The organism is Sulfuricaulis sp. (assembly GCF_040901545.1).
Lineage (GTDB): Bacteria > Pseudomonadota > Gammaproteobacteria > Acidiferrobacterales > Sulfurifustaceae > Sulfuricaulis.
The window spans coordinates 1-57671 of record NZ_JBBDYL010000052.1 but is presented as its reverse complement, the minus strand read 5'-3'; the positions used below and the strand labels follow the sequence as shown (position 1 = coordinate 57671).

Sequence of the window (57671 nt, the reverse complement as noted above, 5' to 3'; positions counted from 1 at the left end):
GCTGAGCGACGCTCGCTACATCTGGAACGGCACGCGCAATTATGTCGAGCTCGATCCACAGTTGTCGCCAGCGCATATTTTCCGTCTCAGACGGCGTGTTCGGTCTGAGCAGGATTTTGATTACTACATGTAACCACTCCGAATGAGCAGCGATCCGCGCACAACCCCCCTCGACGTTGATCCGCTCTGGTACAAGGACGCCGTCATTTATGAATTGCACGTCAAAGCCTTTTTTGACAGCAATAACGATGGTATCGGCGATTTTCCCGGATTGACCGCTAAACTCGATTACTTGCAGGCACTCGGGGTAAACACTCTTTGGATACTGCCTTTTTACCCGTCACCCATGCACGACGACGGTTACGATATTTCGGATTACCGGAATATCTTTCCGGAGTACGGTTCACGCAAGGACTTCACGACGTTTGTACGTGCCGCCCATGAGCGCGGATTACGAGTCATAACCGAGCTGGTCATCAATCACACATCCGACCAGCATGCATGGTTCCAGGCAGCCCGGCGCGCTCCGCCAGGTTCTCCAAAGCGTGATTTCTATGTCTGGAGCGAAACCGCCAAGAAGTTTGAACAGACCAGAATTATCTTTACCGATACCGAGAAATCGAACTGGGCCTGGGACGATGAAGCCAAGGCGTATTACTGGCATCGGTTTTTTTCACACCAGCCGGATCTTAATCACAACAATCCGCAGGTCGTAAAAGCGATAACGCGCGTCATGCAATTCTGGCTCGATCAGGGCGTGGACGGTCTGCGGCTCGATGCGATTCCCTATTTATGCGTGCGCGAAGGCACCAATAACGAGAATCTGCCCGAGACACATGCCGTGATAAAACAGATGCGCGCGGTCATCGATGCGCATTACCGCAATCGCATGTTTCTGGCGGAAGCCAATCTGTGGCCCGAAGACGTGCGCGATTATTTCGGCGTCGGTGATGAGTGCCACATGGCTTATCATTTTCCGCTCATGCCGCGCATGTACATGGCCATTGGACAGGAGGACCGGCATCCGATTGTGGAAATCATGCAACAGACCCCCGAAATACCGGAGATTTGTCAATGGGCGATTTTCCTGCGAAACCACGACGAACTGACGCTGGAAATGGTCACGAACAAGGAGCGCGACTACATGTATCAGATGTATGCCGCCGACCCGCGAGCGCGACTTAATCTGGGCATTCGCCGGCGGCTCGCGCCACTCATGGATAACGACATGGACAAGATCCGGCTGATGAACAGTCTGCTGCTGTCGATGCCGGGATCGCCGATCATCTATTACGGCGACGAGATCGGCATGGGAGACAATATTTACTTGGGTGACCGTAATGGCGTGCGTACGCCGATGCAGTGGTCACCGGATCGCAATGCCGGATTTTCCCGCGCCGATCCCCAGCGGTTGTTTATGCCGCCAATCATGGACCCGGTATACGGCTTCGAGGCCGTGAACGTGGAAGCGCAATCGCGCGATCCGTCATCGTTGCTGAACTGGATGAAACGGCTGCTCGCCGTACGAAAAAGCAGCAAGGCCTTCGGACGCGGGACATTGCATTTTCTCAAACCCGGAAACCGCAAAATGCTGGCGTATATCCGTGAATATGCCGACGAGATCATCCTGTGCGTGGCCAATTTGTCGCGCTCGGCACAGCCGGTGGAACTGGATCTTTCCCGGTACAAGGGTTGTGTCCCCGTGGAGCTCATGGGTCGGACCGCCTTTCCGCCCATCGGAGATCTCCCCTACCTGCTCACGCTGCACGGACATGGTTTTTACTGGTTCCGTCTGGCGAAGGGGGAGGAAGTGCCGTCATGGCACGAAGAACGTCTCCCGCGCGAAGAACCACCCTTATTGGTGCTATTCGATGGCTGGCACAGTTTCTTCCGCGACCGGGTCGTGCCGTGGCGCATCGCCATGGCGGAGAAAGTCCGGAAGCAGTTTGAAGAAGAGGCACTGCCCCGGTTTATATCTTCCCAGCGCTGGTTCGGATCGAAGGGGGAAGCGGTGTCGCGCGTGGTGCTCCATGATCACGCCGAGTGGATTGACGATCACGCGAACTGGTACCCGGCGTTGTTTCAGGTAGCCAGCGTGAAGAGCGGATCTACTACATACTTCATTCCACTCTCACTGGTTTGGGAAAGTGACTCCGAGGAACGCCAACGCGGCTTGTTGCCGGCATGCGTAACTCGAGTCCGCCAACAGGCGCGCATGGGGATGCTCGGGGATGCGTTTGCCGACGAAGCTTTTTGCCGCGCCCTGGTTCTGGCAATCGCATCGTCGCGTGAATTTGATTGCACATCCGGAAAGATTCATTGTGTGCCGACCAGTGCTTTTGACGCTCTGGCGGGAATGCCCGTCTCGGCGCTTCCCGTGCATCAACCGAACGCACAGGCAAGCAACACGACCGTGACCATCGGAGATCGGTTGTTTCTGAAAGGTTATCGGCGTCTCCAGGAAGGCGAGAGCCCGGAAGTCGAAATCGGCCGTTTTCTGACGGAGGTGGCGCATTTTCCGAATATTGTGCCGCTAGCGGGCACGGTTGAATACAAACGGAATGACGGAATTGTAATGACATTGGCTATATTGCAGGCTTATGTCGAAAACCAGGGGGACGGTTGGAGTTACACGCAGAATTACCTTGAACGTTATCTGGAACAAAATCATGCCGCCGCGGGCACCCGCGCTGATCCAACCGAGACCCATGGGGCTTTTCTTGCCTTGATCAAGATTCTCGGTCAGCGTACGGCGGAATTGCACCAGGCCTTGGCGACGACCACGGGGAATGCGGCTTTCGACCCCGAGCCCATCCAATCTCACGACACTGATGCCTGGTTACGTCAGGTTCAGAAAGAAGCGGATTCCACCTTTGAACAATTGCGGAATCGGCTTGGCGAATTGCCCGATTCGATACGAACTGACGCGGAAACTTTGCTCTCACAGAGCGAGGAAGTGCGCCAGCATCTGGAAGAATGTATACCGGCGCGGATAGAGGCCATGAAAATCCGCTTTCACGGAGATTATCACCTGGGCCAGGTTCTCCTCAGTCAGAATGATTTTGTTATCATTGATTTCGAAGGCGAACCGGCCCGTCCGTTGACGGAGCGTCGCAACAAACACTCGCCACTCAAGGACGTGGCAGGCATGCTGCGATCGTTCAATTACGCAGCGTATACGGCTTTATTTCACTTAGCCCCAGAACGCCCTGAAGGGTCTGAAGCTATCGAGCGATTGGTGTTAGATTGGGAGTCGGAAACAGCGCGTGTTTTTCTCGAATCATATGAACAAAACGCTCGTAGTTCAGGGCTATACTCCGACTGGCAGGAGGCGCGTCGTCTGCTCAACCTTTTTGTTCTGGATAAGGCGTTTTATGAGCTCCGCTACGAGCTGGGCAATCGCCCGCAATGGATTCACATTCCCTTGCGCGGCATCATGGAGCTTATAATGAAAAGCCCAGCAGTATGACAAGAAGTCTTCAACAGTGATGGTTACACGCGACCCGGTTGTCCTCGTGTAACCTAAATCTTTTTCAAGAGTTGATAGGAAAAAGGAGGGTGTTATGGAGCAGGTAAGTCTAGCATTGGAACCGGTCCGGGCATTTCTTACGCAATTGGGGTATTTTTTGCCGAAGCTGATTTTGGCAATCATTGTTCTGGTTGCAGGCTGGCTGTTTGCAAAATTTCTCAAGTTGATCGTAGTAAAAGGGTTGCAGGCCATTAACTTCCATGTGCTCACCGAAAAGGCCGGGATAGACGGCTTTTTGCAGCAAGGCGGTGTCAAAACCGGAATGGCGGGAATACTGGGTGCGCTCATCTACTGGCTTGTCATTTTGATTACTCTGGTTATCGCCTTCAACAGCCTGGGGCTTACTTACGTCACTGATTTGGTGAGCCGCGTTATTCTGTTTATTCCCAAGGTCATCGTGGCGGTGGTGGTACTGGCGATCGGTATGTATTTCGCGCGATTCATTGCACAGACGGTATCGGCCTATTGCAAGAACGTCGGCCTCGAGGATGCGGATCTGCTTGGGAAAATCGCCCAGTATGCCATCATGGTGTTTGTCGTGCTGATCGCGCTCGATCAGGTAAACGTGGTCACCGATATCATTCGTCAGGCGTTCCTGTTGCTGATTGCCGGCACTGTTTTGGCATTGGCCTTGGCATTCGGCATCGGCGGTCAAAAGATGGCAGCGGATTTGCTGGAACGTTGGTGGCCCAAGAAGGACACTTCGGATACGAAGCACAACGAGTAATCACAACAGGTCAAAACCGGTTCGGCATTATCGGCACGCATTTGTTGCTTGCCTGTTCTCGAGGTTGGCTGTCGTGCTGAGGATATAATGAGTCATGAATAATAACATGCTCGTCTGGCCGGGCCGTCCTTATCCTCTGGGTGCCACCTGGAACGGCGAGGGTGTCAACTTTGCGCTTTTCTCCGAACATGCCGAGAAGGTGGAACTGTGCCTGTTTGAACCCAAGGGCGGGCGGGAAATAGCGCGTCTGCCGATAACCTGGCAGACCGATCAGGTGTGGCATTGTTTCCTGCCCGATGCGCGTCCCGGCCAGCTATACGGGTACCGCGTTTACGGACCGTATGATCCCAAGCGAGGCAAACGATTCAATCACAACAAGTTGTTACTCGATCCTTATGCCAAGGCCGTCGTAGGACAGGTCAAATGGAGCAATGCGGATTATGGTTATCGCGTCGGCCACCGGCTGGAAGATTTATCGTTCGATCGCAGCAACAATGCCCCGGGAGTCCCCAAATGCAAGGTCATCGATCCAGCCTTTACGTGGGGCGGCGACGAGCTGCCGCGCACACCTTGGCACGAGACCATCATTTACGAGTTGCATGTCAAGGGATTCACGCAAAATCACCCCGAGGTGCCGCCGACTCTGCGCGGCACTTACGCCGGGCTTGCCACCGAGCCGGTGATCCGGCATCTCAAGCACCTGGGCGTGACCGCCGTCGAACTCATGCCGGTGCACACCTGTGTGGATGAACGCCACTTGGTGGAAAAAGGCCTGCGCAACTATTGGGGTTACAATTCGATCGGTTTCTTCTCCCCTGACATGCGCTACTCGGCGACCGGGGCGGTAGGCGAATTCAAAACCATGGTCAAGACGCTGCACTCGAATGGTATCGAGGTGGTACTCGATGTGGTCTATAACCATACCGCCGAGGGCAACCATCTCGGTCCCACATTATCCTTCCGTGGCATCGACAACGAGGCCTATTACCGGCTGAACGCCAGCGATCCGCGCTTGTACGTCGACTTCACCGGCTGCGGCAACACGCTCAACATGCAGCACCCACGGGTGCTGCAGCTCATCATGGACAGCCTGCGCTATTGGGTGCTGGAGATGCACGTGGACGGTTTCCGCTTCGATCTTGCTTCGGCCCTGGCGCGCGAACTGCATGACGTCAACCGTCTGTCCGCCTTCTTCGACATCATTCATCAGGACCCGGTGCTGTCGCAAGTGAAGCTCATCGCCGAACCCTGGGACCTGGGCGAGGGGGGTTACCAGGTTGGCAATTTCCCGGTGGGCTGGACTGAATGGAACGGCAAGTACCGCGACGTGGTGCGCGCCTACTGGAAAGGAGAAGGCGGCGTCATTGGCGAACTGGCCTACCGCTTGACCGGTTCCAGCGACCTGTACGGCCACAGTGGGCGCAGACCGTATGCTTCGATCAATTTTGTAACGGCGCATGACGGTTTCACATTGCATGATCTCGTGAGCTACAACGATAAACACAACGATGCCAATGGCGAGGACAATCGTGACGGCAGCGACCATAATCTTTCATGGAACTGCGGAGTGGAAGGCTCGACCGACGATCCGGCGATAAAAACCTTGCGCTCGCGCCAGAAACGCAATTTTCTCGCGACATTATTGTTATCCCAAGGCGTGCCCATGCTGCTCGCGGGAGACGAGATGGGCCGTACTCAGCAAGGCAATAATAATGCCTACTGCCATGACAGCAAGCTTACCTGGATAAACTGGAATCTTGTCCCGGAAGACCAAGAGTTGATCGCGCTCGTCAGACGGCTCATTCAAATACAACAGCGACACCCTGTGTTCCGGCGGCGTTCGTTTTTCCAGGGGCGCCGCATCCATGGCAGCGATATCAAGGATATCGCCTGGCTCAAACCCGACGGTACTGAAATGACTGACGAAGAGTGGCAACAATCGTTCGCTCGCTGTCTCGGACTATTCCTCGCCGGTGCCGGACTCGACGAGTTCGATGACCGCGGCCGCCCAATCAAGGACGTTAATTTTCTGTTGCTGCTCAATGCCCACCATGACGAGATCGGGTTTGTCTTGCCGGCCTACCGTCCGGGCATGTTGTGGAAGGCGGAGCTGGATACCAGTCGTGACGCCGGTCTCGGACGCGACGGGACTTACGAAGGCACGCACGTCTATCCGCTGCAGGGACGATCGCTCGTGCTGCTGCGCGAGGTCGTCAACACACCGGCAGGACCCTGAACGGGAATCACCGGGTGTCCTTCAGAATGTTGGTGTTTGTGGTATTGACCGCGCTCCGGTGCACCGCGGAACTTGCTTAGCGGAAAAAAGATTCACTGAAAGGTAACGTGTCTTGGCCGCAGCATGACACCAGCGCGTGCCGATTTTGATGCACATCAAATATCCATGCGTTTGCAGCAGTATACTGGTTTTTTCCGGCGGTGATCACCGCGATGCATCTTTATATAAGCGACAGGGAATGTGCATGGCGAAATCCGTTCCGATACTCACAGTCAATACAGGGAGTTCCTCCATCCGTCTCGCGGCCTACGCCGCCACGACGGGAGCAGGAGTGGAGCTTCTGGCCGCGCAGCACGGGGAGCCGAACCACCGGAATCCGGCGGAACACGTGCGGCGATTTCTCCGGGATCACGGTCTCGCTGACATTGCACTCGTGGCCCACCGCGTGGTGCACGGCGGTGAAAAATTTCTCCAGTCGTGTCTGCTCGATGACGGCGCGGAACGCGAAATCGAGCGCCTGACACCGCTCGCGCCGCTGCACAACCCGCTGGCCCTGCGCTGGATGCGTGCTTGCCGCGCCGTGCTGGGGCCGCCGGTACCGCAGGTAGCGGTATTCGATACCGCCTTTTATGCCACCCTCCCTGAGGTGGCGCGCACCTACGCGTTGCCGCGTGACCTGGCCGCGAGGCATCGTATCCGCCGTTACGGATTTCATGGTCTTGCGCACGCCGCCATGGGACAGCGCTGGCGGTCGTTGCGGACGATGAGCGGCGGAACCGACCGTGTTATTTCACTGCAACTCGGCGCGGGATGCTCGATCACCGCCACGGAGCACGGTGCCGTCAGGGACACCTCGATGGGGTTCTCGCCGCTCGAAGGCCTGGTCATGGCGACACGCTGCGGCGATGTCGACGCGGGACTGGTCATCCACCTGCAGCGTCAGGCGGGATTATCGCCTGCGGCGACTGACCGGTTGCTGAATGAATCCTCCGGCCTGCTGGGCCTGTCCGGCATCAGCGGCGACATGCGCGTGTTGCTGGCGTCGGAAAACCCGCATGCCCGTTTGGCGGTCGACCTTTACTGTTATCGGGCGCGCAAATACATCGGCGCCTATCTCGCGGTGCTCGGAGGTGCCGATGCCATTCTATTCGGCGGCGGTGTCGGTGAGAATGCCCCGGAGATCCGAGCGCGTATCCTCGATGGCCTGGAATGGGCGGGGATCCGGCTCGATGCGGTGGAAAATGCCGCGACGCAGGGAACCGAAAATCGCATCAGCGACTCGAACAGTCATGCGGCGATTTGGGTAATCCCCGTCGATGAGGCCCCAGTGATGGTTCAGGAGGCCATGGCGGTCATGGCCAGAACAGGAGGTGTTCCATGATTCAGACTGATGCCCCCGCCAGAAAACAGACGCAAGCAGGAGAAGCCAGGCCAACAGATCCGCTTTCCTCCGAGGAATTGCGCCGAATCGACGCTTATTGGCGCGCGGCCAACTATCTGTCCGTCGGGCAGATTTACCTCCTCGACAATCCTCTGCTCAAGGGGCCGTTAACCCTCGAGCACATCAAGCCAAGATTGCTCGGCCACTGGGGCACGACGCCGGGGCTCAATTTCGTCTACGCGCACCTGAATCGCGTGATCAAGCGCGCTGATCTCGATGTCATTTACATCTGCGGCCCCGGTCACGGCGGACCCGGCCTGGTGGCCAACACCTGGCTCGAGGGAAGTTACAGCGAAGTGTATCCGAACGTTCCGCAAAATGCCGCTGGCATGAAAAAACTCTTTCAGCAGTTTTCCTTTCCCGGAGGCATCCCGAGCCACGTGGCGCCCGAGACGCCGGGGTCGATTCACGAGGGCGGGGAGCTCGGCTATGCCTTGTCACATGCCTACGGAGCGGCGCTGGACAACCCGAATCTGATCGTTGCCTGCGTGATCGGCGACGGCGAGGCCGAGACCGGTCCGCTGGCCACGGCGTGGCATTCCAACAAGTTCCTCAACCCCGTTTACGACGGGGCGGTGCTGCCGATCCTGCACCTCAATGGTTACAAGATCGCCAATCCGACGGTGTTGGCGCGCATTGGTCGCGATGAACTCGAAAGCCTGCTGCGCGGTTACGGCTACAACCCGTATTTCGTCGAGGGCGCGGACCCGCAAAACATGCACCAGCGGATGGCGCTTGTCATCGATACGATCATCGGCGAGATCAGGACGATCCAGGCCCAGGCCCGTGCGAGCGGTTCGATGATTCCGGCCCAAGGCGCTAACGAACCCGTTGTACCCCCTCAGCGGTGCGGATCCACGCTAAACGAATCCCCGACCAGTCCGATTCGCCCGCGTTGGCCGATGATCGTCCTGCGGACACCCAAGGGCTGGACCGGTCCAAAAGAGGTCGACGGCAAAAAAACGGAAGGTTCCTGGCGTTCGCATCAGGTGCCGCTCTCCGAGTTGAAAGAAAAACCCGGGCACCTGAAGCTGCTGGAACAATGGATGAAAAGCTACCGGCCGGAGGAACTCTTCGATGAACGCGGGACTCTGATCCCTGAATTGGCGAATCTGGCGCCGACCGGAGCGCGTCGCATGGGCGCCAACCCGCACGCGAACGGCGGGATCCTGCTCAAGGATCTGCGCATGCCGGATTTTCGCGAGTACGCCGTAGCGGTTCCGAAACCGGGACAGACGCGGGCGGAAGCGACACGAGTGATGGGGACCTTCCTGCGCGACGTGATGAAACACAACCTGGAACGACGCAATTTCCGCGTCATGGGTCCGGATGAAACGGCCTCGAACCGGCTCGGCGCGCTGTTCGAGGTCACCGACAGGACCTGGCTGGCCGAAACCCTGCCGGAGGACGACCACCTTTCGCCGCAGGGAAGGGTGATGGAAATCCTCTCCGAGCATACCTGTCAGGGCTGGCTCGAGGGCTACTTGCTCACCGGGCGCCATGGCCTGTTCTCCTGCTACGAGGCGTTCATTCACATCGTCGATTCGATGTTCAATCAGCACGCCAAGTGGCTGAAAGTCACGCGTGAAATTCCCTGGCGCCGACCGATCGCCTCGCTCAATTACCTGCTGACCTCGCACGTGTGGCGCCAGGATCACAACGGTTTTTCGCATCAGGACCCGGGGTTCATCGATCACGTGGTGAACAAGAAGGCGGACGTCATCCGGATATATCTCCCGCCGGACGCCAACAGTCTGCTGTACGTGACCGACAAGTGCCTGCGTTCGCGCGACTTCATCAACGTTATCGTCGCCGGCAAGCAGCCCGAGGCGCAATGGCTCGCCATGGACGCGGCCGTCGCGCATTGCACCAAGGGCATCGGCATCTGGGAGTGGGCCAGCAACGACGAGGACAGCGAACCCGACGTGGTGATGGCTTGTGCCGGTGACGTACCGACGTTGGAAACGTTGGCCGCGGTAGACCTGATGCGCATCCATCTCCCGGATCTGAAGGTGCGCGTGATCAATGTCGTGGACCTGATGACGTTGCAGCCGAAGGAAGAACATCCACACGGTCTATCGGACAAGGATTTCGATTCATTGTTCACGACCGACAAGCCGATCATCTTTGCGTATCACGGTTATCCCTGGCTGATCCACCGCCTGACGTACCGACGCACCAACCACAAAAACCTGCATGTGCGCGGATACAAGGAGGAGGGCAGCACGACGACGCCGTTCGATATGGTGGTGCGCAACGACCTGGACCGTTTTCACCTTGTGGCCGACGTCATCGACCGCGTGCCGACACTGGGATCGAATGCGGCATACGTGAAACAGCGCATGCGTGACAAGCGCATCCAGCATCGGGAATACATCACGAAGCACGGGCAGGACATGCCTGAAGTCCGGGATTGGAAATGGACCCATTGAGCGACAGCAAATGAAGCGATATTCCTGGCACGTCAAAATCGAAGACTACGCTCCGCTGATCGGCGACGAGGCGCTCGAGCGGATTCTGCACAAGGCGCACCGACTGCGCGATCTGCGCGTGTTGCATCTGAGCTCGACCTTCTATGGCGGCGGGGTGGCGGAGATGTTGTCTTCATCCACGCTGTTGGCGCGCAGCCTCGGCATCAAGGCCGACTGGCGGCTTATCCAGGGCAGCCCCGATTTTTTCAACGTGACCAAGAAAATCCACAACGCCCTGCAGGGCGCGGAGATCAATCTCACCGATCTGAAGAAAGAGGTTTATGAGGAAATCGTGGTGCAAAACGCCCTGCGGATGGACATGACGGAATACGATGTGGTGATCGTCCACGATCCACAGCCATTACCGCTCATCCATCACTACCGCCGCACCTGCCCATGGATCTGGCGCTGCCATGTCGACCTCTCGCAGCCCAACCCCGAAGTCATGGATTATCTCCGCGGTTTCATCGACGAATACAATGCCGTGATCCTGTCGCTGCCCGAGTATTCCCAACGGATCGCGCCGCCGCAGGTGTTTATCATGCCAGCCATCAATCCGTTCTCGCTCAAGAACGGAGAGCTCGACGACGCCGTGATCCGGGACCGGCTCGAGCATTACGGAATTCCCGACGACGAGCCGATCGTGGCCCAGGTCTCACGTTTCGACCGGTGGAAGGATCCGGAGGGTGTGATCCGCGCATTTCTCCTCGCGCATGAGGAGGTCGACGCCACGTTGGTGCTGCTTGGTAATGTGGCGTCCGATGACCCCGAAGGCCAGGAGGTTTTCGAATCCTTGCTGTCACACAAGGAGGAACGAATCATTATTCTTACCGCCGAGGACAGCGCGCTGGTAAACGCCTTGCAACGTCGTGCCGCCGTGGTGCTGCAGAAATCGCTGCGCGAAGGATTCGGTTTGACGGTCACGGAGGCGATGTGGAAAGGGGCCGCTGTGGTCGGCGGTAACTGCGGAGGCATCCGCCACCAGATCGAGGATGGCGTCAACGGGTATCTGGTTTCTACAGAAGAAGAAACGGTGCAACGCATCGTGCAGCTTATCCGGGATCCGGCGCAGCGGAAACAAATCGGACTTCGCGCGCGAGACACGGTTCGCCAGAGGTTTCTCATGAGCCGGTTGCTCGAGCAATATCTGGATCTTTTCAGCGCGTTCGAGGCGACGTTCTCATTGAATCATCAGCGTGTGTCCGCCTTGGGCCTACCGGTGGCCAACAAAATGTCATCTGACAACAAATCCGGCACATGAATACCAATCCATTAATGCAGATCCGGGCGCTGGGCCAGAGCATCTGGCTCGATTATATCGAACGCGCGCTACTGGTGAGCGGGAAACTCACGCACCTGATTAAGCAGGACGGGCTTGCGGGCTTGACATCGAACCCGACGATATTCGAGAAGGCCATTTCTGGCCATGAAGACTACGACGCGGACATCGCCGCACTGGCGCGCCATAGCCGGAACGTGACGGAAATATACGAGGCCATCGTCCTGGACGATATCGGTCTCGCTGCCGATCTGCTGTTGCCGGTTTACGAGCGCACGAACAAACGCGATGGTTTCGTCAGCATCGAGGTATCGCCGCACCTGGCCTACGATGCGGACCAGACGGTGCGCGAGGCGGTGCGCCTGTGGGAGCGGTTGCACCGCGCCAACATCATGATCAAGGTGCCCGCGACCGCCCAGGGCCTGCCCGCCGTGCAACGGCTCATCGCCGAGGGCATCAACGTCAATATAACCCTGCTTTTCGGCCTGAAACGCTACCGCGAGGTAATCGCCGCCTACCAATCCGGATTGGAGCAACGCTGTACCGACGGAAAACCGCTGGACACGATCGCCTCGGTCGCCAGTTTTTTTCTGAGTCGCATCGACGTGCTGGTCGACAAGCGGCTGGATGCGCTGTCCGATTCCGGCAATGACGATACCGCGGCCTCACTGCGCGGTCAGGCGGCGGTCGCGTACGCGCGCCTGGCCTATCAGATATACAAAGAATGGCTGACAACCGATCGCTGGCGCCGATTGGCTGACCACGGCGCGCGATCGCAGCGTCTGCTGTGGGCGAGCACGGGCACCAAGGATCCGGCCTACAGCGACGTAAAGTATGTCGAGGCGCTGATCGGACCGGATACGGTGAATACATTGCCGCCCGAAACGCTCGACGCCTTTCGCGACCACGGTGACCCGGCCCTGCGGCTGGAACAGGACTTGGTGCAAGCCGCCGATATTCCTATCAGACTGGCGCAGAAGAAGATCGAGCTGGAAGCCGTGGCGCAACAACTGGAAACCGAAGGAGTAAGGAAATTCGTTGAGCCGTACGACAAGCTGCTTGCCTCATTGGCACAGCGCCGCCGGCAGGTGGTGACGGAAAATTCATGAGGCGCCGCCATTCCATGCCGTTCGGCGCCGAACTCCAACCGGATGGCGCCCTGCGATTCCGTTTATGGGCCCCCGGAGCCCGGCACGTCGACCTGTGTCTGGAATTTGCGTCGAAGGAGAACATGCTTCCCATGAAACGGGATGACAATGGCTGGTACATCCTGGTAACGGATCGCGCGAAGCCAGGAACGTTTTACCGGTTTCGAATCGACAGCGATCAGCGTGTACCAGATCCCGCGTCACGTTATCAACCGAACGACATTCACGGCCCAAGCCAGGTTATCGATCCCACTGTCTGGGAGTGGACCGATAGTGATTGGCGTGGCCGCCCCTGGGAAGAGGCCGTAATTTATGAGTTGCACGTGGGAACATTTACTGAATCCGGCCGCTATGCTGGAGTGATACAGCGCCTCGATGAACTGGTCGACTTGGGCATTACGGCCATCGAACTGATGCCGTTGGCCGACTTTCCGGGCCGCCGGAACTGGGGTTACGACGGCGTATTGCCTTTTGCCCCGGACAGCTGTTACGGCCGGCCTGAAGAACTGAAAGAACTGGTGCAGGGCGCGCATCAGCGCGGCCTGATGATGTTTCTCGACGTGGTTTACAACCATTTCGGTCCTGAAGGCAATTACCTGCCTCTCTACGCTCCGTCGTTTTTCACCGACCGACACCGCACGCCCTGGGGCGCGGCGATCAACTTCGATGGCACCGACAGTCGGACGGTTCGTGATTTTTTCATTCACAATGCTTTGTATTGGTTGGAGGAATATCACTTTGACGGTTTGCGGCTGGACGCCGTTCATGCGATTGCCGATGACAGTCAACCCGACATTCTCCAGGAGATCGCCCATGCCGTGGCGACCGGCCCGGGGGCGTCGCGTCAGATTCATCTGGTGCTGGAAAATGATAACAATGCGGCAAAATATCTCGAGCGCAATTCTGCCATGCGTCCTTGCGCCTACATCGCGCAATGGAATGACGATATTCACCATGCATTGCATGTTATGACCACGGGCGAGAAGAGCGGCTATTACGAGGATTACGCCGATTCACCGGCGCACTACCTGGGACGCAGCCTGGCGGAAGGTTTTGCCTACCAGGGCGAACCATCGCGCTTTCGCCATGGTTCACCGCGCGGCGAATCATGCCGTGAATTGCCTCCGACGGCGTTTGTGTCATTCCTGCAAAACCACGACCAGATTGGAAATCGGGCCATGGGCGAACGCATCACGGATTTGGCGTCTGAGGAAGCCTTGCGGACGGCGACCGCCATTCTCCTGCTGGCTCCGTCTCCGCCCATGCTTTTCATGGGACAGGAATGGGGTGAGCGACAGCCGTTTCTGTTTTTCTGCGATTTCGGACCGGAGCTGGCCGACGCGGTGACGGAAGGGCGGCGCAAGGAGTTTGCCCGATTTCCTGAATTCACCGATGCAAAAGCGCGGACACGAATTCCTGATCCCAACGATGAGCAGACATTTACCCGATCATGTCTTGATTGGGTCGCCGCAAGAGCCGGAAAATCCCGGGTTTGGCGGCAATTTCATAAAGATTTACTCACCTTGCGAGCGCGCGATATCGTCCCACGATTGCAGGGACTCCGTGCCGGTGGCTCCAACTTTGATGTGTTCGACGCCATGGCTTTGCGCGTTCACTGGCGACTCGGAGATGACTCGCATCTGACGCTACTCGCGAATCTGGCCGAAGAGCCAGTCATCGCCCTGTCCAAACCGACAGGCCGGTTGCTGTATGCTGTGCCTGGCGAGCCTGTCTCGGTCAACGATCGTGTCCAACTGCCGCCATGGTCGGTGTCGTGGTATTGGGAGATGTCACAGGAGGACGGTAGTGACTGATGTAACCGACCTCGACGCCTTGGGGCAGCTCTGCCGGCTTTGTGGAATTGATACGGGCTATACGGACATCTGGGGGAATCAACACGCCGCCTCGGTTAAATCCCTGCAGGCATTGTTGGCGTCAATAGGAATTAATGTTGACGACGATGCCAACCTCAATACGGAACTAAAGAAACATCAACAACGGTCATGGCAGCGGATGCTGGCGCCGGTGCAGGTCGAGCGTGTTTCGACGTCTCCCATCGGCATACCCATCGTGCTTCCCTTCACCAAATCAAAAGTGGCTTTGGAATGGTCGCTTCGAACCGAGGAAGGCGGAGCATGGCGTGGCAAGACACTATCGACCGCTTTGAAATTGCTCGAACAGGCCGTTGTAGATGGAATGGGCATGGCGAGATACGTTCTCACTTTGCCGAAAAACCCGCCTGCCGGTTATCACCGGTTTGAACTTAAAAGCATTCCCGGCAAGACAGCCAGTCTTAGCCTGATTGTCGTGCCGGATAAGTGTTTTCAACCACCGGCGCTGGCTGGAGCAGGGAAGGTGTGGGGACCGGCGGTGCAGTTGTATGCCTTGCGATCCCGGCGAAATTGGGGGATAGGCGACTTTACAGACCTTCGCCGCTTGGTGGAGGATTGCCGCCAATTCGGGGCCAACATCATCGGACTTAACCCGTTGCACGCGCTTTTCCCGCATAACCCGCCGCATGCCAGCCCCTACAGCCCTTCAAGCCGTCGATTCTTGAACATACTTTATATTGATGTCGAGGCAATTCCGGAATTCGCCGAGTGCGAAGCGGCGCAGACAACCGTCGCGCATCCCGATTTTCAGGCACGGCTCCAGCCGCTGCGGAAGTCGGAATCCGTGGATTACACCGCGGTCGCGGCTGTGAAACGGCCGGTTTTGGAGCAGCTGTATCAGTATTTTCGCAAGCATGATATTGCTTCAAATACCGACCGGTCGCAGGCATTCAAGAATTTTACACAACAGCATGGCGACGCGCTTTACCGGCACGCTTTATACGAAGCCCTGCAAGAACACCTTCATGAGCAGGACTCCACAATCTGGGGTTGGCCGGTGTGGCCGGAAGTGTTTCAAAATCCACGTTCCAACGAAGTACAGCAATTTGCCACGGCACGGCGTGATCGTGTGGAATTTTTCCAGTACTTGCAGTGGCAGGCCGATATGCAGCTGGCCGCCGCGGGACGCCGCTCGCTTGAATTGGGTCTGGGCATAGGCCTGTATCAGGACTTGGCCATCAGCGTTGATCGGGCCGGTGCCGAAGTCTGGGCCAACCGGGATCTTTACGTGTCCAACGCCGTGATCGGCGCTCCTCCGGATGACTTCAATCTGCACGGCCAGAACTGGGGTCTGCCACCCTGGAATCCGGAATCGCTTATCGAATCAGCCTATGCCCCGTTCATTGAAACTTTGCGCGCCAACATGCAGCACAGCGGCGCGTTGCGCATCGACCACGTCATGGGTCTCATGCGGCTGTTCTGGGTTCCGGAAGCAGGCGCCCCGGACCATGGCACTTATGTGGGCTATCCATTTGACGACTTGATTGGAATCCTCGCACTGGAGAGTCAGCGTAACCGATGCCTTGTGATCGGCGAGGATCTTGGAACGGTGCCCGATTCAGTACGCAAATCGCTCGCGTCCCTGGGCGTTTTATCTTACCGTTTGCTGTATTTTGAAAGAGACGCGCAGGGAGATTTCAAGCCTCCTGCTTCATATCCGGATCAGGCCCTGGTGGCAATCGGCACGCACGACTTGCCGACGCTGTCCGGCTTCTGGCACGGGGACGATCTCGCCGAAAGAACCGCGCTCGGACATTTTCCATCGGAAACGGCACGCGACAGGCAGGTAATCGGCCGGGCCGAAGATCGCGCCCGCTTGCTGATCGCGCTTGAAAGGGAAAAGTTGCTGCCGGCTACCCTCACGATACATCCGGTATCGAGCCCGGACATGACGCCTGAGCTTGCCTGCGCGGTTCACGCCTATCTCGCCAATGCGTCGTCAAAAATCATGCTGGTTCAGCTCGAAGACATTTTCGGGCAGCGTAAACAGGTGAATCTTCCGGGAACCTCCAGTGAGCGTCCGAATTGGCGATATAGATTATCCGTTGATATTGAAGATTTGGCCGCAGATTCCCGCTGGCACAAACTGGCGACAATGATGCAAACGCGACGCACAACGACGCCTGCTTCAGCCAGACGCGAGCGAGCAGCGGTGATTCCGACGGCTACTTACCGACTTCAGTTTCATCGTCATTTTACTTTTTCCGATGCCACTGAGCTGGTTCCGTATCTGAAGCGGCTCGGGATCAGTCACTGTTTCGCTTCGCCACATCTCAAGGCGCGCGCAGGAAGTCTCCATGGATATGACATCGTTGACCACAATGCCCTCAATCCGGAAATCGGGAGTCGAGACGATTTCGAACGATTTGTTTCGGCCCTGCAAGAGAACGGCCTGCGACTCATACTCGATGTTGTTCCCAACCACATGGGCGTGGGAGGAGACGATAATCAGTGGTGGCAGGATGTGCTTGAGAACGGCCAGTCATCTGCCTTTGCCAATTATTTTGACATTGACTGGAATCCGCCAAAAGACGATTTGCGCGGTAAAGTATTATGTCCCGTGCTCGGCGACCATTATGGAAAATCGCTGGAGAACGCGGAAATCAAGCTGACTTTCGAAAGTGAAGCGGGGGCTTACGCGATTCGTTATTACACACATCGATTTCCCGTTGATACCCAGACGTATCCGATGATACTAACCCGCGAACTCAACCGTTTGGAGCCGGAACAGCTAGAAAAACACGCGGGCTTGCTCGATTTACAAAGTCTTATTACTGCGCTGCAGAACTTACCGGCGCGCTGGGAGACAGGCGAAGCGCGCATCAAGGAACGACGTCGTGACAAGGAAATTCACAAGCGCCGTCTTGCGCAATTGTTTCGTGACCATGCCGACATACGGAATATCATTGAAAAAAATACTATTACATTCAACGGAACCGCCGGCAATCCCGATAGTTTTGATTTGCTGCACGAATTGCTCGAAGCCCAGGCCTATCGTCTGGCGTACTGGCGGGTTGCCAGCGATGAAATCAATTACCGCCGGTTTTTTGACGTTAATGACCTGGCCGGGATACGGACTGAAGAACCCGCCGTTTTTGAGGCCACACACCGCTTAATATTTGACTTTATCGAGCAGCAAAAAGTCGATGGATTACGTATTGACCATCCAGACGGACTGTATAACCCGGCACAATATTTTGAATGGCTAAACCAGCGGTTCTCGCACTCAACCACCAGCGATGCGACGTCACCGATAACTAAATCTGTTAATACTCCAATCGCATTATCACTTTACATCGTGGCGGAAAAGATCCTTGCGAGCCACGAACGTTTGCCGGAAAACTGGAGTGTGCACGGTACCACCGGATATGATTTCACGAATCTGGTCAATGGATTATTCGTATACGGACCGGCCGAGCGTGAATTGGACAGGCTGTACCGCCGTTTCGCCGGCCCCCAACCTGATTTTGACGATCTCTTGTATGAATGCAAGAAAACCGTAATGCGTGCCTCGCTTTCGAGCGAGTTGCATGTACTGACGAATTATCTGGATCGGATTTCAGAGTCAGATCGCGATACACGCGATTTTACCGGCACTGCCCAGCGGACCGCTCTTTTCGAGGTCGTTGCCTGTTTTCCTGTCTACCGTACATATGTCACGAAGGAGCGAGTAACAGATGAAGACCGGCGCTATGTGGATTGGGCCATATCTGCAGCCAAGCGCCGTAGTCTGGCCGCCGATGTCAGTATATTCGATTTTATACGTCGTATTTTATTGCTCGAGGATCTGGAAGGCTCCGATGAGCGATACAAAAACACCGTTGCAGAATTTGCCATGCGTTTTCAGCAATACACGGCGCCGGTCATGGCGAAGGGCCTCGAAGACACGATGTTCTATAGATACAACCGCCTGGTTTCACTCAATGAGGTCGGCGGCGATCTGAAACGGTTTGCTGTATCCATGGCTGCATTTCACCATGCGAATCAGGAACGTCTGCGGCGCTGGCCGCATGCCATGCTGTGCACTTCTTCACACGACACCAAACGCAGCGAAGATGTCCGATCACGAATCAATGTCCTGTCCGAGGTCGCATCCGGGTGGCGTACACATTTAACCCGCTGGAGTCGTATTAATCGCAGCAAGAAACGGCGTCTCGATGCCGGCTGGGCGCCCGATCCCAATGATGAATATTTGATTTATCAAACATTATTAGGCATATGGCCCACAGCACCGCTCGACGATAAACACCTGGCCGAAATGCGCGAACGTATTGAAGCCTACATGCTAAAAGCGATTCGTGAGGCTAAGGCGCATACGAGTTGGATCAATCCCAACCGTGAGTACGAGGAAGGCACTGTCGCCTTTGTTCGTGCGGTACTGAACTCGCCGGAACGCAACCTGTTTCTGGATGATTTTCTGCCGTTCCAACGCCAGGTGGCCCGACTTGGACAGTTCAACAGCTTAAGTCAGACCGCCATCAAGCTTACTTGTCCTGGAGTGCCGGATATTTACCAGGGTACCGAGCTCTGGGATCTGAGTCTGGTCGACCCCGATAATCGCCGAGCCGTGAATTATTCCTTGCGGTGGGAAATGCTGAACGAGATGGAATCCTGGCATTCGCTTGATGCAAAGGCTCGTGCGAAACAGCTGGACGAACTTATGAATAATCTGGATGACGGCAGGGCAAAGTTATATCTGATTTCGGAGTTGCTGACGCTGCGCAATGCCAATCCTGAGTTATTTGCCAAAGGTAACTATCTGCCTCTTACGGTCGAAGGGCCGCGTATGGACCACGTGTGCGCCTTCGCCAGAGTAACCTCGCGGCAAACACTCATAATTGCCGCTCCTCGATGGTTTTCTCAATTAATAGGCAACGCGCATGAAGCCACATTCGATGCGTCAGTCTGGCGAGACACCTGGCTGGAGTCGCCCACACCGGAGAGAGAAACCTACTATAACGTCCTTACCGGGGAGAGGGTGCAAACTATCGTCAGAAATGGAAAACCACAGATCCCGCTTACTAAGCTTTGTGGTTTGTTCCCTACGGCAATATTGATTAATATATAATTCTAAAAACATTACCGCTGATCGATCGGACGGACGCGAGCGTCCCCGATGTAGACCTGGGAGACTCGCTGCATAGTATTCAATCCAGCATAAAGAAGATTCTTGACCTGGTAGAAAACGACGAAGTGGCGCGATCTACTTTTGAAATTGTTGCACTAAAATGCGAATGAAAACACGCGGGCTTGCCCGATTTACAAAATCTTATAACCGCTAACGGTCTCGCACTTTATTTATATTTATTAAGATCACCAGGCGTGGGCGCTGGAAACAAGTGGGTTCTCCCGTTCGTATCTGCGCCAAGAATCCCATTGCAGCGGTTCTAATCGACCACTCGTGGAAATCTCGAAAGTCTGGCTTTATCAAAATGACTCACGATTCTAGCCAACCGGCGCTTGCACGATGGCGCCAGGTAAGCGCTCGCCGAATCAGACGACGGGCAGAGAATCAATGACGGTGACACTCCATCCAGCTTTCCGGCTGATACGCCGCCGCCGAGGCGCCGGCACCGCTGCCGATAACTACCAGAGCGGGCGCAAAGCCAATGCGCGATTCTCCTGTAAAGAGCGGCTGCTCGAGTATTAGATTTCGGTAAAACGAACGCTGCGCCGGATTTTCAGATGCGGCCAGCCGTCGGTTTCGGCGTAAGGCCCGGCGAAGAACAGCAGTGGCTCGCCTTGTTGTGCCGGCTGCAATCGGATGTCGCGACTGATCGACCAGGCAATGTGATTCATCTCGAGGTTGCCGAACAGGCCGCGGGTACCGTATTTGCACGCGCAGGATGCATCCACCGGTACCCAACCGAGACCGGAGGCGAAGAACTCGGCCCAGCAGTGGTAACCGCAGAGCTCGCAGGTCTCTTGGCCCGGGGCGGGCGGTTCCAGCGCCTGGCCGAGCACGAGCCGCGCGGGAATCCCGAGCGAGCGGCATAGCGAAATGAAAAGCGCGTGGATGTCGTTGCAGTTGCCGGTTGAGCAGATGAGCGCGTGCTCGGTGCTGCCTTTCCACGACTGTTGCGCGGCATCGTAGGTCATTGTGCCCACGACGTAGTCGTAGATCCGCTGCGCTTGGTCGAGCGCATTGGTTTCCGCGCCCACGATCTCGAGCGCGAGATCGCGCGTCTTATCGTCGACCACGACGAATCGCTCGGGGCGCAGATAACGGTTGAACAATGCCGGTGTTTCGAGCGGGTGCACGCAGGCGGCATGTAGACTGTGTGCGACCGGTAAGCGCTCGATCAGAATGCGGATATGGAAGGCGGCTTCCTGCGGCAGCTCGGCCGAGAGTCGCGCATGGATCATGGCGTTGCCGTATTCGGTTTCACAACCAACAGACCAAATGCCGGGCGCCTGGGCGACAGCCATATCGAGTACGCGTTGGTAGGGCGACGTGGGGATGAGGGGACACCAGACGTCGAGCGCACGGCACGTGTTAGGGATCGCGGTCACAGTGAAGGTGTCGTTGATCTCGTACCGTTTCGCGGTACCGGCGGTGTTCACGACAGGGGCTGGACATTCGGCGATTCGAGGCATGGCGGTCTCCTTGTGGGCAGAACGTCGTATCAGATGCTGGCGTTCTGTTCGTTACTTCGGAGTTGGACGTTTAAACACGGAAAATCTTACATGCTTCGTTGAGCGTCACCGGTATTCCATCGCAATGCGCTCTTGATAGCTATACCTGAGTGAAAGGGCTTATGCACTTCTGAGCCGCATTGAGACGCGGAACAGCAAATTCGACACGGGGATAGTGGGTACGCTACTTCGTATAATGTATATTATGTTAAATAATATCTTCAGAGTTAACTAAAGATTTCGCAGCTGAAATTAACTAACGACACCATCCCCCCCTACCACCTCTCATCGTTATAAATACATGAAGTTAGAGGTATAAACAATTGTAATTACACTGTTATTTTATTGGAATGGTGCCCAAGGCCGGACTCGAACCGGCACGGAGGTTGTCCTCCAACGGATTTTAAGTCCGTTGCGTCTACCTATTCCGCCACTCGGGCATATCGAATACTGAAGACCTTAAATGGACGAGCCGGTGTAAAGAAACCGACTTCACGGAGGAAGAATTTGGAGGCTGGGGTCGGATTCGAACCGGCGTCCACGGCTTTGCAGGCCGCTGCATAACCACTCTGCTACCCAGCCATATTTTGAACAAAAAAGGGAGGACTTGCCTCCCCTTGCAATCTGGAGCGGGAAACGAGGCTCGAACTCGCGACCTCAACCTTGGCAAGGTTGCGCTCTACCAACTGAGCTATTCCCGCGTGCGGACATGCATTGTAAGCGTGGCCGCCTCGCTGTCAAGCAAACATGCTGTTATTTCCTTTTTGTTTAGTCACTTACGATTCATGGAGAAATAAATATATTTAAACTTAGACCGGACATTGGCGTGGAAATTATGCCAAGCAGTCACGGCAGGCCTACGGTTACAATTCGTATTCAACGTTTTCCCTGTATCAGCCCCTACATTCCCAAACGCAGCGGCTGCCCTTTCCGGAACAGAAAGCAAGCCTATTTATCCATAATTGAATATTCATGTTTCGCATTAGAGAGAACAGAAATCTATATGTTTAATTTACGAAAAGTTTTAATGTGATCGTGGAGAAATGAGATTAGGCCATGCGGCCTTGAGATAGATAAGCATGGACCAAAGGGTCAGAGCCGCGGCAAAATAAAGCAGAATTTCACCGATCCGAAAAATCGGCAGCCCAAATAAGGGTTTTTGCCACAGCAGGAACGGAATAGCAATCATCTGCGAGGAGGTTTTAATCTTGCCCACAAAAGACACTGCGACGTGCGAACGTTTGCCCACTTCTGACATCCATTCACGCAGTGCCGATACGGCGATCTCGCGCCCGACAATCACCAGCACCATCACGGCAAACAGGCGCAGATCCAGCACGTGCAGATGCACCTTGGGATCGGCCACCAGCATGACCAGCGCCGCCGCGACCATGAGCTTGTCGGCCACCGGGTCGAGGAAGGTTCCTAAGGGCGAAGTCTGCTCGAGTTTGCGCGCCAAGTAGCCATCCAGCCAGTCGGTGAGCGCGGCCAGGACAAACAGCCCGGTGGCGAACATGTTGGCCCACGGATGGGTCCAGTGATACGCCATGATAAACGCCGGGATCAAGGCGATGCGCAGAAACGTGAGCATATTGGGTGCGTTTAGAAGCATGTTAGGCTCACATTAACCGCAAACACCCGGTGCATACCGGTGCTTGATGGTATCCTTTAGTCAATATATCCGCTTGGCGTCGCTGCATTCTAACTAACTAATGTAAACGCTATGGATGAATTTTCTGGAGTGAGCGTCCAGGCGCCTTATTTCAAAAGCACCTCGTTTGGCAAACAGGCGTCTCCCCATTTAGGAGCTGGTGAAAAATTGATTTGAGGCGTGGTTGCGCATAGCAATGTTTCTCTTATTATTCCTCAACGTGAAACACATCATAAATCTTTTGCGCGAGCTTTGGACTGATACCCGGCACGCGTGAGAGATCTTCGACCCCGGCCCGGGCGACCTCACGCAGGCCGCCGAAGTTCTTGAGCAGTGCCTGACGGCGCCGGCCGCCGATGCCCGATATTCCCTCGAGGGCCGAAGTGGTGCGCGCCTTGCCCCGCCGCGCCCGGTGACCGGCGATGGCAAATCGATGCGCTTCGTCCCGGATTTGCTGGATCAGATGAAGCGCAGCGGATGTGGCAGGAAGCGCAATGCCCCGGCTGGATCCACTTAAAAACAGCTGCTCCCTTCCGGGTTTGCGATCGTGGCCTTTGGCCACGGCCACGAGCTTGACGCCTTCCAGCTGCAGCTCCTGCAACACAGCTTCAGTGGTGGACAGCTGGCCTTTCCCGCCGTCAATCATCAACAAATCAGGCAGCCGGCCCCCACCTTCCTTGACCTGGCGGTAGCGTCTCGTCAAAGCCTGTGTAAGCGCCCCATAATCGTCACCCGGTTCAATTGATTTAATGTTAAAACGACGATAATCCGATTTGACCGGTCCGCCTACATCGAAGACAACACAGGAGGCAACCGTCGCTTCACCCATGGTGTGGCTGACATCAAAACATTCCACGCGTTCCGGGGTTGCCTCGAGCGCCAAAGCATCACGCAGGGCGTCAAAACGGGTTCGCATATCCACTTTATCCGCCAGTTTGCGGCGGAGCGACTCATTCGCGTTGATCCTGGCCATCTGAACCCAGCGACGAGCCGACCCGCGCCGGCCAAGGGATAGTACAATTTTTTTCCCCGCCTTTTGCGAGAACACGCTTTCCAGGAGGTTTATATCGGTTATCGGCTCGTTTAGGTATATATGCGGAGGGATGGTCCGACCTCCGGTTCCGGTCTCGGAAAGATAATATTGCGGCATAAATGCAGACAGAATTTCCCCGGGATCGGTTTCAGCGCCCATTCGCGGGAAAAAGGATTTACTGCCGAGATTTTGTCCGCCTCGAATGAAGCTAACGGCCACGCAGGCTAATTCGGGCGTAACCGCCACCGCCAGCACATCGGCATCCCCTCCTCCACCGGAAACGTACTGGCGCTCCTGAATGCGCTTGAAAATGGCGATCCGGTCTCGAAAAACTGCAGCGGCTTCATAGTCCTGCTGATCCGATGCGCGTTCCATTTTCTTGATGCTTTCGCGAAGGATAGCTTGGTTGCGCCCTTCCATGAACATTATCGCTTGTTGCACGTCAGCACGATATCTTTCAGGGTCTATCATATTCACACAGGGCGCGGAACAGCGCTTGATCTGGTACTGAAGACAGGGACGCGATCGATTTCTGAAAAAACTGTCCCGGCACTGACGGACACGGAATATCTTTTGGAGCTGATTGAGCGTTTCATGTACGGCATATGCAGATGGATAAGGCCCGAAATAACGCCCCTTCTCCCTCTTGGCGCCACGATGGAAACCAATTCGAGGAAATTGCTGGCCATCTGATACGAAAATATACGGATAGCTTTTATCGTCGCGCAATAGAATGTTGTAACGTGGATGAATCGACTTGATAAGATTATTCTCCACCAACAAAGCTTCGTTTTCTGTGTGAGTCACTGTCGTTTCAATGGCCACCACTTGCTGCATCAAAGCCAAAACACGCGGCGGCAACCCGTTATCACGAAAATAACTTTGCACCCGCTTGCGCAAATTACGCGCCTTGCCAACGTAGAGCACTTCACCCTTGTTTCCAAGCATCTGATAAACACCGGGCTGCGAGGGCAGGTTTTTAAACAAATTTCTCGAAATTGAACTCATCATGTCTCGATCGTGAGCAAATGAATGGCCCTAGCCACAATCCGGTCGAACATCTCTGCGGTAAGCCGTTTGGTTTGCGTGTTGTAGCGGCTGCAGTGATATGAATCCAGCAGGTGCAATCGGCCTTCAATACAGTAGTGAGCTCCATGTGAGAAAGGGTAATTTTTGCGTTTCAAATTACATGCTTGCAACACGGCATCGTGAGCGACAGTTCCGAGGGCGAGCGTGACGCTTCCAGCTGGCATTTTTTGCAGTTCCGTTTTGAGATAAAGATTACAAGTCGCTATTTCACCAGGCAGAGGTTTGTTCCCCGGGGGAAGACATTTGACGGCATTCGTGATGCGACAGTTTTTCAATTCAAGTCCGTCTGTAGCTGATCGAGATTCCGGTCTGTCTGCGAGTCCATGACGATAGAGAGTTTCGTATAATAGGATGCCGGCATGGTCGCCGGTAAAGGGCCGACCGGTTCGGTTGGCGCCGTGCATGCCAGGTGCCAGTCCTATTATCAACAGTCGTGCCTTTGGGTCGCCAAAGGGCGGGACAGGCCGTGCATGATAGTGCGGGTACATATTGCGAACACGCGAAAGATGGCTCGCCAGGCGCGGACAGGCGAGACAATCATGATCAAATTCTGGCATCGGGGCAAATCAAAAAAATCAGAAACGGCATGCTAGCCGACATTCTGCACAAACGACAACAAAAAACGAACCGATTTATGCGCGATCAGAGTAAGGTTACGGTTGCGCGTAGTCTAGAAAAAAGTTCGTGCCAGACCGGCCGCCCCCGGAGGTGCGTTTCAATAACCAGGTCAGATCACCCGAACCATGTTGCTGCCGTAGAATATTTCCGCCATTTCATGCCGCAAGCGCTGGGTAATAACCTTGGTTTCCGGCGGGGTAATGTCGGTTTCGCGGACGCCAAACAGATAGTTATCAAGTTTGGAATCTTTCAACATCATTTTTGTATGAAATATATTTTCCTGATAAACATTTACATCAATCGCCTGATATCGTGAAAGCGTGTTTTTATCGACGAAATTTTGTATCGAGTTGATTTTATGATCGATGTAATGTTTGGTTCCCTTCACATCGCGAGTGAATCCGCGCACCCGGTAGTCAATAATGACAATATCCGACTCGAAACTGTGAATCAGGTAATTCAACGCGCGCAACGGTGAAATTTTTCCGCAGGTAGACACGTCAATGTCGGCGCGAAAAGAGGCTATGCCGTTGTCCGGATGGGATTCCGGGTAGGTATGTACGGTAATGTGGCTCTTGTCGAGATGGGCAACCACAGATTCCTTGGAAGGCTTTTCGGCATCCAAGGAAAGACTGGTCTGCACGCTGCGGTTCTGGCGGTTATGCGTGGCGTCAGGCAGCGGTCCGGGGGCTTCCGGGTTGAGCGGTTCTTCCTGGATGGGCAGTTCGGAAATCAGCATGGTGACGCTGGCGCCCTGAGGATCATAATCCTGATGAGCGATGTTCAGTACATTGGCACCGATAATGCTGGCCACTTCGGACAAAATGGTGGTCAACCGCTCGGCATTGTAAGCCTCATCGATATACGCAAGGTATTCCTGTTGTTCTTGTTCGCTGGGGGCATAGCTGATGTCGTAGATATTGAAACTCAGCGTTTTGGTGAGATTGTTGAAGCTCTCAAGCTTCATTTTTCGAAGCGGTTTAAGCAAATCCAATTCCGAGTACCCCCTGCTGACGACGGCAATGTTGTCTAACGCTTATTATCGGACATCTTCGGCACGAATCAATAATTTTGTTTACGCGAATCCGGAAACCGCCCTCACGGCATCACGATATCCCTGATCCTGTGCGAGCTGTTTGCGTAACGGGCGATCTCGACCACGCATACGCACCAGCCTCAGGTGTGAAACCGGATCATCATGCTGACTCAGGCCGGCGAGAATTCGATCAGCGCTCGGCGTATCGTTGCAGACCAGTACCATGTCGCATCCGGCCGCTAGCGCCGTTATTGCCCGTGTCACCACATCACCCGCGCTTTTTGCCGCTTCCATGGAAAGATCATCACTGAAAATGACACCCTGAAAACCCATCTGTCCCCTTAATATTCGCGTAAGCCAGGCCCGTGAAAACCCGGGAGGCAGCTCATCCACGCGGGGGAAAAGCACGTGTGCCGGCATCATGCCTTCCAGGCCGTAATGGATCATTCGTTCGAACGGGATGGCGTCTTCCGTCAGGATGTCGACCAGCGGGCGATCATCCACCGGCAAGGCCAAGTGCGAGTCCGCCGCCACGCCACCATGCCCTGGAAAATGCTTCCCGGTGGCAGCCATTCCAGCTCGGTGCATGCCGCGCATGTAGGCGTGGGCGAGATCGGCAACCGTTTCGGGATGCCTGTGAAACGCCCGGTCGCCGATAACCTGGTTCAATCCGCGGTCAAGATCGAGCACCGGTGCGAAACTGAAGTCCACTCCCGCGGTGCGTAATTCGGTTGCCATGAGCCATCCACTGGTCTCTGACAGCCGTCGGGCTCGTTTGGGATTTTCATCGTGGATGTGGCCCAGGCGCCGTATCGCGGGAAGCGCGGTGAAGCCGTCACGAAACCGCTGAATTCTGCCGCCTTCATGATCGACGGCTACCAGGAGTTCCGGTTCTCTCAAATCATGAATGTTGCTAACCAGGGCATCGAGTTGTTCGAGAGACGCATAATTTCTGGAAAACAGGATGACGCCGCCAACCAGCGGGTGCGTCAGACGTTCTCGCTCCACGGCAGACAACTTCAAGCCTTCCACATCCAGCATTACAGGGCCGAGTGGCATCGTCAGTCCCGGATATGAACCCGTGTGCCCGGCACCACACGGTCGAAAAGTTCGATAATCTCGCCATTGCGCATCTTGATGCAGCCATGCGAGCCTGGTTCGCCGATGGGGTCATCGTCAGGACAACCGTGGATGTACACGTATCGCTGCATGGTATCCACCTTTCCGAGGCGGTTTTTCCCAGGCTCGAGGCCGCACAACCAAAGGATGCGCGTCAAAATCCAGTCTCGGGCCGGAAAGGCGACGCGTAATTGAGGTGTATATATCTCGCCGGTGGGACGGCGTGACACGAATACCGTATTCGCCGGCATCCCCGCACCTATTTTTGCCCGTATGTAATGCGCACCACGCGGGGTTTTTTCGCTTCCGATCTCCTCCCCCGCCCCGTTTAGTGCTGTGGATACGGAACATTGCATGAATACACGGCCGTGAGCGTTCTTAAGCATCAACGTCTGTCTCGTGATATCCACATCGATTACGAGTTCAGTCACTGGACAGTTTAAGCGCGGACAAAGAGGGCCATGGATTCCATATGGCTGGTTTGAGGGAACATATCGACTATGCCAGCCGCCGCCAATCTGTAGCCGAGTACATGCACGAGGTATTCGCTGTCACGGGCCAGGGTCGCAGGATGGCAGGACACATAGACTATTCTTGACGGGTAAGGCGGATTGAGCCGTTTGATGGCCGCCATTGCCCCGCTCCGCGGTGGGTCAAGCAACAGCCGGTCGGCATGAAAATCAAGCCAAGGCGCCGAACCATCCGCGCGGTAAAGATCGGCGGCGATAAAATTGGCATTCGTAATGCCATTTAAAATTGCATTGCTGCGCGCGCGTTGGATGAGGCCTGGATTGGCTTCTACCCCAAGAGACCGTCTTGCCCGTTTGGCGACAGGTAGCGTGAAGTTACCCACACCGCTGAATAGGTCCAAAACCGCTTGATCTCCATTGAGATCGAGTAACTTGATAGCCTGGCTGACCATTTGGCGATTGACGGGAGCGTTGATCTGAACGAAGTCCGTGGGTCGAAATCGAATTTCTACATCGAATTCGTCTAGCCGGTAGGCCAGATCATCCGGCGATGACGGCCAGAGCGCGGTAGCCGAATCAGGGCCATTGTCTTGCAGGTATATCTGAATCCCGTGGCCATGGCCAAATGCCTTCAAACGCGCTTTGTCCTGCTCATCCAGCGGGACCAAATGCCGAAAAACAAACGCCGCATGCGCATCGCCTGAAGCAAACTCAAGCTGGGGTATCCGATTGGGACAAGACAGGCTACTGATAAGATCGCGCAAGGCCGGCAACAGGTCGGAGATTTTATTCCCCAGTACCGGACAAGTGGTTAAATCAGCGAGATAACTCCGGTGCCGCGCGCGAAATCCGACCACCACGCCGCCTTTTTTTGGAACCAGTCGGACCCCCAGACGGGCACGCCGGCGATAACCAAAAGCGGGCCCGGTAAGGGGCGATAGCCAGGTATCCGGCTGTACTTTGCCGATATGCGTTAGGTGTTCCGACAGTATCTGCTGTTTGGCCCGGATTTGGGCATCCGGTTTCAGATGTTGCAAATCGCACCCACCGCAGACGCCAAAGTGCGGACACGGTGGCGTGGTACGGTCCGGGCTGGTCTTGAGGATGTAGGCAAGACTGCCGCTATCATAATTTTTGTGACGTTTAACGAATTGAAATTCAACCAACTCACCCGGCAGCGCTCCATCGACAAATACCGTCTTTCCGTCCATCCGCGCCACGCCCCGGCCATCATAATTCAGGGAATCGATCATGACCTGGAGTAAGTCATCGCGTGGGCGGTTCGTATCGGAAGGACGGAGATGGAGTTTCATTTCGAATTCACCCATGAACGGATTCATTCACTTCCAGGCATTCAAAAATGCATTCAGATGAGGTTTATTCGTCTCATGCAACGATTTTCGAATCAGGTCGGATTCACGTTTCCAACCTGACTCGTCAAGGTTGCCGCGCATCAGTTCAAACCGCAAATAAATCAAGTAGGTATTAAGCGCGTCGGTTTCACAGTAATCGCGTATTTCGCCGATTTTTCCAGCCAGGTAGCGGTCCCACACTTCGGCGCCGTGCCGGCCCTGTTTGCCGGGCAAGCCGATCAATTGTGCCACCTCATCCAGCGGTGCCGTGGCACGCGGCTGATACCCGGCCAGCACGTCCATCAAATCCGTATGACGGGAGTGAAAGCGGCTCAGATAATTGTTCCATTTAAAATCGCGATCATTTTCACCCGTATCCCAGTATCGCGGCGCGGCAATACCATGGAACAATGCCCGATAATGCAGCACCGGGAGGTCGAATCCACTTCCATTCCAGGAAACCAAGATGGGGGTGTACCGCTCGATACCGTCAAAGAAGCGACGGACGAGTTCCGCTTCACTGGAATCAGGATCTCCCAGCGACCAGACACGCACGGCGTCATCCGTGCGCAGCACGGCAGCGATCGCTACCACGTGGTGAAGATGGTGACGCAGAAAATCGGAATCCCCGGTTTGCTCGCGCCGTTTGGAAAACATGGCTTGAGCCGCGTCCTTGTCGGTTAGTCCTTCCAGATCATAAATTTTTCGGCCGGTTGCCAAATCCGGGATAGTTTCAATATCGAAAGCGAGAACGTTCATTTTAGTCCGGAAACACACCCGTTGAGATATAACGGTCACCGCGATCGCAGATGACGGTGATTATTACCGCATTCCTCAGTTCGTTCGATAATCGCAGCGTGGCGAGTGTCGCGCCACCGGATGAAACGCCGCAGAAGATTCCCTCTTCACGCGCGAGTCTTCGCATCATGTCGATGGATTCCTGTTCTGCGACCTCCATGATGCGATCGACTCTATTCGCGTCGTAAATTTTGGGAAGATATTCCTTGGGCCAGGCCCGGATCCCCGGGATGCTGGAACCCTCCGCCGGCTGCACGCCGATTATCTGAATTGCCGGGTTTTTTTCCTTCATGAAGCGTGAAACGCCCATGATGGTTCCCGTTGTCCCCATTGAGCTGACGAAATGGGTGATTTTGCCTTCCGTGTCGCGCCAGATTTCCGGTCCGGTGCCCTCATAATGGGCCCGCGGATTGTCGGGGTTGGAAAATTGGTTGAGCACCCTGCCTTTTCCTTCGCGTTCCATCGCGTCTGCCAAATCACGCGCCCCTTCCATGCCTTGCTCCCGGGTGACATGAACAATTTCGGCACCGAAGGCTTTCATGGTGGCGCGTCGCTCGGCACTCATGTGTTCCGGCATGATCAGGATCAGGCGGTAGCCCTTTGTTGCCGCGGCCATGGCGAGCGCAATCCCGGTGTTACCGCTTGTCGCCTCGATTAGGGTGTCGCCAGGCTTGATTTCACCGCGTGCCTCGGCGTGTTTGATCATTGAAATCGCCGGTCGATCCTTCACGGACCCGGCCGGATTATTTCCTTCCAGCTTGGCCAGAATGACATTAGTGGTGTTTCCCGGCAGGCGTTGTAACCGCACCAACGGCGTGTTGCCGACAAAATCTTCCAGATATTTCATGCGCAGAATATTAACCCGCGTACGGCTGCAATGCGACTGAGGGGAAGCCCAGGGTGCGTTCCTCGCTGGCGATTGAACAATGATTCAGAGCGCCAATTCCGCCCCGGTCTCCGTGGTTTCTGCTTGCGCCTGCTCCAGATGCTCGACAATCAACTGCAGCGCGCGGTGTCCCTGGTATTCGTTTACGTCCAGCTTGTACGCTGTACGAATGCGACGGTAGGCAGGCGGCATTCCATGACGAGTACTGTTGAAGACTATGGCATCAATCGCTGTGGGATTATCCGGCAAGCGTAGTGTCAGCTTGAGGTGCTTGCCAGCGACCAAGCGCTGATTCAACACCTGGAAGTACCCGTCAAAAACCGGCTCTGGAAAGCCTTGTCCCCACGGGCCGGCGGCACGTATCTGCTCGGCAAGCGCCAGGGTCAGATCTTCGGCGCCCAGCGGGCCGTCACTGAAAATTTTCCCGGAGCAGTCGTTCTCGGTAAGATGCCGGCCAACCTCATCATTGAACGCAGCCCGAAACGCATCCAGATCCGCGCGAATCAGCGTCAAACCCGCCGCCATGGCATGACCACCAAAACGGTTCAAAAGCCGAGGATATCGGGCGGCAATGGCATCGAGTGCATCGCGAATGTGCAAGCCTGTCACAGAACGCGCAGAGCCTTTAATTTCCCTTTCACTGGATGGTGCAAAGGCAATCACCGGCCGGTGGGTGAGCTCCTTGATTCGGGACGCTACCAGACCGATTACGCCCTGATGCCAGGTTTCGTCGAAAAGGCACAAACCGCGGGGCAGTGACTGATTTCCAAGCTGTAGATTTTGAACTGCCATCAGCGCCTGGCTTTGCATATCGGCTTCGATCGCGCGCCGATCACGATTCAAAAGATCGAGCTGGCGAGCCATGCGTTGAGCGGCGGCCGGGTCATCTGCCAACAGACATTCAATCCCCAGCGACATGTCCGTAAGCCTTCCGGCGGCATTGAGCCTCGGGCCGACAATGAATCCCAGATCTGCGGTCGTCACGCGCGTGGGATCACGTCCACCCGCACGCAGGAGCGCTTCGATTCCGGGACACGCCATGCCTTGATTAATGCGCTTTAAACCCTGCGCCACCAGAATCCGATTGTTGTAATCGAGTGGCACGACATCGGCAACCGTGCCCAGAGCTACCAGATCGAGCAGTCTGGCCAGGTTAGGTGCGGCCATTTTTTCTTGTTCAAACCAGTCCATCCGGCGCAAGCAGGCGCGCAATGCCAGCATCACGTAAAAAATAACACCGACGCCTGCTAGGCATTTACTGGGGAATCCGTCATCGGGTTGGTTTGGATTAACAAGAGCCGTTGCCGCTGGCAAGACGTTTCCGGGGAGATGGTGATCCGTTACCAATACGTCGATTCCAAGTCTGCGCGCTTCGGCTACTCCCTCGACACTGGTGATGCCATTATCGACTGTGATAATCACATCCGGTTTTTCCCTGGCTGCCACTCTGACGATTTCCGGTGTCAGGCCGTATCCGAATTCAAAGCGGTTGGGCACAATGTATTTCAGGTTCGTGGCGCCCAAGGAGCGCAAGGCGCGTAATGCGACGGCACAGCTGGTGGCACCGTCAGCGTCAAAATCCGCGACAACAAGAATTCTTTTACGATGCATTAGGGCATTCGCCAGCAAGCCAACGGCCAGATCGATGCCTTTCAATCTCTCGGGAACGATCAAACAGTCAAGCGACAGGTTGAGCTCGTCAGCGGATTCAACTTTACGCGCCTGATAGAGTCGTTGTATTACCGGATGCAGATCTTCCGGAAACTTTCCATTCCCGGTTATTAAGCGACGACGGATGATCATCTTACCAGCGGGCATGATCATCCGTTACGACGTTCACCGTAAGTTTCCAGTGGGCGGCGAAATCGCCACCAACGGCGAGAATCCCTTGAGGTCAGTGAAAAACTCATGCCCATATCAGTTACTAACTCGGCGCTGGCAATTGTGTTGTATTTGAGTGCATGTAATACCGGTTTCATCCAATTATCTTCTATCCCTTGAATAATCTTGTTCCATCCGGCAGCGTCTTCGTATTTCGATACATATTGAATATCATCTAGAATGATGAGGTGTTTACCGGGCTTCCCGGCATGCTTCAGCCAGATATCGAAGATTCCAGGCGGGCTACCCCAGGGAATCTCGGACATGCGCGCCAGTGACAGACTTATCGGTTCATTGCTCCAGATTTTTGTCCAGGATGCCGGCGTGATGCGTGGAAGCCTGCCTCCACCCCAGAACCATAAGCTGTTGACAGGAAGTTTGCCACCTTGCTCTCGTTCAGAATTTACATTCGATGCATGCAAGATAATCTGGATTTCATTCAGTGTTGTATGCCAAAGCCTGCTGTCCGGACCCTTGGGCAGGTATGGATGAACATCTTGACCGATGACTTGTGATAAAGGTGACGTAGTTATATTGTGATTTTTCGGAGGTTTAAGATACCAGCGATCCGGGCACGGGGCTTTAAGCAACCACCCGTCGCCCTTGAAAACTTCCATTATTTCTCCCACCAGCCGGTTTGCCTGTTCTTGAGTGATTCCCAGCCTTTGGGCGTCAATGAGCACCAATCGCTCCCGGTCAAGACTGAGATTAACCGGATCGGCGCGTATCCACCAGTCATTGTCAATTACGCCCATGTCGTTCATGCGCGTTATGGCCGCCACCGGCAGATCTGAATTCTCATCGGCGTGAATACCGAACAGGGAAAACAACCCGTTTTCATATCCCGTTGTAGCATGTGAAATTTTCTGTTCGGACCGGACAAGAAGTTTCTCCAGCGCGCGTAGCGAGCCCACCGAAGGTTGATTGCCGCCGGGAAGGTCGAATATACCTGGGATGTACAGAGTCAGCTGATTGCGGGTGGTCGAGCTGTCAGAGTATTGAGGCATATCTTAGTTTTGTACGCTTTATTCGCCACGCCATTGAAAAGGTGATTCTAAGTTAATTCTTTCGCGTAAAGAATGAATTTGGATTCAAGCAACCGATAATTATTTCAATGAATTGTCGGCGGACGTCCTCCGCTCGGCGCATTTCACGAACCGATGAGTCGGGATATGCACTATTCTGGATCTGGAAATGCCAGCCTCTAAAACGCGAATTTATGACCCGACAACTGCAAAAACCACGGTTTTTACCGGAAATTTCGGCTTCTGGCCTGACTTTTGCATAAATATAAGCTAAATCCTTAATTATACGAAATATAAGGCGGGGCGCCCTTGAATACCAAAGCCGGTGCATCAATTTCTCAGGAATCCAAAGATGCCGACAACAACAACGTCGTCGCACTGGAAAGTTTTATCCAGTCCAGGGCTTCCAAATCGGCCGCGGACAGTTTTTCAAAGCATGTGGCGGTGTTCAAGCGCTGGCGAGATGATCTCGCCCAGGCGATAGCCGATTATCAAAGCTGGGTTGAGCGCCAGGGATTCGCCGATGGCGAACAGGATTTGCGCGTATACGAGTTGATTGAAACACTCCAATCTGACAAATTGACGGTTGCGTTAGTGGGCGAATTTTCGCGCGGAAAAACTGAACTGCTGAACGCCATTTTTTTCTCGGATTACAAGCAGCGGCTTCTGCCCTCTTCCGCCGGACGCACAACCATGTGTCCAACCGAACTGCGCTGGGTGGAGGAAGATGGACCATGCGTCAAGCTTCTGCCGATTGAAACTCGCAAAACAGCATTGACAATTTCCGATTACAAGCGCACGCCGATCCACTGGACGACACTGCATATACTGAAATTGGGATCTGCGGATGAAATCAACGAGGCATTTTCCGAGATAACGCGAACCAAGAAAGTCACTGTTCGAGAAGCCCAGGAACTGGGGCTTTACAATTCACGCATTGAGTCAGTGCAATCATCAACCAAAGAGCTGGTTGATGTACCCGTATGGCGGCATGCCATCGTCAACTTCCCACATCCACTGCTGAAGCAGGGACTGGCTGTACTGGACACGCCGGGCCTGAATGCGCTCGGCCACGAGCCGGAACTGACCCTTAATACGCTTCCCAATGCGCAGGCAATCCTGTTTGTGCTTGCAGCCGATACGGGTGTCACCAAAACCGATCATGAAGTGTGGACGAATCATGTCAATGCCATAAAAGGAAATACACATCTTGTTGTGCTTAACAAAATAGACATTCTCTGGGACGAACTGCAACAGGATTCCGCAATATCCAAAGGCATTGCACGACAGATTGAAGAGACATCGCGCGCATTGCATGTAGATAGAAAAATCATTTTTCCTGTCTCCGCACAAAAAGGTCTGGTTGCCAGAATCAAGAATGACCGTACGTTAACCGAGAAGAGCGGGTTACCGGCATTGGAGCACACCCTGTCCGAGGAAATCATACCATCTCGGCACACGCTGATACGTAATCGAATCGTGCATGAGATCAGCGGGAGGGTTGAAAGCAATCGCGCGCTGATTGAATCCAGGCTTACAAGTGTCAATAAACAGCTTACGGATTTAAAGGCATTGAGTGGCAGGAACCTTGATGCAATTCAAAAGATGATTGCACGCATGCGGCAAGAAAAACAAAAGTACGATAAAGAACTAGAAGGTTTTCAAATTACGCGTGCTGCGCTCTCCAGGCAAGCACAGATTCTGCTTGGTTTTCTGAGCATGAAAAGTTTGGACGAATTAATCGTCAAGACACGTGTGGAAATGAATGAAACCTGGACAACACGCGGACTTAAATCCGGTATGGCAACATTCTTCAAAGGGACTCTGGAACGCATGGAAAAAGTCAGTCAGGAAGCTGATGAAATACGCAAGGTTATCGAGGCCATTTATTTAAGACTGCACACGGAATATGGCCTGTCGAAGATAATACCGCCGAGATTATCGCTGCTCTCATATGTGATGGAATTTAAAAAGCTCGAAGAAAGAGCAAATGCATTTCGTGATAGTCCTGTTACGGTCATGACCGAACAGCATTTTGTAATTAAAAAATTCTTCATAACCCTCGTCAGCCAGGCCCGTCAGCTGTTCAATGAATGCAATACCGCTGCGAAAAACTGGTTTCAGGCTGCCGTTAACCCGGTGTTTGCCCAAATCCAGCAACACAAGGTCATGATTGATCGAAGCTTCGAATCGCTTAAGAAAATCCATGAAAACATGGATAGTCTCGGTGAGCGTATCGCCGAGATGGAAGAAGTACGTAAAGATCTAGAATCCCAGATGAAGACCACGGAAACCCTGCTCGAGCGAATTCACCGCCCCCTGTCTCCATAGGTAATTGCTAGAACCTATCTCAAAATACCCTGTTTCGGTTCACGTAGGGTGCGTCCCACGCACCCATGGCTTCGTTTAAACCGTAGATCGGTGCGCAGGGCGCACCCTACCGTTTTTGAGATAGGTTCGAGTCAGACATATTGCCTTTGCTGCAAGACTTCAGCTTGGTTGCAGTTTTTATTGAAGCCACTGGCTGCATACTTTACCCTGCCAAGAGAGATTTCCTTACATCCTTGATGAAGGCGTCAAAGTATTTATCTTATAATCAATTTCGCGATGTCTCAGGATAGATGTTCGATTGCAACACAATCACTTTACTTCGCGCTTCAGGCAATTAACAATTCGTAACTTATTTTTAACGCAGTCAGAAAAATTAATACCGACAATATCCCTCGCAGGACTCGTTGTGGCGTTCTTTGACTCATGGTGCTCCCAACGTGTGCGCCGATCAGGATTCCGGCTATTAGAATCGCTGACATCAAATAAGGAATCTGATTGGTTCCCACCCGTCCGAGTAAAACAGCCGTTGAAGAGGCAAGTCCCACCACCAGCGTGGTACCGATGGTAATGCGCGTTGGTATTCGAAGTATATAAAGCATCGCAGGAACAAAAAGAAACGCCCCGCCTTGTCCAATAATGCCCGAAAGCGTTCCAATAATGAGCCCAACGAGTACGGCAAGCGGTTTATTAAATTCAAGCCTTTCGACTTCGGGCTCTGATCCGGTTTCCTGGATGGGAATCAACATCATTACTGCCGCCACGATGGCCATTGCGGCAAACACCATGAGCAATACCTTGGAAGTTAAATAGACCGACACAATTGACCCGGAGAGCGATCCGATCACGGTGCTTCCGCCCATGGCATAGGCGAGCGGGACGCTGATCCGTTTGTGTCTCTTGTGGCCTATCGCGCCAGAAATGGCGCCGAAGAAGCTTTGTACGGCGGTAAGGCTTGCGGCTGTTTTCATGCTGAGTGCCCCCACTCCCAGTGCTGTGGGGACGTACAACAGCAGCGGTACCATGACGATCCCTCCACCTATACCAAGGAGTCCCGACACAAACCCCCCGACAAGCCCGAGCGCAAACAGTGTCGGGAACATCCCTGGGTCCATGACGGCAGATCAGGAAGGATTATTTATTGAAAACTACAGGAGCTTCTGTGCCATTAAGTGCTGTGACCCGGCCTACCACGGCAGATTCAGCAAAACCGAATTCCTTGAGCTTTTCTATAAAGTAATCTGCTTTTTCCGCAACAGCGGAAATCAGCAATCCGCCATTTGTTTGCGGATCAGTAAATACCAATTGATGGTCGATGTTCCACTCATCATCAAAGTGAATCGAGTCGCCATAACTGTGCATATTACGATAGGCTCCGCTGGGTACAACGCCTTCCCTGACGAGAGACCAGGCCTCTTCCAGAACGGGAACGGCGGCAGTATTAATTTCCATGCGAACTCGCCCGGCTTTTGCCATTTCGAATAAATGTCCGGCAAGGCCAAATCCTGTGATATCGGTTAAAGCATGCACGCCTTGTTGCTTGCCCAACCACGATCCGGGCTTGTTAAGTTGGGTTATATGATGAATGAATTTCTGATAAGTATTTTCCCGGATTGTGTTGATTTTGATAGCACTGGCGAGAATTCCAATGCCAAGCGGTTTGGTAAGTATTAATAGATCTCCGATTTGTGCGCCCGCATTGGTTTTTACCAAGTGTGTATGGGCTTTCCCGATAACAGATAATCCGAAAATTGGTTGTGGATTATCAATACTGTGACCGCCGGCGAGGGGGATACCGGCTTCCTGACAGATTTCCACGGCGCCGCGCATGATTTCCTGCATGGAGTCCATGGGAAGATGATTGATGGGGAAACCAACAATGGCAGTAGCGATAAGCGGATCAGCCCCCATGGCATAAATATCACTGAGGGCGTTAGCGGCGGCGACGCGGCCGTAAATACAGGGATCGTCAACAATAGGGGTGGAAAAATCACTGCTGAAAATCAGCGATTCATGCTCGTTGATTCGCATGACGGCAGCATCATCATTATTTTCGATGCCGACTAGCAGGTCAGGTTGACTCCACTGTTTTGGAACTTTCTCCAGAATTTGTTGCAGCGCCGTGGGATCAATTTTGCAGCCGCAACCTCCCGACGCAGAAAACGACGTGAGTTTCTGTGCATCCATCTGTTGCTCCTTGGTGAAGTTACTCCATTTTTGAAACGGAAATATTGTTAGTTGGATCTCGGTTTGCGCATGGAGCAGTCACCTTAAAAGACTGCCTGTCAACCAACAGCGATATCGATGGCTGATTTCACGACAGCACGACCACAACGCATGGATGTGAAGCCCCTCTCGTTCTCACTTGGAGGTACATGGCCTCCCGTGTCAGGCGCATCGCAAATAAATTCAGCGATTCACTTACATTTTTCTATGATAATTTACAAATCTACTATAGAAATGTACTCTAACTGCCGGACTATATTATGAATTTGTTAATGAGTCCGCAAGCAACAAATTTTTCGATTTATGGTGATGATACGAATCCCATATCGAAATTATGGTTAAATTCGTGAGTGCTCTAGCGCATTCCTAGGACAGCAGCCGACCCGATTTATGTGCCGAATTGCCTGACAATTTATTTACCCCCATTGCGCCACGATGGGCTTCCAGGTAACGCGTGATATCGGCCTGCGGCATGGGGCGCCCCAGATAATACCCTTGCGCGATATCGCAGCCGTGTTTGGCCAACAGGCCAAGAACCTTCTCGTTCTCAACGCCCTCCGCCACCACGGAGAGACCAAGGTTATGCGCGAGTTCAATAGTGGAAACGACAATCGTGGTATCGTTCTCGTCGCCCGCCATGTTCATCACAAATGACTTGTCAATTTTGAGCGAAGAAACCGGGAATTTTCTCAAATAAGCGAGTGAAGAAAATCCGGTACCGAAATCATCCACGGACAAATGGACATTCATTGAATGAAGACCGGTTAACACTTCGAGTGCACGCTCAGGATTGGCCATCATTGCGCTTTCAGTAATTTCCAGTTTCAGGAATGACGGGGGAATGTTCCAGGTGGAAAAGATTGCCTTCAGTTCATCAACCAGCGACAGATCCTGAATATTCCAAACCGAGAGATTGACAGATACATTCATCTGGATACCCTGACGTCGCCAGGTATCTACCTGCTTCAGCGCATTGTTGAGTACCCACATGGTTAATGGCCTGATCAGTCCGGTTTGTTCGGCGATAGGGATCATTTCATCAGGCGGTATCATGCCGCGCTGCGGATGTTTCCAGCGTAACAGGGCTTCAACGCCAACGACGTTTTGTGTTTTTATATCTATTTGAGGCTGGTAATACAGTTCAAGTGAGTTATTATCAATGGCATCGTGGAGGTCCCTCTCCAAAGCGAGGCGCGTGACACTGTGACGATCTTGTTGTGGGTCGTAGAAAGCACAACCGCTATTTCCGCGTTTGGCTAGATACATGGCAACATCAGCGTGCTGGATTAATGTTTCAGCATCGAGTCCATGATCCGGATATATTGCAATACCGAGGCTTCCGCCCACATATAGAGTGTGCCGTTCATATACGAATACTTTCTTCAGAACCAGAATGATTTTTTGTGCGATATGATTCGCATAAGTGACATCCGTAACGGGTAACAACACGGCGAATTCGTCTCCACCAAGACGCGCAATGGTATCCGAAGGACGCAGGATATGTTGTAGGCGCTTGGCGACTTGCTGGAGTATCTTGTCGCCAACCTGATGTCCCAACGTATCGTTGATATCCTTGAAGCGATCCAAATCCATGACGAGAAGAGCAAGATAAGTATTCTGTCGCTCTGCCAACTGGATGGCGTGCGTAAGCCGGTCATGCAGTAAGGCGCGATTAGGTAAATTCGTCAGGGCATCATGGAGCGCCTGGTGCTCAATCATGGCTTCCACTGTTTTGCGGGATGTAATATCGGTAAATGAACCGGACAGGCGCACGGCTTCGCCGGTGGGACTGCGTATGGCTTTGCTGCGTATCAAGATCCAGCGATGGTCTTGAATACCCTGCATGCGAAATTCGGCCTGGTAGAGATCATCACCCGTTCCTTTTTGCAAATACGACTCGAGTTTACCCAGGATGGTGGGTTGATCCGGCGGTGCGATTCTTTCGGAAATCAAATATTTTGGATTGCTGAAAAAATCTTGGTCTGATTCAAGCATTAATATTTGCCTGAGTCTCGGTGAAAAATACGCTCTATCAGTCAGCACGTCCCAATCAAATATTCCGTCGTTCGTTCCAGCGACAGCAAGCCTGAACCGCTCCTCGCTGCGACGCCGGATTTTGTCGAGTTTACGCATTCGTATCAGCAAGAGGCTGGAAAATATTGATAATGCCAGGAATACCGTCACTAATCCTGCCATCAGTTTTAGTTCGTATTTTTTCTTTTCCAGCGCGACTTGTCCACGACGTGCCAGTAGTCCCTTGTCATAATCCGCAGAGGGCGTATATATTTGCGCACCAAATTTGTTAATACCGAAATTACGAATCCGCTCTTGTGTCTCATCTGATATAAGATAGTCGAGAAAACGTTCGGCAAGTTGTTGGTTCGCCTGGGGGAATCTATTGGCATTGATTACGATGGCCGAATAATAATTGCGTAAAAGTATGTTGTCCCGGAACAATGGTATGACACCGCCAGCGATCAACTCGCGGTTCACAAGATAGGTTTCCGAGATCGGTAAACGTGTAACTGCCGAATAAAGCTGCGTCTCTGAGTGTTGCTGACGAGCTGACATTATTAATTTCATAACCCACCCATTCGGGTTCTATTCCGGCCAACAGCCATAATTCGTTCAGTTTATTCAGCGTACCGGATCGCTTACCGGGGACGAGAAACGGGACTTCTTCGCGCCCCAACCGCTGTAGTACCGCGACCAAGTCGCTTTCGCTGGCAATTTTCAGCGGGTCATCCGGTGGACCGAAAATCGCAAATCCGTTGAAAAATAGCTGGGTTCTCAACAAGCCGTAGTCATCTTCAACAAACAGCTTTTCGCCTTCCGGATAGTGAGTAATGACAAGATCGGCAAATCCGCGCCGCCCTATGTCCAGTGTTGCTAATGCACCTGCAGATTGAATATGAATGGTGATATCGGGATGCCTGCGGCGAAAATCGTCGGCAAGATCCCCTATCAATCCCGTATCGACTGCGGTTTGTGCCGCTGCGATTCTTAGATTGCCTGCCGCCGACGCGTGGTCCGCGTTGACGAAAAACAGCGCTCCTATCGTCAGTGTAATAAGCAGGAATTTCAGCATATTACTGATGATGTTAAAAAAGTGAGTCAAGGGGATTCATCACTGCTGTACTTCCTATCTGTTCGCTGATTCGAATTTGCCCAATCAACGATCCGGTCTGGAATGCGCTCAAGCGGCAATATTTCGCATACGGCATTATGGCGAATGGCCTGATCGGGCATTCCGAACACCACACAGGTTTTTTCATCCTGGGCGATAGTGTGGGCACCGGCGGTTTTCATTGCATGGAGACCCCGGGCACCATCACTACCCATGCCGGTGAGGATTATTCCCAGGGCATTTTCTCCCACAACCCGCGCCACCGAATCGAATAAAACATCAACCGAGGGTCGATGCCGATTGACCAGTTCGTCGGAATAAATACGAACGGCATAGCCTCTACTCGCAGACGTGATTGACATGTGCAAACCTCCGGGCGCTACGAGTGCAACACCCGGTTTTAACGGATCACCATTTTTCGCTTCACGAACTTCCAGATCACAATGATTGTTAAGACGTTCTGCAAACGACGCCGTGAATTTCGGCGGCATGTGTTGCACGATAGCAATACCGGGGGTCGGTCGCGGGAGTTTTTCCAGTATTTCGGAAATCGCCTGTGTTCCGCCGGCAGATGCGCCGATTGCGATTATTCCTTCACGGCAAAACGGTGAGACAGGAGAATGCTTATGGTGTTGTATATCTGAAGCGATGACATCGACAGAAGGCCGCACATGTGCACCGGCGGCGGCACGAACCTTTTCGCAGATTTCTTCCATGAGGTCACTGCTGATGCCATCGAAAGTATTCTGCGGCTTAGTAACGAAGTCCACGGCGCCAAGATCAAGCGCGCGCAGTGTCGAATGAGCGCCTTTTTCCGTATGCGATGAAACCATGACGACAGGTAAAGGATGGAGTCGCATAAGTCTTTCGAGAAAAGTAATACCGTCCATGCAAGGCATTTCGATATCGAGTGTAAGCACATCAGGTTTAAATGTTTTAATCATTTCACGTGCGACAAGTGGATTCGCTGCTGCACCCACGACCTGAATGTCGGCTTGTTCGTGCATGATGGACGTCAGCAGCTTACGCATCACCGCCGAGTCGTCAATGACGAGAACCTTTATTCTTTTCTTAGCATTCATAATTAGAAAGGCTCTTATCTTGTGAATACTCCACGTTAAAACAGTGTGACATCGCCATCGAGCTTCTGTTTTTTGAGGCTGATAAGATAGACCAGTTCTTCTTCTGCTGTCCGCTTGGCTTCATTGTTACCGAGATATTTCATAAAAACCTTCCCGGTATTTGTATGAAACAGAACCCGTCGCGGCAAATAACCTCCCAAGTCTTCTCTGACTACTGGGATTTTTTCCGTTTCCAGAAATCGTTTCACGAAATCAATGTTCCGTTGTGGAACACCATCGAGATTCTCGCGTATGTTCAAGACATGCCCGCCGCCGAAAATCTTCGCCTGAAAACGGGATCGATCGGCGCCGATTTTCATCAATTCGGCGATGAGCAACTTCATGGCATAAACCCCGTATCGTGTGCTGGCAGGGTTTTTCGGATCTGCGCCCTCTGGCAGCATGAAATGGTTCATCCCGCCAATACCTGTTTCTTGGTCATACAGGCAAGCGGCTATGCACGATCCGAGAACGGTATCCAGAATCAACGGCTCGCGGCTGGCACGCAGTCCGCCGATATTAATGCTTACGCGTGACAATTCTGAATCGATATCAACCGGGAGATTATTTCTCGGTACATATGTTGGACGAGCCGGGTCCATTTTATTTCTCCTCCCGGTTATGGTAGATGCTGTGTCCGACTGGTTTGAATTTATGAACCAGTCCGTGCATAGCCTCTGAGTGGCCAAGCATCAAATACCCGTCCTTCTTCAATGCATTGCCCATGCGCTGAAATAGCTTCTGTTGAGTTGGTTTATCGAAATAAATCAGCACGTTCCGGCAAAAAATAACGTCGAATCGCTCATGCATGGGCCAAGGGTCGTTAAGCAGATTGAGCCAATTAAATTGAATCAGATTCTTCAAAACCGGTTTCACCATGACATAACCCTCATGCGTCCCCTGCCCTTTCAGAAAATACCGGTGCAAGAGCGCTGGCGGAATCTGTTTAGCCTGCTCGAGTGTATATATGCCATTCTGGGCGCGAGATATCACGTCAGTGTCGATGTCGGTAGCGAGAATTCGCACATCCAGTTCAGTGCATGACAGCATGGCTTCAAGGACTGTCATGGCGATGGAATATGCCTCTTCGCCAGTTGATGAAGCCGCGCTCCATATCCGCATCGGCCGTACGCGATTTTGATTCCGCAGATATGCGGGTATCAGGATTTCTTTCAGGAAGTTAAAATGATGTTGTTCGCGAAAAAAATCGGTTTTATTGGTGGTAATGCAATTGATCATTGACACCAATTCGTGCCCTTTCGGGTCGCCTTGTGTCAAAAGCGAGTAGTACTCGGAATAGTGACGGAGTCCATGGAAGCGCAGTCGTTTTGCGAGACGGGAGCATACCAGTGCACGCTTGTGTTCAGATAGTGCGATACCTGTGTGCAGATGGATGAATTCACGGAGCAGGCGAAATTCATCGTCTGAGATAACCAGACGGGTGTCTTCAAGCTGAACTCTGATAGTTCCGGTGACGGTATTATTAGCCACCATCTTCTGTTCTCCGCCACTACTTTTGACATGGAGCGTAGCGGGGATTTCCGTCACGTTCCGAATATCTTGGATCTAAACCGCCTAGAATTCCTTCCAGTCTCCATCCGCAGAATTGGTTTTATTTTGAGCCGCAACTCGCGGCTTCAAGTACTGCACTTTGGGGGTGCTAACCGGTGTTGTGGAATTATTCGAATCATCCTCGATATGTGTCACACGAGGTTTTATCTGTGCTTTGCTGAACTTAATCTTCGCAGGCATTTCTTTTCGAGGGGAAGACTTTGCGATGGCTCCGGTCTTTAGCGTGAAATGCGACACAAGGCTCATCATTTGTTCCGCCTGTGACGTCAGGGATTGTCCTGTGCCGGAAAGCTCTTCCACCTGTGCTGCATTTGACTGAGTGACGCTATCCATTTGCATGATAGCGCGATTGACCTGGTCAATGCCTGCCGCCTGTTCCTGGCTGGAAGTGCTGATTTCCGCAATGATTTCTGCGGTATTTTTCACGCTCTCCAGGATGCTTTCGAGCGTTTTGCTCGAGGAGCTGACCAGCTCAGCCCCATCCTGTACCTTCTCCACACTGTCATGGATCAGGATCTTGATTTCTTTTGCGGCAGAAGCGCTGCGTTGAGCGAGGTTGCGAACTTCTGCGGCTACCACGGCAAAGCCGCGCCCTTGTTCGCCGGCCCGCGCCGCTTCAACCGCAGCATTAAGAGCAAGCAAATTGGTTTGGAATGCAATTTCATCGATAACGCTGATTATGTCCGAGATTTTTGTGCTACTGGCATTAATTGCATCCATGGAATACTTGACCGATGATGCCATCGTTACACCTTCGTGTGCGGCATTCTGCGCATCCAGCGCAACTTTATCTGCCCGTAATGCATTATCAGCATTATGCTTAACGGTGCTTGTCATTTCCTCCATCGATGCGGCGGTTTCTTCTAGTGAGCTCGCCTGTTCCTGCGAAGATGATGAAAGTTGCTCTGCCGCTTCGCTCAATTCCTGAGAACCAGATGCAACCGTCTCTGCCGCATGCATAACTCGCAAGATATGTTCATGAAATTCGTTTACCAGTGCATTCAAAGCGCTGATGGCCCGGCCAATCTCATCCCTGCTGTCTACATGTATCGATATTGTCAGGTCACCTTGCGAAATTCGTTTCAGAGCATCAGCCAATCCAACCAGGGGATTCGATATGGTGCGAACAAGATATGTAACAAACAGGGCGCTCAGAACAACACTGAGTAAGATCCCAAATAAAAAAACTGTCTTAACAACCTGAATGGAAGCGCCAGCTTGTTTCAACTCACTCAGTGATCCAGCAGCGCTTGTAGGTTCTACATTTATCAGCCGAGCATGAACCCCATCGGTAAGTTGTTCTGCTTGATGCAGTTTCAACAGCCCAACGCCACCGACTAATAAGAGAAAAAACGACATTGTCGCGGCGGCGGCAATTAATTTGCTGCGTACGGTGATATTTTTCATAAAGCTTAAAACCATGGGATTCCCTTCGTGAGTTGATGTATTACTTTGCCGTTGCAGAGACAGCCGCTGTTTCCACCTGATCCAGTGTTTCCGACTTGATCATCCGGTCCATGTCCAGAAGAATGAGCAGTTTTCCATCAGATTGCGCCAAACCACTGATAAATTCCCGGTTTTTCTGACCTTCATATTCTGGTGCCGCGCGTTTTTGCTCCGCTTTCACATTAATCACATCGCTTACGGAGTCAACAACAATCCCTGCGAGGCTTCCTCCCAAATTCATGACAATAATAGCCGTGACGGGCGTGTATTCTGTTTCTTTTAAATTGAAGAACAAGCGCAAATCGATGATGGGAACAATCAATCCACGTAAGTTCAGTACCCCACGCACATAATGTGGACTATTCGGTATCGGTGTAACCTTGTCCCATCTCTTTATTTCCTGAACCTTTAGCGCCGACACGCCATACTCCTGGCCATCCAGCCTGAATGTTAGGTATTGGTCTTCATCAATCTCAATTTCTTGCTGTTCACTCATATTTCGAGCCGTATTCATAACTTAACTCCTTATTCGAACTTACGGATAGCCAATCAGAATTCATTCCAGTTAGAATTTGCGTCCACCACTTTAAGCACGCGTTTTTTTGCCGGTTCCGCTCGCGTTGACTGCTCAACTGGCGCTGTCTGTTCAGATATGTTAGCTACGCTACGCACATTTTGCACGCGAGGTTCGCTCGTCGCACGTATGCGAGTTTCTTGGGTCATTTGACTGATTTGCTCGGATCCAGACAATTTAAATACATTAACTGCTTCATTCAGTTTTCTGGCTTGCTCCTCGAGCGCGCTGGCGGCGGCTGATGCTTCTTCAACCATGGCGGCGTTTTGCTGTGTGACGCCGTCCATCTGTGTAACAGCCGTGTTAACTTGTGCAATACCTGAACTCTGTTCATTGGATGCTGCCGCAATCTCTGCAATCAGATTGCTTACCTTTTTTATGCTAGATACGATCTCGTCCATCGTTTTTCCCGCATTATTCACCAGTGTTGACCCGGTCTGGACCTTGCTAACCGAGTCATCGATCAATACCTTTATTTGCTTAGCCGCATCCGCAGAACGCTTGGCGAGGTTCCGGACCTCGCTGGCCACAACGGCGAATCCCCGACCCTGCTCTCCGGCACGTGCTGCTTCTACAGCTGCGTTAAGCGCCAGGAGATTGGTCTGATAGGAGATTCCTTCGATTACGGAAATGATTTCGACAATTTTCTTGGAACTTTCCGTAATTGTATCCATCGTCGCAACAGCTTCGCCCACGATCTCGCCGCCTTTAACAGCCACTTCACTGGCGTTACTTGCCAGATGATTGGCTTGTTTGGTGTGTTCGGCATTTTGCATAACCGTGGCCGTTAATTCCTCGAGACTGGCAGCGGTTTCTTCAAGGCTCGAAGCCTGTTCTGAAGTGCGTTGTGAAAGCTCATCGTTGCCTACGGCGATTTCTGCCGCGGCAACGGCAATTGAGTTAGCACTGTTGCGCACTTCGGTGACGATGCTGACCAGACTGTTATTCATCTCTTTCAGGGATTGCGACAATTGCCCTGTCTCATCGCCTGATTTGACCTCTACTCGGCTGGTCAGATCGCCACTGGCAACTTGTCTGGCTATTTTCACTGCCTGCGTAAGCGGATTCAGGATTTTTCTGCCCATTAAAGTGCTGATAAGAATGGACATTACACAGGCAATCGCAAGAACTATCACTGCTATCAGTAATGACCGGTTAAACGTCGCAATGGCGCCATCGTAACTCTGCTTTGCCTGCGAGGTTTCATAATCGATCAAAGCGGTAAAATTGGACATGAGCGTATCGTAGACATTATCGGTTTTGGCCATTGAATCCACGCCCTTCTTTCTGTCGCTGATCGAAAGGTCGATTGATTCTGATACTTGTGTCTTGTAATCACTCAAGTTATTGATTACCACTTCCAGAAGTCTTTTTTCCTCATTTTCACGGCTGGATTTGAGCAGCACATTCAAGTCCGTAAGGATTTCATTGACATACGCTTTCTGTTCTTGAGCCATCGCGTCAACCAGTTCCTTGTTGTAACCGGATGCCAGGATGACCAGGCGGTAGACGCCGGAATGAACCGACGAGATTCTCCCCGCCGAATATGTGCTTGCCGAGTAATGACTTATCCGGTTCTCATAAATATCGACTAAGGCCTCTTTTTCAGCCCACATGGCACTAATCGTTACGGCTCCGAAAAGCAACAGGAAGAGGATGGCTGTTGTCGGTCCGATAAGAAGCTTGTGAAATAAGCGCATTGTGATTCTCCCAATTACATCGCAGTAAAGAGATTGATTCGAATTGATGACTGAATAATTACGCAGTAATCATCAGTGTATAAAAATTGTTTCATTGCATCAGTGTCCTAAACCCTGCTGAGGTTCAAAAGACTGCTCATTTGGCTGGACGACTACTTGATGCGATACAATCGCGGATTTATTCATATTGCGCTGTTGTGATCCGGTGTGCGCCATATGAATGAGTCCCGCAACATCCAATATCATTGCCACGGTACCATCACCAAGAATGGTAGCCGCCGAGATACCTTCAACTTTACGGTAATGCGTCGTGAGACTCTTAATGACTATCTGCTGTTGCCCCAGCAAATCGTCAACATACAAACCGGCCTTTTTCCCATCGGCCTCCACGATAACAAGCAAGCCTTTCGTGAGGTCGGTTGAGCGTGGTTCGATACCAAACAAATCATATAGACGAATGAGCGGTAAATATTCGTCTCGAAGGCCGAATAATTCCGCGCCACCCGCAGGGCGACTCACCTGCTCCATGCGAATACATACCGATTCCAGGATGCTTACCAGCGGTAGAATGTATACATGTTCGCCAACCTGGACGCTGAGACCGTCCAAGATCGCCAGCGTAAGTGGCAGGCGAATGGAAAAACACGTTCCCTGATTGATTTGCGATGAAATTTCTATATTGCCACCGAGGCTGCGTATATTGTTGCGCACGACATCCATCCCCACTCCTCGTCCAGATATATCGCTGATGGTTTTTACGGTCGATAATCCCGGATAGAAGATCATCTCGGATATTTCCTGCTCGTTCGGCTTAGCGTCGGCGGATATCAGGCCCTGGTTTACTGCTTTGGCCAGGATAAGGTCATGCTGCAGGCCGCGGCCATCGTCACGAATATCAATCATGACATTGCCGCCTTTCTGATAAGCCTTGATTTCAATGATGCCGGTTTCTGGTTTCCCGGCGGCACTCCGTTCAGCGGGAGATTCGATACCGTGATCCAGGCAATTACGCACCAGATGCAATAACGGGTCGATTAAGCTGTCTATAACTGTTTTGTCAATTTCCGTCTGTGCGCCATGTATGACCAAATCCGCTTTTTTCCCCAACTTCTGGCGCATGTCATGTACCAGTCGCGGCAGACGGTTGAATGCGAAACTAAGCGGAAGCATGCGAATCCGCATCACGCTCTCCTGCAATTCGCGGGTATTCCGTTCCAATTGCGCAATGCCGGCAAAAAGTTTCGTAAGGTTTTCAAAAGAGAAATTGGTCGTGATCTGGCTCAGCATGGTTTGTGTGATCACAAGCTCACCGACTGTATTGATGAGCGCATCAACCTTGGGGACACTGACACGCAATGTGGCGGCGTGTGAATCCATGCTGGCAATCGTTTCCGCGAGGGCGCGCTGTGACATGGCCGGCATCTGAGCCTGTTTTTCCGTTATTTCCAGATCACAGGCGTCGATAACCCAGCTGAATACTTCTGCGACGGTCTCACGCGATACTTTTCCGACCAGCTCGAGATTCCAGGATAGATGGCATTCTTCGGGGTCCAGCTGTTCCCAGGACGGTACCGCGGAAACATCGACCATGGTATTCAAATTTCCAAGCTCGCCCAATTCACGGAGAATCCGCAAAGGATCGTTCCCGGTACGAAACATTTGTTGATTTGGTCTGAATCGAATTTGCCAATGACATTTTTTTGCCGGATCGCTTTGCGTCTTCGATGTTCCGGGTAATGGCGTGGATTCGCCTTCCCCTTGGATGTTTTCAAGCTGGAGGCACATGGCATCAACATACTTTTTGTCGGGTTCTTTCCCTGTCCTCGCGGCAATGATCAGATTCCGCAGGCAATCCACCGATAACAACAATAGCCCAATAATATGGCGATTTGGCTGGCAGCGTCCTTCACGCAAATCGTCAAGCCGCGATTCCAGCACATGCGCAAAAGCAGCAACATCGCTGAAACCAAACGTGCTGCTCCCTCCTTTGATTGAGTGGGCCGCACGAAAAATGGTATTGAGAATTTCGTGGTCTGCTACTACGATATTTCCGGTATCCTCCGAGGTTTTCTCCAGACGGAGCAATTCAGTTTCCATGTCACCCAGGCCTTCGAGGCTTTCCTCGAAGAAGGTCTGGTGGAATTGACGCATGTCTATGGCCATACTTTATCCGGGCTTTATCCGAGAACTTTTTTTACCACCGAAAGCAATTGTTCCGGATTGAAAGGTTTGACAATCCAGCCCGTGGCGCCGGCGACCTTTCCCTGCTGCCGCTTGGTTTCCTGCGATTCCGTGGTAAGCATGAGAATCGGTGTGAATTTAAATTCCGCCAGTTCGCGTAACGATTTAACGAGTGTGATGCCGTCCATATTAGGCATGTTCACATCCGCGATAACCAAATCGACTTTTTTGCCTTGAATGACTTTCAGCGCTTCGTCCCCGTCAGAAGCCTGGATGACTTCATGTCCCACGCTGTTAAGCGTGAAACTGATCATCTGACGCATTGAGGCGGTGTCATCTACCGTTAGTATGGTTGCCATATAAGCATATCTCCTTTAAAACAATTCGACGGCGTGTCCGTCATCCTGCGCGCGGAGGATTTTGGGCAGATCTCTAGCGCCGTCTTTCGCTGGCCTGGTATCAGCATCTTGCGCCTGGACATCACGCATGCGTGATAACCAGCGTTCGTTTCCAGGTAGATTTCTCAGTAATCCCTTGTCGAGATTGAGCGTCTCTTGCATCAAGTGATAAAGCGAACGACGCAAGTCATCCATCGGTAGCAACATACCGTGAAGTTTCTGGCTGGTGATATCATGAAATTGGAGTGAAACGACGACATTCTGAACATCCTGGGCAATTTCCTTGCTGATATCGTTGATGCGACTCACGGTTTCAGCGACTTCGCGATTTTTACCCTCGAGAGAACGCGTGAGTGCGATTACGTCCTCCTTGATCTTGAGGGCATGCTCCATATCTGCAGCAGAAAGCATGCGCATGTTTCCATAAGTCTTGCTCAAACCGGTTCGTACTTCTTTCAAGTGCACACGGATACGGTCGCTGAACTCGTGTGAACGTTTGCTGAGCCGGCGAACCTCCTGTGCAACGACCGAAAACCCGCGTCCGTGTTCGCCAACACGCGCTGCCTCGATGTCCGCATTCAATGCGAGCAAGCTGGTTTGATCCGCGAGCTTTTCCACGTCAAGCAGGAATCCGTCGATCGCCTGAGTGCGGTTTTGTACCCCATCGAGTTCACGCACCATATTCACGGAAAGATCCGCAACACGGACAACTTCGTCCGCCATTTTGTTGAGTCTCTCGTCTGAAACCTGAATGAAGTCCTTCAGTGATTGTGGCACTCCATCACTCGTTGCTCCCTGGGTTCCTTCGAGCAGTTCCATGGCCTGTCTTGCTTGTATCGTGGCCTTGTTGATCACCGCTTCGAAGCTGCTGGCCAGTGTATTGGCCGCTTGTTCTGTTTGTCTGATTACCGTGTAAATTCCCTTGCGCAAGATGAGCGCGGCTTCGCCATAACGCTGCGCGACATCCACCCAACGCCGCATCAGATCCTCCAAACGGCGGCGTTGATTATCAGCCGCCATTGTCTGCAGGACTTCATCTACTTGCGGTATTTGTTCGATACCCTTGGAGGTTGAAAGCATTTCATCGATTTGATTGAGCGCCTGATCCGCATCCTTCCCTTCCAAGACTTCTTCGCCTTCGAGAGGAAGTCTGTTATTGATTTCCTTGCGAGCGTACACGGCAAGCACGATTAATGTCCCGATGGCGCAGAGGCCGCCTCCCATTCCCGCCCACAAGGGCACGAACGGTAATGTCCACAGCAGAGAGACGGTCATACCGGCGGCAGCCCAGAGCCACCACCGAGGCCACATTTCTGCATGTTTCCGATAAGATTGGCTGAATGAAAGTGGTCCAGTCATGATGTCATACCAAGCGTGGATTCAAGACCAAGTAGCCGCGCCGCACGTTGCAGGCCCGGAGATATTTTTTTCCAGGTCAACACGAGACCACGATCACTGGCTGTGCGATAAAAACTCGTCAATACCTGCATGGCCGCGGTATCGAGATGCTCGACTTGACCCCCATCCAGACTAATGAGTGATTTGCCTGTGAGTAACGAACCCAGCATTTCATGCATAGCACGAACATCTGCAACGCCCAGTGAGGGCGCCAGGGAAACATGTGCCTTACCTGCCGAGTGCTTGATGTGAACTGGGTCCATGCCATTTCCCATTACGACCCCTCCTTAGGTGGGGTCTCTGTCTCACAACCATTTCCTGTATCCGGGACATCCGGTTACTTCTGTCATCTCTAATAGTTATAGCAATACCTGTGCCAATTTCAGGGAGGTATTCAGGTTAATCGGACAAATTTAGCTGAAAAATCAGGCATTCACCGGCTGCGGGCTGAAAATGACCGATATATTCAGCAAAATTAGGGTTCGATGTTGCCGGGTATAGAAGGGATTGCCCGGATGAAGATTAGACAGGTGATGCGAGTTGGTCCGGATGCGTCACTATGTTGCAGGGAATGTCAGGGGGAAGACATATTGTTCAAGATGGCCTGTTTGACCGCCTTTAATTCGGCCTTGATTTTAAGTAATGGGCCACTGCTTTGTTTAATGGCGGTATCCGGGTCCTTGAGCCCGTGTCCGGTCAGAGTACAAACCACACGGCTGGTCTCGGGAATTTTACCGTGCCGGATATCATGCGTGGCGCCAAGCAGGGAAACGGCGGACGCCGGTTCACAGAAAATGCCCTCTGTTTGCGCCAGCAGTTTTTGGGCCGAGAGTATTTCCGCATCAGTGAATTTATCGAACCAGCCGTGCGATTGCTTTTGCGCCTCCCAAGCCTTTTCCCACGACTGTGGTCGACCAATACGGATTGCTGTCGCGACAGTTTCTGGATTATCCACCATTTTTCCATGAATGAATGGTGCGGCGCCGGCGGCCTGGTATCCCAACATGACCGGACAACCACTCGAGATGCCGTCAAGGGCATATTCGCGGTATCCCATCCAGTAAGCGGTAATATTTCCCGCGTTACCCACGGGAAGACAATGGTAATCCGGCGCGTCCCCCAGTGCATCAATGATTTCAAATGCCGCTGTCTTTTGTCCTTGCAAGCGATACGGATTGATCGAATTGACGATCGTTACTGGTGCTTCATTGGCCACTTCCTTCACAAGCTCCATGCCGGTGTCGAAATTGCCCTGAATTTGGATGACTGTCGCGCCATGAATCATCGCCTGCGCCAGTTTCCCGTGTGCAATTTGACCATCCGGTATGATCACGAAACATTTAATACCGGCACGAGCCGCATAGGCTGCCGCCGAAGCCGAGGTATTGCCGGTGGAGGCACAGATGATAGCGCGGCTGCCTTCTTCAATGGCCTTGGTCACGGCCATGGTCATCCCGCGATCTTTGAATGAGCCAGTTGGATTCAGTCCTTCGAACTTTACATAGATGTCCACGCGCTTACCCAAATCTTGGGTAATATTTTCAAGGCGAATCAAGGGTGTGTTACCTTCACCCAGGCTGATAATCCGGCTGCCAGAGGAGACAGGTAATCGCGCGCGGTATTTTTCTATCAAGCCGGTATACCGGTCATCCGAATTCATAGCAACGATTCCAAATCAGGATTTATGGATCTCAAACTTCTCGCTGAACCAATAACACAAAGGCTGGTTTTAGTGAACTTCCGTGGTTTAGTCGCAGAAGCGATAATTGTTAAACCCACTCACAATTCAAATGTTCAAGCCGGATGCGCGCCACACGGTCTTTGATCGAGTCCAGCTTTTCAATTCGGGCAATCGCTTCATTCATGTTTTTCTCCTTGACCCGCTGCGTCAGGATGATGACCGGTACGGCCACTTCACCGACATTCGGTTCCTTCTGAAGGATGGATTCGATGCTGATTCCCAAATCAGCGAGTATGCGCGTGACGTCGGCGAGCACCCCCGGGCGATCAATCGCGTGAAGTCTGAGATAATATGAAGTCTCGACTTCCTCAATGGGTAATATCGGCATATCCACGAGCGCATCGGGCTGGAATGCCAGATGCGGAACACGGCTGTTCGGGTCAACCGTGAGCGTACGCACAACGTCCACCAGATCAGCCACGATCGCTGAGGCGGTAGGTTCAGCGCCGGCTCCGGCGCCGTAGAACAATGTCGGACCCACAGCATCGCCCTTGACCAGCACGGCATTCATGGCGCCATCCACGTTGGCAATCAGTCTCCGCTCGGGAATGAGGGTGGGATGCACCCTCAATTCAACGCCACCATTAGTGCGCCTGGCGATGCCAAGAAGTTTCAAGCGATAACCCAGCTTTTCAGCGTATTGCACGTCCATTCGGGTTATTTTGGTAATTCCCTCGGTATAGGCCTGTTCGCATTTTAGCGGAATACCGAAAGCAATGGCGGCCAGTATTGCCAGTTTATGTGTCGCATCGATGCCTTCGACATCGTAAGCGGGATCGGCTTCGGCGAAACCGAGGCGTTGCGCCTCCTTGAGCGCGTCGGAGAAATCCGCTCCCTTGTCGCGCATTTGTGTAAGTATGTAGTTGCTCGTTCCGTTGATAATACCGGCCAGCCATTCGATGCGATTCCCGGCGAGTCCCTCGCGTACGGATTTGATAATGGGTATCCCCCCGGCCACCGCGGCTTCAAAGGCGACCATTACTTTTTTCTTTTGCGCTAATGCAAAGATTTCATTGCCATATATGGCAATGAGAGCCTTATTGGCGGTGACGACGTGTTTTCCGTTTGCAATGGCCTCAAGTACCAGCGTGCGCGCAAGCTCATACCCCCCGATCAGTTCGACAATAACTTCAATCTCGGGATTGCGCACCACTTGATGCGGATCCGACACAAGCTGAATTCCTTCCATCGAACAGGGGCGTATTTTGCTTAGATCGCGCGCACAGGCCTGGACGATCTTGATTTCGCGCCCGGCACGGCGAGTGATTTCCTGTCCGTTACGGGCGAGTACATTGACCGTGCCACAGCCTACGGTGCCGAGGCCGAGCATACCGATCTTGACGGGCTTCATAGGGCTTGTTCTTTTTTTGTATTGATTACCTTGTCGCGGCGAAACATTTCGCGTATCGATCGGGTGGCCTGACGAGTCCGATGCTCGTTTTCGATCAGTGAAAAACGGACATATTCGTCGCCATACTCGCCGAAGCCTATTCCGGGAGACACAGCCACTTTCGCATCCGCAAGCAGCTTCTTGGAAAATTCGAGCGAGCCCATGGCGCGATAAGGTTCGGGAATATGGGCCCAAACGAACATGGTCGCTTTGGGTTTTTCCACCATCCAGCCGGCGGCGAACAGGCTGTGGCACAGCACGTCACGCCGGTTCTGATAGTTAAGCCGTATTGCTTCAAGGGCCTCTTGCGGCCCTTCGAGCGCGCGGATGGCCGCTACCTGGATGGGCGTAAAGGTGCCGTAGTCGAAATAGGATTTGAGGCGCGACAATGCTGCCACGAGTTTTGGGTTGCCGCACATGAACCCGACGCGCCATCCGGGCATGTTGTAACTCTTGGAAAGGGTGAAAAACTCCACCGCAATGTCTTTCGCTCCGGGCACCTGCAATATGGACGGGGCCCGGTATCCGTCGAACACAATGTCGGCGTAGGCGAGATCGTGGACTACCCAAATATTGTGCTCTTTCGCGATGGCGATTACCTTCTGGAAAAAATCGAGCTCGACACACTGGGTCGTGGGATTGGCGGGAAAATTCAGCACCAGCATCTTGGGAATGGGCCAGGTGTTCTTGATGGCTTTTTCGAGCTCGGCGAAAAAATCCACGCCCGGCACGAGCGGCACGTGACGGATGTCGGCTCCGGCGATAACAAAACCATACGCGTGGATGGGGTAACTTGGATTCGGGACCAGTACCGCGTCTCCCCTCTCTACCGTGGCCAATGCCAGATGTGCCAACCCTTCCTTCGAACCGATGGTGACGATTGCCTCGCTGTCCATGTCGAGTTCGACATCGTAGCGCCGCTGGTACCACTGGCAGATGGCGCGTCGCAGACGCGGGATACCGCGCGACACCGAGTAACGGTGCGTATCTTCACGCTGAGCCGCCTCGACCAGTTTATCCACGATATGCCTGGGCGTGGCACCGTCGGGGTTCCCCATGCCGAAATCAATGACATCTTCCCCGCGTTGACGCGCCTGCGCCTTGAGTTCATTGACGATATTGAAAACGTACGGCGGCAACCGCTTTATGCGGGGAAATTCTTCGTTTTGTGACATGTATTTCGTGGTGCTGTTATAGTAAGGGCTTGTCGCCAAGATATTGAATACTCATGCATTATAGGACTTTCGCGCCATGGATGAAACCTGCTCTCGCCGAGTGCAGCGATGAAAATTCATCTTGAAACAGGAATCGGTCAAAATCTGATCCGCGCCTATGCTCCCGGCCGCATAACGGTTAATGAGGAAGTATATACCCGCAGTCTGGTGGTGACACCGCGACAGATCATAGCGGAATGGCCGCCCGAGTCTTTTGCCGATCTCCTGGAAGAGCATTTTCAGACCATCGTTGCCCTGAAACCGGAAGTAGTCATCCTCGGTACCGGGGCGCAGTTGGTGTTTCCAGCGCCGAGTCTGACCCGTGTCCTGATAGAAGCGAAGATCGGCCTGGAAGTCATGGATACCGGCGCCGCATGCCGTACCTACAATATCCTCATGAGCGATGATCGCAGAGTCGCGGCCGCCTTGCTGATGATCAAGGAGTAGCCGCCGGATCCCGTGGCGCAGGGCGACTCCCTTCCGAGGCGCAGCTCCTTCGAAGGGAGGACGCCGGGCCGCCACCGGAAACGACGTTCATTGAGTCGCCTGGCCGCCACCGCCGAAGGAGCTGGCGCCACGGGCGGTGGCGGCAGCGACTCCGTCCCGTGGCGTAGCTCTTTCGGACGGAGGAAGCGGGCTGCCGTTCCAGAGCCTTATTCCTTGAGTCGCTCGGCTGCCATCTCCGAAAGCCTGCGTCTCGGGATCTGGCAGCCCCTTCGGAGACGGCGGCAGTAGCACCCAAGGGAACATCGCTCACTGCGGCTACCTGCGCCCATGGCCGAAGGACCGCCGCCTGCCGAGGTGCAAGCACTTTCAGAGATAGCAGCGTGGTGGCCCGTGGTTGACGGTTTTCCTTGCAGCGGTCTTGCGCGGCGCGCTCCGAAAGAGCTATCGCCTCGGGAGCGCGCCGCTACATTCGCCTCGGGCCCTGGGCGCTA

41 protein-coding genes and 3 tRNA genes (1 of these 44 running past the window's edge) are annotated in these 57671 nt (G+C 53.2%); 12 read left to right on the top strand and 32 right to left on the bottom strand.

Annotated features, from left to right (window positions below; genetic code table 11):
* The 10 genes from WD823_RS10790 to WD823_RS10745 form a co-directional block, all read left to right on the top strand.
* Positions 1-133, top strand: partial view of an alpha-1,4-glucan--maltose-1-phosphate maltosyltransferase gene (locus WD823_RS10790; RefSeq protein ID WP_368429501.1) — the final stretch only. It extends 1880 nt beyond the left edge of the window; the window shows 133 of its 2013 coding nt (coding positions 1881-2013); its start codon lies beyond the left edge, outside the window; its stop codon occupies positions 131-133.
* Between the two features lie 9 nt (positions 134-142).
* On the top strand, positions 143-3469 hold the full coding sequence (treS, locus tag WD823_RS10785; RefSeq protein ID WP_368429500.1) for a maltose alpha-D-glucosyltransferase: 3327 nt from the start codon (positions 143-145) through the stop codon (positions 3467-3469).
* A gap of 94 nt (positions 3470-3563) precedes the next feature.
* Positions 3564-4256, top strand: a complete 693-nt coding sequence (locus tag WD823_RS10780) for a hypothetical protein (RefSeq protein WP_368429499.1) — start codon at positions 3564-3566, stop codon at positions 4254-4256.
* 94 nt (positions 4257-4350) lie between these two features.
* Positions 4351-6492, top strand: coding sequence for a glycogen debranching protein GlgX (gene glgX / locus WD823_RS10775; RefSeq protein ID WP_368429498.1), 2142 nt, complete (start codon positions 4351-4353; stop codon positions 6490-6492).
* A gap of 244 nt (positions 6493-6736) precedes the next feature.
* A complete protein-coding gene (locus WD823_RS10770; protein ID WP_368429497.1) occupies positions 6737-7873 on the top strand; it encodes an acetate/propionate family kinase in 1137 nt (378 codons plus the stop codon).
* Positions 7870-10365 (top strand): phosphoketolase, encoded by a 2496-nt coding sequence (locus WD823_RS10765; protein ID WP_368429496.1) that lies wholly within the window; start codon positions 7870-7872, stop codon positions 10363-10365. The genes WD823_RS10770 and WD823_RS10765 overlap by 4 nt, the downstream gene beginning before the upstream one ends.
* Before the next feature lie 10 nt (positions 10366-10375).
* Positions 10376-11665 (top strand): glycosyltransferase, encoded by a 1290-nt coding sequence (locus WD823_RS10760; protein ID WP_368429495.1) that lies wholly within the window; start codon positions 10376-10378, stop codon positions 11663-11665.
* On the top strand, positions 11662-12792 hold the full coding sequence (gene tal / locus WD823_RS10755; protein WP_368429494.1) for a transaldolase: 1131 nt from the start codon (positions 11662-11664) through the stop codon (positions 12790-12792). The genes WD823_RS10760 and tal overlap by 4 nt, the downstream gene beginning before the upstream one ends.
* Positions 12789-14645, top strand: coding sequence for a malto-oligosyltrehalose trehalohydrolase (gene treZ, locus WD823_RS10750; RefSeq protein WP_368429493.1), 1857 nt, complete (start codon positions 12789-12791; stop codon positions 14643-14645). Before tal ends, treZ begins: the two co-directional genes overlap by 4 nt.
* A complete protein-coding gene (locus tag WD823_RS10745; protein ID WP_368429492.1) occupies positions 14638-19791 on the top strand; it encodes a malto-oligosyltrehalose synthase in 5154 nt (1717 codons plus the stop codon). Before treZ ends, WD823_RS10745 begins: the two co-directional genes overlap by 8 nt.
* Positions 19792-20369: 578 nt before the next feature.
* On the opposite strand, the gene WD823_RS10740 is transcribed toward WD823_RS10745, so the two are convergent.
* From WD823_RS10740 to WD823_RS10670, 15 genes are all read right to left on the bottom strand, one after another.
* Entirely contained in the window at positions 20370-21320 is a 951-nt protein-coding gene (locus WD823_RS10740) for a transglutaminase-like domain-containing protein (protein WP_368429491.1), read from the bottom strand.
* Between the two features lie 390 nt (positions 21321-21710).
* Positions 21711-21799, bottom strand: a tRNA-Leu gene (locus WD823_RS10735).
* Between the two features lie 68 nt (positions 21800-21867).
* Positions 21868-21941, bottom strand: a tRNA-Cys gene (locus WD823_RS10730).
* A gap of 43 nt (positions 21942-21984) precedes the next feature.
* Positions 21985-22060, bottom strand: a tRNA-Gly gene (locus WD823_RS10725).
* Between the two features lie 323 nt (positions 22061-22383).
* A complete protein-coding gene (gene pgsA, locus WD823_RS10720; RefSeq protein ID WP_368429490.1) occupies positions 22384-22971 on the bottom strand; it encodes a CDP-diacylglycerol--glycerol-3-phosphate 3-phosphatidyltransferase in 588 nt (195 codons plus the stop codon).
* 247 nt (positions 22972-23218) lie between these two features.
* Complete coding sequence (uvrC, locus tag WD823_RS10715) at positions 23219-25054, bottom strand: excinuclease ABC subunit UvrC (RefSeq protein WP_368429489.1); 1836 nt, start codon at positions 25052-25054, stop codon at positions 23219-23221.
* Positions 25051-25689 carry a uracil-DNA glycosylase gene (locus tag WD823_RS10710; RefSeq protein WP_368429488.1) on the bottom strand — a complete coding sequence of 213 codons (639 nt, stop codon included), beginning with the start codon at positions 25687-25689 and terminating at the stop codon, positions 25051-25053. The genes uvrC and WD823_RS10710 overlap by 4 nt, the downstream gene beginning before the upstream one ends.
* A gap of 170 nt (positions 25690-25859) precedes the next feature.
* Complete coding sequence (gene speD, locus WD823_RS10705) at positions 25860-26738, bottom strand: adenosylmethionine decarboxylase (protein WP_368429487.1); 879 nt, start codon at positions 26736-26738, stop codon at positions 25860-25862.
* A gap of 87 nt (positions 26739-26825) precedes the next feature.
* Positions 26826-27845 carry a beta-N-acetylhexosaminidase gene (gene nagZ, locus WD823_RS10700; RefSeq protein ID WP_368429486.1) on the bottom strand — a complete coding sequence of 340 codons (1020 nt, stop codon included), beginning with the start codon at positions 27843-27845 and terminating at the stop codon, positions 26826-26828.
* Positions 27846-27847: 2 nt separating this feature from the next.
* Entirely contained in the window at positions 27848-28336 is a 489-nt protein-coding gene (locus WD823_RS10695; protein ID WP_368429485.1) for a L,D-transpeptidase family protein, read from the bottom strand.
* An 8-nt stretch (positions 28337-28344) separates the two neighbouring features.
* Positions 28345-29715, bottom strand: coding sequence for a 23S rRNA (uracil(1939)-C(5))-methyltransferase RlmD (gene rlmD, locus WD823_RS10690; protein ID WP_368429484.1), 1371 nt, complete (start codon positions 29713-29715; stop codon positions 28345-28347).
* The gene (locus WD823_RS10685) at positions 29716-30486 is read right to left on the bottom strand and encodes a 3'-5' exonuclease (protein ID WP_368429483.1); all 771 of its coding nucleotides are present in this window, start codon (positions 30484-30486) and stop codon (positions 29716-29718) included.
* A gap of 1 nt (position 30487) precedes the next feature.
* Positions 30488-31378 carry a cysteine synthase CysM gene (gene cysM, locus WD823_RS10680; protein ID WP_368429522.1) on the bottom strand — a complete coding sequence of 297 codons (891 nt, stop codon included), beginning with the start codon at positions 31376-31378 and terminating at the stop codon, positions 30488-30490.
* Positions 31379-31456: 78 nt separating this feature from the next.
* Complete coding sequence (recJ, locus tag WD823_RS10675; RefSeq protein ID WP_368429521.1) at positions 31457-33214, bottom strand: single-stranded-DNA-specific exonuclease RecJ; 1758 nt, start codon at positions 33212-33214, stop codon at positions 31457-31459.
* 17 nt (positions 33215-33231) lie between these two features.
* The gene (locus WD823_RS10670) at positions 33232-34299 is read right to left on the bottom strand and encodes a hypothetical protein (protein WP_368429482.1); all 1068 of its coding nucleotides are present in this window, start codon (positions 34297-34299) and stop codon (positions 33232-33234) included.
* A gap of 327 nt (positions 34300-34626) precedes the next feature.
* Between WD823_RS10670 and WD823_RS10665 the strand changes: the two genes are divergently transcribed.
* Entirely contained in the window at positions 34627-36648 is a 2022-nt protein-coding gene (locus tag WD823_RS10665; protein WP_368429481.1) for a dynamin family protein, read from the top strand.
* 326 nt (positions 36649-36974) lie between these two features.
* Here the strand turns inward: WD823_RS10665 and WD823_RS10660 are convergent, their stop codons facing one another.
* The 17 genes from WD823_RS10660 to alaC form a co-directional block, all read right to left on the bottom strand.
* Positions 36975-37748 carry a sulfite exporter TauE/SafE family protein gene (locus WD823_RS10660; protein WP_368429520.1) on the bottom strand — a complete coding sequence of 258 codons (774 nt, stop codon included), beginning with the start codon at positions 37746-37748 and terminating at the stop codon, positions 36975-36977.
* 31 nt (positions 37749-37779) lie between these two features.
* Complete coding sequence (gene selD, locus WD823_RS10655; protein WP_368429480.1) at positions 37780-38832, bottom strand: selenide, water dikinase SelD; 1053 nt, start codon at positions 38830-38832, stop codon at positions 37780-37782.
* Positions 38833-39237: 405 nt separating this feature from the next.
* A complete protein-coding gene (locus WD823_RS10650; RefSeq protein ID WP_368429479.1) occupies positions 39238-41364 on the bottom strand; it encodes a putative bifunctional diguanylate cyclase/phosphodiesterase in 2127 nt (708 codons plus the stop codon).
* Positions 41267-41959 (bottom strand): substrate-binding domain-containing protein, encoded by a 693-nt coding sequence (locus WD823_RS10645; protein ID WP_368429478.1) that lies wholly within the window; start codon positions 41957-41959, stop codon positions 41267-41269. The genes WD823_RS10650 and WD823_RS10645 overlap by 98 nt, the downstream gene beginning before the upstream one ends.
* 26 nt (positions 41960-41985) lie before the next feature.
* Positions 41986-43080, bottom strand: coding sequence for a chemotaxis response regulator protein-glutamate methylesterase (locus WD823_RS10640; protein WP_368429477.1), 1095 nt, complete (start codon positions 43078-43080; stop codon positions 41986-41988).
* Between the two features lie 35 nt (positions 43081-43115).
* Positions 43116-43721, bottom strand: coding sequence for a chemotaxis protein CheD (locus WD823_RS10635; protein ID WP_368429476.1), 606 nt, complete (start codon positions 43719-43721; stop codon positions 43116-43118).
* 1 nt (position 43722) lies between these two features.
* Positions 43723-44667 (bottom strand): protein-glutamate O-methyltransferase CheR, encoded by a 945-nt coding sequence (locus WD823_RS10630; protein WP_368429475.1) that lies wholly within the window; start codon positions 44665-44667, stop codon positions 43723-43725.
* 27 nt (positions 44668-44694) lie between these two features.
* Positions 44695-46098, bottom strand: a complete 1404-nt coding sequence (locus tag WD823_RS10625) for a methyl-accepting chemotaxis protein (RefSeq protein WP_368429474.1) — start codon at positions 46096-46098, stop codon at positions 44695-44697.
* Between the two features lie 40 nt (positions 46099-46138).
* Positions 46139-46651 (bottom strand): chemotaxis protein CheW, encoded by a 513-nt coding sequence (locus WD823_RS10620; RefSeq protein ID WP_368429473.1) that lies wholly within the window; start codon positions 46649-46651, stop codon positions 46139-46141.
* A 35-nt stretch (positions 46652-46686) separates the two neighbouring features.
* A complete protein-coding gene (locus WD823_RS10615; protein ID WP_368429472.1) occupies positions 46687-48411 on the bottom strand; it encodes a methyl-accepting chemotaxis protein in 1725 nt (574 codons plus the stop codon).
* Between the two features lie 99 nt (positions 48412-48510).
* Positions 48511-50574 (bottom strand): chemotaxis protein CheA, encoded by a 2064-nt coding sequence (locus tag WD823_RS10610; RefSeq protein ID WP_368429471.1) that lies wholly within the window; start codon positions 50572-50574, stop codon positions 48511-48513.
* Between the two features lie 14 nt (positions 50575-50588).
* On the bottom strand, positions 50589-50951 hold the full coding sequence (locus WD823_RS10605) for a response regulator (RefSeq protein WP_368429470.1): 363 nt from the start codon (positions 50949-50951) through the stop codon (positions 50589-50591).
* Positions 50952-50966: 15 nt separating this feature from the next.
* Positions 50967-52265: a methyl-accepting chemotaxis protein gene (locus WD823_RS10600; RefSeq protein ID WP_368429469.1), complete on the bottom strand. Its 1299-nt coding sequence runs from the start codon at positions 52263-52265 to the stop codon at positions 50967-50969.
* Positions 52266-52345: 80 nt separating this feature from the next.
* Positions 52346-52663, bottom strand: a complete 318-nt coding sequence (locus WD823_RS10595; RefSeq protein ID WP_368429468.1) for an STAS domain-containing protein — start codon at positions 52661-52663, stop codon at positions 52346-52348.
* Positions 52664-52962: 299 nt separating this feature from the next.
* Entirely contained in the window at positions 52963-54048 is a 1086-nt protein-coding gene (thrC, locus tag WD823_RS10590) for a threonine synthase (protein ID WP_368429467.1), read from the bottom strand.
* 109 nt (positions 54049-54157) lie between these two features.
* Positions 54158-55480, bottom strand: coding sequence for a homoserine dehydrogenase (locus WD823_RS10585; RefSeq protein ID WP_368429466.1), 1323 nt, complete (start codon positions 55478-55480; stop codon positions 54158-54160).
* Positions 55477-56694: an alanine transaminase gene (alaC, locus tag WD823_RS10580; protein ID WP_368429465.1), complete on the bottom strand. Its 1218-nt coding sequence runs from the start codon at positions 56692-56694 to the stop codon at positions 55477-55479. Before alaC ends, WD823_RS10585 begins: the two co-directional genes overlap by 4 nt.
* A gap of 108 nt (positions 56695-56802) precedes the next feature.
* On the opposite strand from alaC, the gene WD823_RS10575 reads away from it, so the two are divergent.
* Positions 56803-57180 carry an Mth938-like domain-containing protein gene (locus WD823_RS10575; RefSeq protein ID WP_368429464.1) on the top strand — a complete coding sequence of 126 codons (378 nt, stop codon included), beginning with the start codon at positions 56803-56805 and terminating at the stop codon, positions 57178-57180.
* The last annotated feature ends 491 nt before the right edge of the window (positions 57181-57671 follow it).

Excerpts from the sequence above, each read along its gene's own strand:
- WD823_RS10740 (WP_368429491.1), bottom strand. The coding sequence starts at position 21,320 with ATGCCTCGAATCGCCGAATGTCCAGCCCCTGTCGTGAACACCGCCGGT.
- treS (WP_368429500.1), top strand. The coding sequence starts at position 143 with ATGAGCAGCGATCCGCGCACAACCCCCCTCGACGTTGATCCGCTCTGG.
- WD823_RS10635 (WP_368429476.1), bottom strand. The coding sequence starts at position 43,721 with ATGGACCCGGCTCGTCCAACATATGTACCGAGAAATAATCTCCCGGTT.
- alaC (WP_368429465.1), bottom strand. The coding sequence starts at position 56,694 with ATGTCACAAAACGAAGAATTTCCCCGCATAAAGCGGTTGCCGCCGTAC.
- nagZ (WP_368429486.1), bottom strand. The coding sequence starts at position 27,845 with ATGCCACTCGGCCCTGTAATGCTGGATGTGGAAGGCTTGAAGTTGTCT.
- WD823_RS10610 (WP_368429471.1), bottom strand. The coding sequence starts at position 50,574 with ATGGCCATAGACATGCGTCAATTCCACCAGACCTTCTTCGAGGAAAGC.
- thrC (WP_368429467.1), bottom strand. The coding sequence starts at position 54,048 with ATGAATTCGGATGACCGGTATACCGGCTTGATAGAAAAATACCGCGCG.
- rlmD (WP_368429484.1), bottom strand. The coding sequence starts at position 29,715 with ATGAATCCGTTCATGGGTGAATTCGAAATGAAACTCCATCTCCGTCCT.
- WD823_RS10620 (WP_368429473.1), bottom strand. The coding sequence starts at position 46,651 with ATGAATACGGCTCGAAATATGAGTGAACAGCAAGAAATTGAGATTGAT.
- WD823_RS10640 (WP_368429477.1), bottom strand. The coding sequence starts at position 43,080 with ATGAATGCTAAGAAAAGAATAAAGGTTCTCGTCATTGACGACTCGGCG.
- WD823_RS10710 (WP_368429488.1), bottom strand. The coding sequence starts at position 25,689 with ATGCCAGAATTTGATCATGATTGTCTCGCCTGTCCGCGCCTGGCGAGC.
- recJ (WP_368429521.1), bottom strand. The coding sequence starts at position 33,214 with ATGATCATCCGTCGTCGCTTAATAACCGGGAATGGAAAGTTTCCGGAA.
- WD823_RS10595 (WP_368429468.1), bottom strand. The coding sequence starts at position 52,663 with ATGGGAAATGGCATGGACCCAGTTCACATCAAGCACTCGGCAGGTAAG.
- treZ (WP_368429493.1), top strand. The coding sequence starts at position 12,789 with ATGAGGCGCCGCCATTCCATGCCGTTCGGCGCCGAACTCCAACCGGAT.
- WD823_RS10660 (WP_368429520.1), bottom strand. The coding sequence starts at position 37,748 with ATGTTCCCGACACTGTTTGCGCTCGGGCTTGTCGGGGGGTTTGTGTCG.
- WD823_RS10605 (WP_368429470.1), bottom strand. The coding sequence starts at position 50,951 with ATGGCAACCATACTAACGGTAGATGACACCGCCTCAATGCGTCAGATG.
- WD823_RS10615 (WP_368429472.1), bottom strand. The coding sequence starts at position 48,411 with ATGCGCTTATTTCACAAGCTTCTTATCGGACCGACAACAGCCATCCTC.
- WD823_RS10645 (WP_368429478.1), bottom strand. The coding sequence starts at position 41,959 with ATGCTGAAATTCCTGCTTATTACACTGACGATAGGAGCGCTGTTTTTC.
- WD823_RS10625 (WP_368429474.1), bottom strand. The coding sequence starts at position 46,098 with ATGAAAAATATCACCGTACGCAGCAAATTAATTGCCGCCGCCGCGACA.
- tal (WP_368429494.1), top strand. The coding sequence starts at position 11,662 with ATGAATACCAATCCATTAATGCAGATCCGGGCGCTGGGCCAGAGCATC.
- pgsA (WP_368429490.1), bottom strand. The coding sequence starts at position 22,971 with ATGCTTCTAAACGCACCCAATATGCTCACGTTTCTGCGCATCGCCTTG.
- WD823_RS10600 (WP_368429469.1), bottom strand. The coding sequence starts at position 52,265 with ATGACCGTCTCTCTGCTGTGGACATTACCGTTCGTGCCCTTGTGGGCG.
- uvrC (WP_368429489.1), bottom strand. The coding sequence starts at position 25,054 with ATGATGAGTTCAATTTCGAGAAATTTGTTTAAAAACCTGCCCTCGCAG.
- glgX (WP_368429498.1), top strand. The coding sequence starts at position 4,351 with ATGAATAATAACATGCTCGTCTGGCCGGGCCGTCCTTATCCTCTGGGT.
- WD823_RS10575 (WP_368429464.1), top strand. The coding sequence starts at position 56,803 with ATGAAAATTCATCTTGAAACAGGAATCGGTCAAAATCTGATCCGCGCC.
- WD823_RS10765 (WP_368429496.1), top strand. The coding sequence starts at position 7,870 with ATGATTCAGACTGATGCCCCCGCCAGAAAACAGACGCAAGCAGGAGAA.
- WD823_RS10760 (WP_368429495.1), top strand. The coding sequence starts at position 10,376 with ATGAAGCGATATTCCTGGCACGTCAAAATCGAAGACTACGCTCCGCTG.
- WD823_RS10585 (WP_368429466.1), bottom strand. The coding sequence starts at position 55,480 with ATGAAGCCCGTCAAGATCGGTATGCTCGGCCTCGGCACCGTAGGCTGT.
- WD823_RS10685 (WP_368429483.1), bottom strand. The coding sequence starts at position 30,486 with ATGAACGTTCTCGCTTTCGATATTGAAACTATCCCGGATTTGGCAACC.
- WD823_RS10780 (WP_368429499.1), top strand. The coding sequence starts at position 3,564 with ATGGAGCAGGTAAGTCTAGCATTGGAACCGGTCCGGGCATTTCTTACG.
- WD823_RS10770 (WP_368429497.1), top strand. The coding sequence starts at position 6,737 with ATGGCGAAATCCGTTCCGATACTCACAGTCAATACAGGGAGTTCCTCC.
- WD823_RS10670 (WP_368429482.1), bottom strand. The coding sequence starts at position 34,299 with ATGCCTCAATACTCTGACAGCTCGACCACCCGCAATCAGCTGACTCTG.
- selD (WP_368429480.1), bottom strand. The coding sequence starts at position 38,832 with ATGGATGCACAGAAACTCACGTCGTTTTCTGCGTCGGGAGGTTGCGGC.